At 67.8% G+C, this 57,199-nt stretch carries 51 protein-coding genes and 1 pseudogene (2 of these 52 only partly in view); 27 read left to right on the top strand and 25 right to left on the bottom strand.

All coding sequences use genetic code 11. The features are described from left to right. The 6 genes from ACLIVD_RS07820 to ACLIVD_RS07795 all read left to right on the top strand — a co-directional run. Positions 1 to 553, top strand: the 3' portion of a protein-coding gene (locus ACLIVD_RS07820; protein WP_280780860.1) for a class I SAM-dependent methyltransferase. 203 nt of this gene lie to the left of the window's left edge; 553 of the gene's 756 nt are visible here — the last part of the coding sequence; its start codon lies off the left edge, out of view; its stop codon occupies positions 551 to 553. Between the two features lie 2 nt (positions 554 to 555). Beyond that, positions 556 to 1,443 carry an ROK family protein gene (locus ACLIVD_RS07815; protein WP_491932215.1) on the top strand — a complete coding sequence of 296 codons (888 nt, stop codon included), beginning with the start codon at positions 556 to 558 and terminating at the stop codon, positions 1,441 to 1,443. 80 nt (positions 1,444 to 1,523) lie between these two features. After that, positions 1,524 to 2,693: a phosphotransferase family protein gene (locus ACLIVD_RS07810; RefSeq protein WP_283351622.1), complete on the top strand. Its 1,170-nt coding sequence runs from the start codon at positions 1,524 to 1,526 to the stop codon at positions 2,691 to 2,693. Next, positions 2,690 to 3,835: an Rv3169 family protein gene (locus ACLIVD_RS07805; protein WP_283351621.1), complete on the top strand. Its 1,146-nt coding sequence runs from the start codon at positions 2,690 to 2,692 to the stop codon at positions 3,833 to 3,835. The genes ACLIVD_RS07810 and ACLIVD_RS07805 overlap by 4 nt, the downstream gene beginning before the upstream one ends. 28 nt (positions 3,836 to 3,863) lie before the next feature. Continuing rightward, positions 3,864 to 5,312 carry an aldehyde dehydrogenase gene (locus tag ACLIVD_RS07800; protein WP_283351620.1) on the top strand — a complete coding sequence of 483 codons (1,449 nt, stop codon included), beginning with the start codon at positions 3,864 to 3,866 and terminating at the stop codon, positions 5,310 to 5,312. 73 nt (positions 5,313 to 5,385) lie between these two features. Then, positions 5,386 to 6,345, top strand: coding sequence for a cation diffusion facilitator family transporter (locus ACLIVD_RS07795; protein WP_280780631.1), 960 nt, complete (start codon positions 5,386 to 5,388; stop codon positions 6,343 to 6,345). Positions 6,346 to 6,374: 29 nt separating this feature from the next. On the opposite strand, the gene ACLIVD_RS07790 is transcribed toward ACLIVD_RS07795, so the two are convergent. The 5 genes from ACLIVD_RS07790 to ACLIVD_RS07770 all read right to left on the bottom strand — a co-directional run bounded on the left by ACLIVD_RS07790 (position 6,375) and on the right by ACLIVD_RS07770 (position 11,862). Next, positions 6,375 to 6,875 carry a hypothetical protein gene (locus tag ACLIVD_RS07790; RefSeq protein WP_491932214.1) on the bottom strand — a complete coding sequence of 167 codons (501 nt, stop codon included), beginning with the start codon at positions 6,873 to 6,875 and terminating at the stop codon, positions 6,375 to 6,377. Positions 6,876 to 7,026: 151 nt separating this feature from the next. Then, a complete protein-coding gene (locus ACLIVD_RS07785) occupies positions 7,027 to 8,856 on the bottom strand; it encodes a phosphoenolpyruvate carboxykinase (GTP) (protein WP_009478209.1) in 1,830 nt (609 codons plus the stop codon). Between the two features lie 274 nt (positions 8,857 to 9,130). Next, positions 9,131 to 9,442: a DUF6802 family protein gene (locus ACLIVD_RS07780; RefSeq protein ID WP_280780629.1), complete on the bottom strand. Its 312-nt coding sequence runs from the start codon at positions 9,440 to 9,442 to the stop codon at positions 9,131 to 9,133. A 105-nt stretch (positions 9,443 to 9,547) separates the two neighbouring features. Continuing rightward, complete coding sequence (locus ACLIVD_RS07775) at positions 9,548 to 10,996, bottom strand: hypothetical protein (protein WP_491932212.1); 1,449 nt, start codon at positions 10,994 to 10,996, stop codon at positions 9,548 to 9,550. Beyond that, positions 10,993 to 11,862, bottom strand: coding sequence for a hypothetical protein (locus tag ACLIVD_RS07770; protein WP_283351617.1), 870 nt, complete (start codon positions 11,860 to 11,862; stop codon positions 10,993 to 10,995). Before ACLIVD_RS07770 ends, ACLIVD_RS07775 begins: the two co-directional genes overlap by 4 nt. A 121-nt stretch (positions 11,863 to 11,983) precedes the next feature. On the opposite strand from ACLIVD_RS07770, the gene trmB reads away from it, so the two are divergent. The 3 genes from trmB to ACLIVD_RS07755 are packed head-to-tail and all read left to right on the top strand — an operon-like array spanning position 11,984 to position 16,501. Further along, on the top strand, positions 11,984 to 12,760 hold the full coding sequence (trmB, locus tag ACLIVD_RS07765) for a tRNA (guanosine(46)-N7)-methyltransferase TrmB (protein WP_011597391.1): 777 nt from the start codon (positions 11,984 to 11,986) through the stop codon (positions 12,758 to 12,760). Next, on the top strand, positions 12,757 to 13,488 hold the full coding sequence (locus tag ACLIVD_RS07760; RefSeq protein WP_317569973.1) for an NYN domain-containing protein: 732 nt from the start codon (positions 12,757 to 12,759) through the stop codon (positions 13,486 to 13,488). The genes trmB and ACLIVD_RS07760 overlap by 4 nt, the downstream gene beginning before the upstream one ends. A 10-nt stretch (positions 13,489 to 13,498) precedes the next feature. Further along, positions 13,499 to 16,501, top strand: coding sequence for an MMPL family transporter (locus ACLIVD_RS07755; protein WP_283330869.1), 3,003 nt, complete (start codon positions 13,499 to 13,501; stop codon positions 16,499 to 16,501). On the opposite strand, the gene ACLIVD_RS07750 is transcribed toward ACLIVD_RS07755, so the two are convergent. From ACLIVD_RS07750 to ACLIVD_RS07730, 5 genes are all read right to left on the bottom strand, one after another. Then, the gene (locus tag ACLIVD_RS07750; protein WP_283330868.1) at positions 16,476 to 18,356 is read right to left on the bottom strand and encodes a DUF2339 domain-containing protein; all 1,881 of its coding nucleotides are present in this window, start codon (positions 18,354 to 18,356) and stop codon (positions 16,476 to 16,478) included. The genes ACLIVD_RS07755 and ACLIVD_RS07750 overlap by 26 nt on opposite strands. 66 nt (positions 18,357 to 18,422) lie before the next feature. Then, complete coding sequence (locus tag ACLIVD_RS07745; protein ID WP_280780624.1) at positions 18,423 to 19,073, bottom strand: DUF1707 SHOCT-like domain-containing protein; 651 nt, start codon at positions 19,071 to 19,073, stop codon at positions 18,423 to 18,425. 61 nt (positions 19,074 to 19,134) lie between these two features. After that, entirely contained in the window at positions 19,135 to 19,803 is a 669-nt protein-coding gene (locus ACLIVD_RS07740; RefSeq protein WP_280785234.1) for a response regulator, read from the bottom strand. Continuing rightward, complete coding sequence (macS, locus tag ACLIVD_RS07735; protein WP_280785233.1) at positions 19,796 to 20,998, bottom strand: MacS family sensor histidine kinase; 1,203 nt, start codon at positions 20,996 to 20,998, stop codon at positions 19,796 to 19,798. Before macS ends, ACLIVD_RS07740 begins: the two co-directional genes overlap by 8 nt. Continuing rightward, a complete protein-coding gene (locus ACLIVD_RS07730; protein WP_283330865.1) occupies positions 20,982 to 22,232 on the bottom strand; it encodes an AI-2E family transporter in 1,251 nt (416 codons plus the stop codon). Before ACLIVD_RS07730 ends, macS begins: the two co-directional genes overlap by 17 nt. Positions 22,233 to 22,420: 188 nt before the next feature. Between ACLIVD_RS07730 and ACLIVD_RS07725 the strand changes: the two genes are divergently transcribed. Together ACLIVD_RS07725 and ACLIVD_RS07720 are read left to right on the top strand one after the other, a co-directional pair. Then, the gene (locus tag ACLIVD_RS07725; RefSeq protein ID WP_005258596.1) at positions 22,421 to 23,878 is read left to right on the top strand and encodes an adenylate/guanylate cyclase domain-containing protein; all 1,458 of its coding nucleotides are present in this window, start codon (positions 22,421 to 22,423) and stop codon (positions 23,876 to 23,878) included. Positions 23,879 to 23,906: 28 nt separating this feature from the next. After that, a complete protein-coding gene (locus tag ACLIVD_RS07720; protein WP_283330864.1) occupies positions 23,907 to 25,040 on the top strand; it encodes a lysylphosphatidylglycerol synthase transmembrane domain-containing protein in 1,134 nt (377 codons plus the stop codon). Between the two features lie 32 nt (positions 25,041 to 25,072). Here the strand turns inward: ACLIVD_RS07720 and ACLIVD_RS07715 are convergent, their stop codons facing one another. Next, complete coding sequence (locus ACLIVD_RS07715) at positions 25,073 to 25,744, bottom strand: FadR/GntR family transcriptional regulator (RefSeq protein WP_491932211.1); 672 nt, start codon at positions 25,742 to 25,744, stop codon at positions 25,073 to 25,075. A gap of 168 nt (positions 25,745 to 25,912) precedes the next feature. Between ACLIVD_RS07715 and ACLIVD_RS07710 the strand changes: the two genes are divergently transcribed. Next, positions 25,913 to 27,616 (top strand): 2-isopropylmalate synthase, encoded by a 1,704-nt coding sequence (locus ACLIVD_RS07710; protein WP_491932210.1) that lies wholly within the window; start codon positions 25,913 to 25,915, stop codon positions 27,614 to 27,616. A 21-nt stretch (positions 27,617 to 27,637) separates the two neighbouring features. Here ACLIVD_RS07710 and ACLIVD_RS07705 read toward each other — a convergent pair whose 3' ends face one another. Beyond that, positions 27,638 to 28,468: an alpha/beta fold hydrolase gene (locus ACLIVD_RS07705; RefSeq protein ID WP_280785228.1), complete on the bottom strand. Its 831-nt coding sequence runs from the start codon at positions 28,466 to 28,468 to the stop codon at positions 27,638 to 27,640. A gap of 87 nt (positions 28,469 to 28,555) precedes the next feature. Here ACLIVD_RS07705 and ACLIVD_RS07700 point away from each other — a divergent pair, with 87 nt between their 5' ends. Further along, positions 28,556 to 29,134, top strand: coding sequence for a TetR/AcrR family transcriptional regulator (locus tag ACLIVD_RS07700; protein WP_283330860.1), 579 nt, complete (start codon positions 28,556 to 28,558; stop codon positions 29,132 to 29,134). 148 nt (positions 29,135 to 29,282) lie between these two features. Beyond that, positions 29,283 to 29,837, top strand: a complete 555-nt coding sequence (locus ACLIVD_RS07695) for a YceI family protein (protein WP_009476977.1) — start codon at positions 29,283 to 29,285, stop codon at positions 29,835 to 29,837. A 73-nt stretch (positions 29,838 to 29,910) separates the two neighbouring features. Here the strand turns inward: ACLIVD_RS07695 and ACLIVD_RS07690 are convergent, their stop codons facing one another. Beyond that, positions 29,911 to 31,245, bottom strand: a complete 1,335-nt coding sequence (locus tag ACLIVD_RS07690) for a DUF1254 domain-containing protein (protein WP_477956909.1) — start codon at positions 31,243 to 31,245, stop codon at positions 29,911 to 29,913. 318 nt (positions 31,246 to 31,563) lie between these two features. Between ACLIVD_RS07690 and ACLIVD_RS07685 the strand changes: the two genes are divergently transcribed. Together ACLIVD_RS07685 and ACLIVD_RS07680 are read left to right on the top strand one after the other, a co-directional pair. Next, positions 31,564 to 31,944 carry a DUF3054 domain-containing protein gene (locus tag ACLIVD_RS07685; RefSeq protein ID WP_491932209.1) on the top strand — a complete coding sequence of 127 codons (381 nt, stop codon included), beginning with the start codon at positions 31,564 to 31,566 and terminating at the stop codon, positions 31,942 to 31,944. Positions 31,945 to 32,000: 56 nt separating this feature from the next. Then, the gene (locus ACLIVD_RS07680) at positions 32,001 to 33,473 is read left to right on the top strand and encodes a peptide MFS transporter (protein ID WP_491932208.1); all 1,473 of its coding nucleotides are present in this window, start codon (positions 32,001 to 32,003) and stop codon (positions 33,471 to 33,473) included. A 43-nt stretch (positions 33,474 to 33,516) separates the two neighbouring features. Here the strand turns inward: ACLIVD_RS07680 and ACLIVD_RS07675 are convergent, their stop codons facing one another. The 3 genes from ACLIVD_RS07675 to ACLIVD_RS07665 form a co-directional block, all read right to left on the bottom strand. Next, positions 33,517 to 34,254 carry a sulfite exporter TauE/SafE family protein gene (locus ACLIVD_RS07675; protein WP_491932207.1) on the bottom strand — a complete coding sequence of 246 codons (738 nt, stop codon included), beginning with the start codon at positions 34,252 to 34,254 and terminating at the stop codon, positions 33,517 to 33,519. A 90-nt stretch (positions 34,255 to 34,344) separates the two neighbouring features. Beyond that, entirely contained in the window at positions 34,345 to 36,024 is a 1,680-nt protein-coding gene (locus tag ACLIVD_RS07670) for an NTF2-like N-terminal transpeptidase domain-containing protein (protein WP_491932859.1), read from the bottom strand. Between the two features lie 96 nt (positions 36,025 to 36,120). Next, positions 36,121 to 37,929 (bottom strand): penicillin-binding transpeptidase domain-containing protein, encoded by a 1,809-nt coding sequence (locus ACLIVD_RS07665; protein WP_491932206.1) that lies wholly within the window; start codon positions 37,927 to 37,929, stop codon positions 36,121 to 36,123. A gap of 95 nt (positions 37,930 to 38,024) precedes the next feature. Between ACLIVD_RS07665 and abmR the strand changes: the two genes are divergently transcribed. Further along, complete coding sequence (gene abmR, locus ACLIVD_RS07660; RefSeq protein WP_280784560.1) at positions 38,025 to 38,591, top strand: ATP-binding transcription factor AbmR; 567 nt, start codon at positions 38,025 to 38,027, stop codon at positions 38,589 to 38,591. 141 nt (positions 38,592 to 38,732) lie between these two features. Then, positions 38,733 to 40,331: an ABC-F family ATP-binding cassette domain-containing protein gene (locus ACLIVD_RS07655; protein WP_491932205.1), complete on the top strand. Its 1,599-nt coding sequence runs from the start codon at positions 38,733 to 38,735 to the stop codon at positions 40,329 to 40,331. A 41-nt stretch (positions 40,332 to 40,372) separates the two neighbouring features. On the opposite strand, the gene ACLIVD_RS07650 is transcribed toward ACLIVD_RS07655, so the two are convergent. Continuing rightward, the gene (locus ACLIVD_RS07650; RefSeq protein ID WP_280784562.1) at positions 40,373 to 40,852 is read right to left on the bottom strand and encodes a nucleoside deaminase; all 480 of its coding nucleotides are present in this window, start codon (positions 40,850 to 40,852) and stop codon (positions 40,373 to 40,375) included. Positions 40,853 to 40,911: 59 nt separating this feature from the next. Next, positions 40,912 to 41,994 carry an Lrp/AsnC family transcriptional regulator gene (locus tag ACLIVD_RS07645; protein ID WP_491932204.1) on the bottom strand — a complete coding sequence of 361 codons (1,083 nt, stop codon included), beginning with the start codon at positions 41,992 to 41,994 and terminating at the stop codon, positions 40,912 to 40,914. A gap of 46 nt (positions 41,995 to 42,040) precedes the next feature. On the opposite strand from ACLIVD_RS07645, the gene ACLIVD_RS07640 reads away from it, so the two are divergent. Genes ACLIVD_RS07640 through ACLIVD_RS07630 form a run of 3 tightly spaced genes read left to right on the top strand, consistent with a single transcriptional unit; the run spans position 42,041 to position 46,020 of the window. Then, entirely contained in the window at positions 42,041 to 43,303 is a 1,263-nt protein-coding gene (locus ACLIVD_RS07640; protein ID WP_491932203.1) for an MFS transporter, read from the top strand. Continuing rightward, positions 43,281 to 44,537, top strand: a complete 1,257-nt coding sequence (locus ACLIVD_RS07635) for an amidohydrolase (protein WP_491932202.1) — start codon at positions 43,281 to 43,283, stop codon at positions 44,535 to 44,537. Before ACLIVD_RS07640 ends, ACLIVD_RS07635 begins: the two co-directional genes overlap by 23 nt. 55 nt (positions 44,538 to 44,592) lie before the next feature. Then, on the top strand, positions 44,593 to 46,020 hold the full coding sequence (locus ACLIVD_RS07630) for an amidase (RefSeq protein WP_491932201.1): 1,428 nt from the start codon (positions 44,593 to 44,595) through the stop codon (positions 46,018 to 46,020). 32 nt (positions 46,021 to 46,052) lie between these two features. Here ACLIVD_RS07630 and ACLIVD_RS07625 read toward each other — a convergent pair whose 3' ends face one another. From ACLIVD_RS07625 to ACLIVD_RS07615, 3 genes are read right to left on the bottom strand one after another with little or no spacing between them, the layout of a single operon-like run. Further along, positions 46,053 to 46,394: a DUF202 domain-containing protein gene (locus ACLIVD_RS07625; protein WP_317569957.1), complete on the bottom strand. Its 342-nt coding sequence runs from the start codon at positions 46,392 to 46,394 to the stop codon at positions 46,053 to 46,055. Then, the gene (locus tag ACLIVD_RS07620) at positions 46,391 to 46,726 is read right to left on the bottom strand and encodes a YidH family protein (protein WP_317569956.1); all 336 of its coding nucleotides are present in this window, start codon (positions 46,724 to 46,726) and stop codon (positions 46,391 to 46,393) included. The genes ACLIVD_RS07625 and ACLIVD_RS07620 overlap by 4 nt, the downstream gene beginning before the upstream one ends. A gap of 53 nt (positions 46,727 to 46,779) precedes the next feature. Then, positions 46,780 to 47,439, bottom strand: coding sequence for a TetR/AcrR family transcriptional regulator (locus tag ACLIVD_RS07615; RefSeq protein WP_317569955.1), 660 nt, complete (start codon positions 47,437 to 47,439; stop codon positions 46,780 to 46,782). A gap of 106 nt (positions 47,440 to 47,545) precedes the next feature. On the opposite strand from ACLIVD_RS07615, the gene ACLIVD_RS07610 reads away from it, so the two are divergent. From ACLIVD_RS07610 to ACLIVD_RS07585, 6 genes and pseudogenes are all read left to right on the top strand, one after another. Continuing rightward, positions 47,546 to 48,754 (top strand): CaiB/BaiF CoA transferase family protein, encoded by a 1,209-nt coding sequence (locus tag ACLIVD_RS07610; protein WP_283351601.1) that lies wholly within the window; start codon positions 47,546 to 47,548, stop codon positions 48,752 to 48,754. Between the two features lie 43 nt (positions 48,755 to 48,797). Beyond that, complete coding sequence (locus ACLIVD_RS07605; protein ID WP_283351600.1) at positions 48,798 to 50,144, top strand: MFS transporter; 1,347 nt, start codon at positions 48,798 to 48,800, stop codon at positions 50,142 to 50,144. Between the two features lie 31 nt (positions 50,145 to 50,175). Then, positions 50,176 to 51,579, top strand: a complete 1,404-nt coding sequence (locus ACLIVD_RS07600; protein WP_283351599.1) for an amidase — start codon at positions 50,176 to 50,178, stop codon at positions 51,577 to 51,579. 66 nt (positions 51,580 to 51,645) lie between these two features. Beyond that, complete coding sequence (locus tag ACLIVD_RS07595) at positions 51,646 to 52,077, top strand: MerR family transcriptional regulator (RefSeq protein WP_283351598.1); 432 nt, start codon at positions 51,646 to 51,648, stop codon at positions 52,075 to 52,077. Beyond that, positions 52,074 to 53,086: pseudogene (locus tag ACLIVD_RS07590) on the top strand (aldo/keto reductase). The gene ACLIVD_RS07595 and the pseudogene ACLIVD_RS07590 overlap by 4 nt, the downstream one beginning before the upstream one ends. Positions 53,087 to 53,089: 3 nt before the next feature. Continuing rightward, a complete protein-coding gene (locus ACLIVD_RS07585; RefSeq protein WP_491932858.1) occupies positions 53,090 to 53,893 on the top strand; it encodes an alpha/beta fold hydrolase in 804 nt (267 codons plus the stop codon). Between the two features lie 3 nt (positions 53,894 to 53,896). On the opposite strand, the gene ACLIVD_RS07580 is transcribed toward ACLIVD_RS07585, so the two are convergent. From ACLIVD_RS07580 to ACLIVD_RS07565, 4 genes are all read right to left on the bottom strand, one after another. Next, positions 53,897 to 54,274, bottom strand: coding sequence for a VOC family protein (locus tag ACLIVD_RS07580; protein WP_477952214.1), 378 nt, complete (start codon positions 54,272 to 54,274; stop codon positions 53,897 to 53,899). A 70-nt stretch (positions 54,275 to 54,344) separates the two neighbouring features. Continuing rightward, complete coding sequence (locus ACLIVD_RS07575; protein WP_477952216.1) at positions 54,345 to 55,580, bottom strand: acyl-CoA dehydrogenase family protein; 1,236 nt, start codon at positions 55,578 to 55,580, stop codon at positions 54,345 to 54,347. 83 nt (positions 55,581 to 55,663) lie between these two features. Continuing rightward, a complete protein-coding gene (locus ACLIVD_RS07570) occupies positions 55,664 to 56,383 on the bottom strand; it encodes an ABC transporter substrate-binding protein (protein WP_491932200.1) in 720 nt (239 codons plus the stop codon). A gap of 26 nt (positions 56,384 to 56,409) precedes the next feature. Continuing rightward, positions 56,410 to 57,199, bottom strand: the 3' portion of a protein-coding gene (locus tag ACLIVD_RS07565) for an alpha/beta hydrolase (protein WP_491932199.1). The gene runs 515 nt beyond the window's last position; only the last 790 of its 1,305 coding nucleotides appear in the window; the start codon falls outside the window, past its right edge — the gene reads right to left on this strand; the stop codon is at positions 56,410 to 56,412.

Here is a 57,199-nt window from a genome sequence, read left to right as displayed (position 1 = left end):
TTACTTCGCGGACGTGTTCCAGCGGGCCGGCGCCCGGTACGTCCCGGTGGAGCCGGATCCGTCCGAGATGCATGCGGCGGGCCTCGCCGTGGGCGGCGCGGTCCGCGGGTCGGGGTTGGCGCTGCCGTTCCGGACGTCGTCGGTGGACATCTGCTTCTCCTCCAACGTCGCCGAACACGTCAGCGAACCGTGGGCAATGGCGGACGAGATGGTCCGGGTGACGAAACCAGGCGGCCTGATCGTGCTGTCCTACACGTTGTGGTGGGGCCCGTTCGGCGGCCACGAGACCGGGCCGTGGCATGCACTGGGCGGTGAGTACGCCGCCCGCCGCTACCTGCGCAAGAACGGCCGAGAACCCAAGAACCGCTACGGTGTCTCGCTGTTCAAAGTGGGTGCGGCCGACGGGCTTCGGTGGGCCCGGCGCGCCCCGGACGCGGACTTCCTGGCGGCCTTCCCCCGCTACCACCCGCGCTGGGCGTGGTGGATGGTGCGCGTCCCCGGACTGCGGGAGTTCCTGGTGAGCAATCTCGTTCTCGTGATGCGGAAGCACTGACCGTGGTCGCGCTGGCTCTCGACATCGGTGGCACCAAGATGGCCGCCGGGATCGTCGACGCGGACGGCACGGTGCCGCATCCGGCGACCATCCCCACGCCGGAGACCGGCGTCGCGGACGCGTGCGCCGCGCTGCTGCGCGAGGTTGCGGGAGCGGCGACGATCACGTCGGTCGGCATCGCGTGCGCGGGACCGGTCGACACGGTCGCCGGCACCGCGTCACCCATCAACATCGACGAGTGGTCGGGCGGATTCGGCCTGGTCGGCTTGGTGCAGGAACTTTTTCCCGGCGTCCCCGCGAGGCTGGCGATGGACGGTGCCGCCGCCGCTCTCGGCGAGCATCACCACGGTGCCGGGCGCGGTGCCCCCGACCTGCTGAGCCTGGTCGTGTCCACCGGTATCGGCGGCGGAGTGGTCCTCGGCGGCCGCATCGCCACCGGCCGGACCGGAAACGCGGGTCACATCGGTCACCTGGTGGTCCCCGGCGGAACCGAGCCGTGCACGTGCGGCGGGGTGGGGTGTCTGGAGACGGTGGCGAGCGGACCCTCGTCCGTGCGCTGGGCCCGCTCCCGGGGATGGCGCGGCACGACGGGCGTCGAATTGGCGAGGGCCGCCGCGGACGGGAACGACGTCGCCGTGGCCGCCCTCGACCGCGCGGGGACCGCACTGGGGCAGGCCATCGCGTCCGCGGCAGCCCTCCTCGACGTCGATCTCGCGGTGATCGGTGGCGGATTCGCGCAGGCCGGACCCGCGTTGTGGGACCCGATGCGCAGGGCCGCCGCCCGCCACGCCCGGTTGTCGTTCGTCGCGGATCTGCGGGTGGTCCCGGCGGAACTCGGCGCCTCCGGAACCCTCGTCGGGGCGGGAGTCCTGGCCGTCGACGAGGGCTGACGCAGCGGGATCTCCTCACCTGTTCCGAAATTCTGTAACGTGTTCTAGTGTTCAGGGTCACACCACGTTCAGGAGAGGAGGTGACCGTGAGCGCGAGCACTGCCCGATCCGCCGACGACTCCGATCACTCGTCCGAAGTCGCCCGGCCCACTGACTCCCGCCGCGATCCGGAGGTGCTGCGAGACGCGCTGCAACGCTGGCTCGCCGCCCAATTGCCCGCCGACGCCGCACCAGAGGTCACGCACGTCCACCTCCCCGACGCCAACGGCATGTCGAGCGAGACCATCCTGTTCGACGCCACCTGGTCCGGAGAGGTTCACCCACTGGTCGCGCGGGTCGCGCCTGCCGACACGACGATGCCCGTCTTCCCGGAGTACGACCTCGACGGACAGTTCCAGGTGATGGCACAGGTCCGGGAACACTCCGCCGTCCCGGTCCCGGTCGTCTACTGGTCCGAATCCGATCCCGGTCCGCTGGGCGCCCCGTTCTTCGTCATGGCCCGCGTCTCCGGGCAGGTCCCGCCGGACGTGATGCCCTACAACTTCGGGTCGTGGGTGACGGAGGCGACCGAGGAGCAGCGCGCGCTGCTGCAGCACAGTGCGGTGAATGTGCTTGCGCAGCTGCACGACATCGACCGACCGTGGGAGCGGTTCGCGTTCCTGCGACTGCCCGGCTCCGGTCCCACCGTCACCGAGGCGCTCGCCGCGCACATCCGGCAGCAACGCGACTACTACGAATGGACGACGCTGTCCGGTCCCCGGTCCCCGCTGATCGAACGCGGCTTCGCGTGGATGGAGGAGAACCTCCCGGACGACCCCTCCCCCGCCGTGTTCTGCTGGGGCGACGCCCGTATCGGCAACATGATGTTCGAGGACTTCCGGCCCGTGGCCGTACTCGACTGGGAGATGGTCGCACTCGGGCCCCGCGAACTCGACCTGGGCTGGATGACGTACCTGCACCGGTTCTTCGAGGACATCGCCGCGGCCGCCGGACTCGACGGGATGCCCGACTTCCTGCGCCTCGACGACCTCGCCGCCCTGTACGAGGAGCTGACGGGCCACACGCCCCGCGATCTCGAGTACTACACCGCCTACGCGGCACTGCGGCAGGCCACCATCATGCTGCGGATCCAGGAGCGCGCCATCCACTTCGGACAGGCCGTCGCTCCGGAGGACCCGGACGACATGATCATGCACCGCGCGTCGCTGGAGGCGATGCTCGACGGCACGTACTGGGAGAAGATCCGATGACCGCCGACTACGCGGGAAATCCGCTCTCCCCGATGGACGACTACCCCATCCATCAGGTGGCCGAACCCATCCGGCGCGTCGCCACGTCCGACCGCAACTTCTACGACCGCTACTACTTCAACTGCTATCCCTCGGCCGAGTCCGACCTCTTCCTCATCATCGGTCTCGGTCAGTACCCCAATCTCGGGGTGACGGACGCGTTCGCGGTGCTCCGCCGCGGCGACGACCACATCGTCGTCCGCGGGTCGGCGGCGCTGGGTCACGACCGCGCCGTCAGCACCGTCGGTCCGTTCCGCGTCGAGGTCCTCGAGGGTCTGCAACGCTTGCGGGTGGTGCTCGAGCCCGGCGACTACGACCTCTCCTTCGATCTCACCTTCGACGGCGCGATCCCCGCGACGCTGGAGCCCCGCCACTTCCGCAGGCAACTCGAGCGCGTCACGTTCGATACGAGCCGATTCGTCCAGACCGGCACCTGGGCAGGCGAACTCACGATCGACGGGCAGAGGCGCCCCGTCACCCCCGACACCTGGCGCGGCAACCGCGACCGGTCGTGGGGGGTGCGCCCCGTCGGCGAGTCCGAGCCGCCCGGACGGCGCGCGGTCGACGGGATCCAGAACTTCTTCTGGATCTACTCGGTGATGCAGTTCGACGACTACTCCGTCTCCGTCGTCCTGCAGGAGGACGAACTCGGCAGGCGCATCGTCGAGGAAGCCGTCCGCGTCTGGCCGGACGCCGACCGCGAACCCGAATGGCTGGGCCGACCCGAACACGAGCTGAAGTTCGAACCGGGGACACGCGACGTCACGTCGGCGTCGCTGAGTTTCCACCGCCCGACCGGCGAGGTCGTCACCGTCACCTGCGACCTGCTGGTTCCCAACTACATCGGTATCGGCACGGGGTACGGCCTCGAAGCCGATTGGCGTCACGGCATGTGGCAGGGCGAACTCGTGGTGCAGGGACTGCGCAAACGCGCGTCCGAGATCGAACCGGGACTCCGGATGTTCTGCCCCGTCGACAATCTCACCCGCTTCCGGCTCGAGGACGGCGGCGAGACCGTCGTCGGGACAGGGCTGTTCGAGGTCGCGGCGATCGGCCCACACGCACGGTACGGATTCGACAGTTTCACCGACACCGCCTCCTGACCGGGGGAACGACACGAGGAATGGACTCATGACCGACTACGACAAGCTCTACATCGGCGGCAAGTGGGTGGCCCCGGCCACCGATCAGGTGCTCGAAGTGTTCTCCCCGGCAACCGAGGAACGCGTCGGCAGCTGTCCCGTCGCGTCGCCGGCCGACATCGACGACGCCGTCGCCACGGCCCGGCGGGCATTCGACGAAGGTCCGTGGCCGCAGACCACTCCCGCCGAGCGCGGCGAGATCCTCGCGAAGGCGGCGAAACTCATCGAGGAGCGCGGCGACGCCCTCAACGCGCTGATCTCGTCCGAGATGGGTCAGCCGCCCGCGATGGTCGGGATGATGCAGCAGACGCCGTCGCTCGCGACCCTCAACTTCTACGCCGGTCTCGCGAACGAGTTCGAGTGGGAGCAGACCCGCACCGGCGCGTTCGGGCAGACGAAGGTGCTGCGGGAGCCCGTCGGTGTGGTGGCCGCGGTCCTCGCCTGGAACGTGCCACTGTTCCTCGCCGTCAACAAGCTGTCCCCGGCGCTGCTCGCGGGCTGCACCGTCCTGCTGAAGCCGGCACCCGAATCCCCGCTCTCCACGCACCTTCTCGCCGAGATCTTCGCGGAGGCGGGGGTTCCCGAGGGTGTCATCTCCGTCCTGCCCGGCGGCGCCGAGACCGGCGAATACCTGGTGTCGCATCCCGGCATCGACAAGATCACGTTCACCGGCAGCAGTCCCGTGGGCCGCAAGATCGGGGCGATCGCCGCACAGAACCTCAAGCGCTGCTCCCTCGAACTGGGCGGCAAGTCGGCGGCCATCATCCTCGAGGACGCCGACCTCGCGTCCACGATGCCGATGCTGGTGATGTCCGGACTCATGAACACCGGGCAGGCATGCGTCGCGCAGACCAGGATCCTCGCCCCGCGTTCCCGCTACGACGAGGTGTTGGACGCCCTCGTGGCGGGTGCCGGATTCATGACCGTCGGCGATCCGTCCGACCCGGCCGCGCAACTCGGTCCGCTGATCTCCGAGAAGCAACGCGACCGCGTCGAGGGCTACATCGCCAAGGGCAAGGAACAGGGCGCCCGCGTGGTGCTCGGCGGCGGCCGTCCGGAAGGCCTCGACAAGGGCTGGTACGTGGAGCCGACCATCTTCGCGGACGTCGACAACTCGATGACGATCGCCCGCGAGGAGATCTTCGGACCCGTCCTGTCCGTGATCCCCTACGACTCCGAGGACGAGGCGATCAAGATCGCCAACGACTCCGACTACGGACTCGCCGGCTCGGTGTACACCACCGATATCGATCACGGTCTCGCCGTCGCGAAGCAGATCCGCACCGGCACCTACGCCATCAACTGGTACGCGTTCGACCCCGGCTCACCGTTCGGCGGCTACAAGGCCTCCGGCATCGGTCGCGAGAACGGACCGGAGGGGCTCGAAGCGTTCTGCGAGACCAAGTCCGTCCTCATGCCGCCCGGCTACACGGGGTAGGCGGCTTCGCCGCCCGTGCGCCTTTCTGGTTGCTGCAGCTACCAGAAAGGCGCACAGGCGTTAGCGTGATCGGGTGACCGCATCGACCCCGGACACCACCCGCGACGCCGACGGTGAGAGTGCACTCACCGTCGTTCTCGCGTTCGGCGCGAACATTCTGATCGCACTGGCCAAGACCGTCGCCGCCGTGGTTACCGGCTCGGCGTCGATGGTGGCGGAGGCCGCCCACTCGTGGGCCGACTCGGGCAACGAGATCCTGCTCCTGATCGCCAATTCGCGGGCCAAGCGCACGCCGGACCGCATCCATCCGCTCGGGTACGGGCGCGAGGCCTACGTGTGGTCGATGTTCGCGGCGCTCGGGCTGTTCGCGCTGGGCGCGGGGGTGTCCGTCACGCACGGCATCCAGGAGCTCGTGCACGCCGAGCCGGCTACGAACTTCGCCGTCGCATACGTCGTGCTCGGTGTCTCGTTCGTGCTCGAGTCCATCTCCTTCCAGCAGGCGTACCGACAGTTGCGCGCCGAGGCCATCGCCATCGACCGCGACGTCCTGGCCCACGCACTCCGCACGTCCGATCCGACCACCCGGGCCGTGTTCGCGGAGGACGCCGCGGCGCTCATCGGTTTGGTCATCGCGTTCCTGGGCGTTCTGCTGCACCAGATCACGGGATCGGCGATCCCCGACGCAATTGGCTCCATCCTGGTCGGGATCCTGCTCGGCGTCATCGCGCTGATTCTGATCGACCGCAACCGGCGATTCCTGATCGGCGAGGAGGCATCCCCCGCCCTGCGCCAGGCCGGCATCGAGGCGCTCGAGGCGCTGCCCGAGGTCGACCGGGTGACGTTTCTGCGCATGGAGTACCTGGGACCACGACAGGCGTACCTGGTGGCGAGCGTCGACCTGGTCGGTGACTACGCGGAGTCCCGTGTCGCCCATACCCTCCGCGACCTCGAGGCCCGGCTCGAACGGAGCTCGCACGTGGTCCGCGCGATACTCACCCTGTCGACAGAGGACGAGCCGACGATCACCGTGTGAGATCGCCGGCTCGTCGCCGTTTCTGCGGTCTAGCTGCCGAACTGGACCCCGCCCAGCGGACCGCCGACGAGGACGATCTGCGGCATCGTGGTCTGGGGGTTGGCGACAGTGGTCAGCGACAGGCATTCGCCGAGGACCGCGTACGCGCCGTCGGGAAGTTCCGGCGTGGTGAACGTCTTGACCGCGTTGCCTGCGGCGTTCGCGACGACGCGCTCGATCGGGTTGGTGGCCCACGCGACGAATCCCGGTTCGAGGACAACAGCGGGATCGGCGAGGACGGCGGGCAGCTTGGTGGCGTCGAATGCCACGGCACCGCAGGACTGGGCGTCCAGCAGATTCAAGACGTTGGGGTTGGTGACGGTGATGTCGAGGGTGTTTCCGTCGACCGCGGTCACCACGGTGGGAGGCTGGACTTCCGGCGCTGCGGAAGCGGTCGCCGGCATTGCGACGGCTACGGTGGCGGCGGCAGCGGCAGCGAGTGCGGCACCTCCGGCGAGTCGTTTCATGCCCCTGCTGGTCCCTGTCTGCATCTGCAATCCTTTCGTCGGGTGCGAGCTTCGAGAATCGAGGCTTTACAAACCGAATGGTATGCGTTTAATGCAGAATCCTCCCCTGAAACGACGAATGTCACAGTGGTTCAGTCGGACTGAACCACTGTGACATTCGGTCACCGGGGAGGGACTAGCTCAGGCGCTGCTTCAGGGCCTCGAACTCGTCACGGATGCCGGAGGGAACCTTCTCGCCGAGGAACTCGAACCATTCCTCGATGAGCGGCAGCTCCTGCTTCCACTCGTCGACGTCAACCTTCAGCGCCTCGTCGACGTCGTCGGCGTCGACGTCCAGGCCGCCGAGCTCCAGATCGGCTGCGGTCGGAACGAATCCGATCGGGGTGGACTCGGCGCCGGCCTTGTGCTCGATGCGGTCGACGATCCACTTCAGCACGCGGGAGTTCTCGCCGAAACCGGGCCACAGGAAGCGGCCGTCGTCGCCGCGACGGAACCAGTTGACGTAGAAGATCTTCGGCAGCTTCTCGGAATCCGCGTGCTTGCCGAGGTTGATCCAGTGGTTCAGGTAGTCGCCGGCGTTGTAGCCGATGAACGGGATCATGGCCATCGGGTCGCGGCGGACGGTGCCCACGGCACCCTCGGCGGCAGCGGTCTGCTCGGACGACAGCGTCGCACCGAGGAACGTGCCGTGCTGCCAGTCGAAGGACTCGCTGACCAGCGGAACCGTGGTCTTACGGCGTCCACCGAACAGGATCGCGGAGATCGGAACACCCTGCGGGTCGTCCCACTCGGGCGCGAGGATCGGGCACTGCGACATCGGGGTGCAGTAGCGCGAGTTGGGGTGCGCGGCCTTCTCCCCCGACTCGGGCGTCCACTCGTTGCCCTTCCAGTCGGTGAGGTGCTGCGGGTCGCCTTCGAGACCCTCCCACCAGACGTCGCCGTCGTCGGTCTGCGCGACGTTCGTGTACAGCGAGTTGCCGGCCTCGAGCGTCTTCATCGCGTTCGGATTCGACCCGTAGTTGGTGCCCGGCGCGACGCCGAAGAAGCCGTACTCCGGGTTGACGGCGTACAGGCGGCCGTCCTCACCGAAGCGCATCCACGCGATGTCGTCGCCGAGGGTCTCGGCGCGCCATCCGGGGATGGTCGGCTGGATCATCGCGAGGTTGGTCTTGCCGCAGGCGCTCGGGAACGCGGCCGCGATGTAGTACGGCTTGTCCTCCGGGGAGATCAGCTTGAGGATCAGCATGTGCTCGGCCAGCCAGCCCTCGTCGTGGGCCATCGCCGACGCGATGCGCAGCGAGTAGCACTTCTTACCGAGCAGCGCGTTTCCGCCGTAGCCGGACCCGTAGCTCCAGATCTCGCGATCCTCGGGGAAGTGGGTGATGTACTTGGTGTCGTTGCACGGCCACGGGACGTCGGCCTGGCCCTCTTCGAGAGGTGCGCCGACCGAGTGCAGTGCCTTCACGAACGGCTTGTCGGTGCCGAGCTTCTCCATCGCGGCGGTACCCATGCGCGTCATGATGCGCATCGACACGACGACGTACTCGGAGTCGGTGATCTCGACACCCAGCTTCGGGTCGTCGGCACCGAGGGGACCCATGCAGAACGGCACCACGTACATGGTGCGTCCGCGCATGCTGCCGCGGTAGAGGTCGGTCATGAGCGACCGCATCTCGGTCGGGTCCATCCAGTTGTTGGTGGGCCCGGCGTCGATCTCCTCTCGCGAGCAGATGTAGGTGCGGGACTCGACGCGTGCGACGTCCGACGGGTCGGAGTTGCCGACGAACGAATTCGGCTTCTTCTCGTCGTTGAGTCGCGTGAACGTGCCGGCCTCGACGAGCTGCTCGGTCAGTCGATCCCATTCGGCGTCCGAGCCGTCGGCGAAGACGACGCGGTCGGGCTGAGTGAGTTCGGCAACCTCTCGAACCCAGGCGAGCAGCTCACTGTGCTCCGTGGGGGGCGTGCCGTCAGTTCCGTTCAGACCGGGAATGGTCGCTGAGGTCATCAAACTCTCCTGGGGTGAGCCGGAACCGGACCATCTGCCGTCCGCTGAGAGAACCTCGCAGCGAGTGCCAGACGGTCCGATTTCCCCTCTCGGCGGGGTCCAGCCAGGCCGTCCATGCCACATGGAAGACGCGGGCGCCGGGTGTCCTATCCCTAGAGGTTAACGCCGCGAGTCCCGTCTCGGGGAATCGGGTGCGGTTGGAATGGTCACAGAAACGATTCAGTAGAGCTACCAGGGGCCTTTCCCGCGTCTGCAGTGCGGATTTCGGAGGTGTTCAGCCGTTACCGAGAGTCCCACCATCGGTCTGCTGCCAGTGCACGACGCCGTCGCCGTCGCGGCGAAACTCCCAAGACGCGTACGCGCCGTCCTCGTGGATCATCGTCAGATGGTCTGCGTCGCCGTCCGAGTCGAGGTCGGAGGCGATGACGACGGCGTCGCCCGCGTCGAAGGTCTGGGTGTCGAGGACGCCGTCTCCGTCGATGTCGTGGGTCGGACCGGTGAGCGCGACCGCCCCGGAATCGGGACCGAAAGTGTCCGTATCGAGGTCCGGCACGTCCGGGACCAGAAAACTCTCAGTCGTCGCCACCGCGGTCTCCCTTCGCATTTCGGACCAGTTTCCCGCACAAATCAAGACATATCAAGATAATTCAACACGATTCCACACAAAAGCGGGCGAACCTCGGTCAGGCATCTATGTATTCAGACGTTCGCTGCGGCGATTCGGTTCCCCCGGCTGCCGGCGGACCTCCCGCAGACCCCGATCGACGGCCCCGAGGTCGCGTTCGCAGGACGACAGCTGCCCGTTGCGTCTCGCGGCCAGGCGGCGGAGTTCGCCGTCGATCCGCGCGACCCGCTCGTCCACGTCCCGGGCGCACACCCGGCTCTCGGCGATGATCGCCTCACTCACCTGAGCCTCGGCCGCCAGCAGCCGGCCGAGGACGAACTGCTCCCACTGGGACCGCACGTGCACCAGCGCCTCGGCGGCCCACTGCCGCACGTGGGCACGTTCGGCGACGTGCCCGCGCGCCCGCGTCAGCCACCACGCCGCCACGGCTCCCAGCGCGAGGGTGAGCGGGATGGTCGCGATGTCGAGCGCCGGCACCATCGACAGCGGCGAGACCACCAGCCTGCCCAGACCGAGCCCGGCGGACGCACCGATCAGGATCGTCATCCGGTCTTCGAGTCCGCGGTGTCGCGGTTCGAGACCGTCCGGCGCAACCGGCTCCGGCAGCGGAACGTCGCTTTCGGGCGCGGCCACGGTGACGCCGACCCGCGACCGTAGGTCGTCGAGGCGCGCGGTGACCGCGGCATCGACCGCACCACTTCTCTCGCGCACCATCTCGGCGAGCCGGTCGGGGTAACCCTCGAGCGTCCCGCGGCCGGCGCGGTCGATCTCGGCGCGTGCGGTCGTGCCGGCCGCGCGACACTGGGCGGCCACCTCGTGCATCAACTCGACCTTCGCGAGCTGGACCTGACCGCGGAGCTGCGCGACCCGTTCGGTGCGCCTGCCGTCCCGCAGCGTCAGCGCGCGAACCCGCTCGGCGCGCAGTTCGGCGCCGGGTTCGGTCTCCCGCACGGACCGGGCGGTGGCCACGATCATCCGCCGGGTCTGCTCGAGCACGGTCTCGGTGGCGGAGCGCGGGTCGGGGGTGTGGGCGCGGGCGGCGCGCAGGAGTGCCGCGAGCAGCGCCTCGGCCCCGGAGTCACCCGCCGCCACCGGGTGGATCTCCACGTCGGCGAATCGCGCCGAGTGCCGGGCGAGCAGGGCCCGGTCGCGTTCGCTCACACCTGCCCAGTTCCGGTGGACATCGGTCTTGGTGAGCGCGAAGACCACGGGACGGGCCGGTCGCGCGACGACGTCGAGAACGGACAGCTCCTCCCGTCCGAGTGGTGCCGCGGCATCGAGCACCATCAGGATCACTCGGGCGTCGATCGGGTCCTCCACGAACGCGAGCGCGGATGCGTCCAGTGCGCGGAGCCCGCCGACGAGCGTGGACTTCCCGGCGCGCCGCGGCCCCGCCACGAAGACACCGGGCTGCGGGGCTTCACCGGACTTCAGGCGGGCGACGCCGTCCGGGTTCCATCGCGTCACCACGTCGACGGTTTCGGCGGGCAGATCCGACAGCTGTTGCGTCGTCACGTTCCGGGGCTGCCGCTCAGCTGCTGCCAGATGCGAACGTAGTGACGCCGGACGTCGACGACCGCCCGGCGGCGGCGGGCCGTCGGTTGCCGGGCGAGTTGCGCCCTCCACCAGTCCGCGCACCGGGCGGCGTCCGCGGCGCTGCGCGGTGGCTCCGGCGCCTCCGCGGCGCAGTCGTCGAGATGAAGCCGGGCCGCGGCGGCGGCGAGCGCGACGGCATGGTCGCCGGCGAGGTACCGCTCCAGCGCGTCGCGGGACGCGGGGCTGCGCGCCGCCTGCGACCGCAGCGCGTTCAGCAGGGTCTCGCCGCGGCGCGCCCGGGTGCGTGCGACCCGGTCGGTGACGACAGCCGACACCGCGTCGATTCCGGACTCCGGTGACGTTCCTGCGAGCGTTCCGATGAGGGGCAGAGTCGGGAGGCCGCCTTCGTCCGAGCACTCGGCGGCACGCGCGGTCGCCGTCGCCCAGGCGTCGGCCGCCGCGCGCGACGCGCCCAACGTGTCGGATTTGTTGAGGACGAACAGTGCCTGCGCCGGGTCCAGCGTCCGCACGGCGTCCCGGTCGGCGTCGCGCACCGACTCGACGAGGACGTAGACCACGACGTCGCCGTCCAGCGTGGGGTCGGGTGCGCCGGGCACGTCGACGGCGTCCGCTTCCTCCACGACGGCGCCGGCGATCCCGTTCGCGGTCAGTGCCGCGGCGACGGTCGACCTGCCCACACCCGCTCGACCCGCGGTCTGGACCCGGATCGGCGCCCGAAACGCGGCCACGGCGTCGCGCACACGGTCGCCGGAAACCCCGTCCAGTGCCGCCACAAGTTCGGCGAGATCCGCCAGTTCCCCGCCCCCGGCATCTGCAGTGCCCATGACGCAGTCACCCCCTTCGTCCCGCGCCGATTCTGTCAGACCGACCCCGAATCGGCGTGGGCAACCGTGCAGGCTGGGCACCGGATTACCGAAAAAGTCTCAAGGTGAACTTCAGACCCGTATGCCAGAAACGCCCCTCATGCGTGACAATGGTCCGGTGAACCACGCTGATCAGGATGCACCCGCCGTCCCCGAGGAGGGGCAGACGAAGGACTCGAAGGGGTCCCGTCTCCACCCGAGGGTGACAAGTTTCCGCTCGCGCAGGGGCGCTCTGACCGTTGCGCAGCAGGAGTCGTGGGACCGGCAATGGCCCCGGATCGGCGCGGACGTCTCGGACCATCGCCTGGATGCGCCGTCGTGGTTCGGCCGTGACGCCCCTCTGATCCTCGAGATCGGCTCGGGAACGGGCACCGCCACCGCGGCGATGGCGAAGGCCGAACCGCACGTGAACCTCATGGCCGTCGAGGTCTACCGGCCTGGGCTCGCACAGTTGCTTCAACAGATCGAACGGGACGAAATCCCGAACATCCGGGTCCTGCGCGGCGACGCCATGGATGTCCTGGAGAACATGATCGAACCGGAATCGCTCACCGGAGTCCGTGTCTTCTTCCCGGACCCGTGGCCGAAGGCCCGCCATCACAAGCGGCGCCTACTGCAGTCCCCCACTTTCGCCCTGATCGCGAGCCGCCTGAAGGCCGGTGGTGTGTTGCATGTCGCAACAGATCACGCGGAGTACGCCGAGGCCATCGCCGAGGCAGGCAACGCGGAACCCCTCCTGACCTCCCTCGACTGGGAATCGCCGATGACGCACGAGCGACCGGTGACGAAGTTCGAGGACAAGGCCCACCAGGTCGGCAGTGCGATCACCGAGTTGATTTGGGGGAAGATCAGGTCATGAGCGTCAGCGAGCAGTACTCCGACATAGCCGGTGCGGTCCCGGCAGGCACCGCGGTGTCGTCAGGATCTCCCGTGGTGGGTGCACGTGACGGACGCCACCAGAAGCGGGTCCTTCTCGTCTGGGACGCGCCCAACCTCGACATGGGTCTCGGCGCCATCCTCGGCGGCCGGCCCACGGCTGCCTACCGGCCACGATTCGACGCACTCGGCCGCTGGCTGCTCTCCCGGACCGCGGAACTGTCCGCGTCCGGCACCGACACACTCGAACCCGAGGCGACGGTCTTCACCAACATCGCGGCTGGCAGCGCCGATGTCGTGAGACCGTGGGTCGAAGCCTTGCGTAATGTGGGCTTCGCGGTGTTCGCCAAGCCGAAGATCGATGAGGACAGCGACGTCGATTCCGACATGCTGGACCACATCACCCTTCGTCACGGCGAGGGGCTGGCCGGTGTCATGGTCGCCTCCGCCGACGGTCAAGCGTTTCGCGAACCGTTGGAAGACATCGCCGCGACCGGCATTCCGGTCCAGATACTCGGGTTCCGCGAGCACGCCAGCTGGGCGGTCGCGTCCGACCTTCTGGACTTCGTCGATCTCGAGGACATCCCCGGCGTGTTCCGGGAGCCACTCCCTCGGGTCAGCCTCGACACACTGCCCGACGAGGGTGCCTGGTTGCAGCCGTTCCGACCGCTTTCCGCCCTGCTCGTCGGGCGGAAGAGTGCTGCCGAGTAGGAGTTGATCAGTGTTCGCGAGCTGGGGAAGCGTCGTCTACCGGGCCCGATTCACCGTCATCGGCATCATGGTTGCCTTGTTGCTCGGTTCGGCCGCGTACGGCCTGGGCCTCGAGAAGCATCTCAGCCAGAGCGGCTGGGACGATCCGGGCTCGGAGTCGGTCGCCGCGGCCAAGCTGGCTGACGGCACCTTCGGTCGCGACACCAACAGCGACGTCGTGGCGCTCTACACGGCGCCCGAGGGCAAGACGATCGAGGACCCCGAGTTCCAGGCGAAGGTCGTCGAGAACCTCGAGCGGCTGGCCGCGGAACACCCGGACAAGATCCTCAAGATCAACGGCGGTTACTTCAAGGTCGGCAACGCACCACAGTTGGCGTCCGCCGCGGACGCCGACAAGCAGCACGCGATCGAGAGCATCGCGATCGTCGGCGACAACGACACCGAGGTCACTGCCAATTTCCGCGACGTCAAGGACGAGTTCTACATCGACGGCGTCGACGTGCAGCTCGCCGGCCTCCAGCCCGTGTCGGGTGCGCTCAACGACACGATGGCCAAAGACATCAGGCGAATGGAGATCCTCGCGATCCCGGCCGTCGGCATCCTGCTGTTCTTCGTGTTCGGTGGTGTCGTCGCGGCGGCGCTGCCGCTGATCATCGGCGGCCTGACCGTGGTCGGGGCCAACGGCGTCGTCCGGCTGATCACCAACTTCACCGAGGTCAACTCGTTCGTCGCGCCCGTGGTCTCCCTCGTGGGGCTCGGTCTGGCCATCGACTACGGGTTGTTCATCGTCAGCCGGTTCCGAGAAGAGATGGCGGAGGGGTACGACACCCGCTCCGCCGTCCGCCGAACGGTGATGACCTCGGGCCGCACCGTGGTCTTCTCGGCGACGATGATCGTCGCCAGCCTCGGCGGTCTGCTGCTGTTCCCACAGGGCTTCCTGAAGTCCGTCGCCTACGGCGCCATCGCCACGGTCGGCCTGGCGGCGCTGACGTCGATCACGATCCTGCCCGCGATCCTCGGCATCCTCGGCAAGCGCATCGACGCCCTCAGCCTCGACCGTTTCCGTCAGACCAAGAACACCGAAGAGATCGAGGCGAGCATCTGGGGCCGGCTCACCCGCTGGGTGATGCGTAACCCGCTCAAAGTCACCATCCCCATCGTCGTGGGGTTACTCCTGCTGATCGTGCCCCTCACAGGCATCAAGTTCGGTGGCATCAACGAGACCTACCTTCCCCCGGACAGCTCGACGCGAGCCGCGCAGGAACAGTTCGACGAGATCTTCCCGAACCTGCGCACCGAACCGGTCAAGCTGGTTGTGTCCGACGCCGACAACAAAGCGCTCGGCCAGATCATCAAAGAAGCCAGCGGCGCGCCGGGGCTGATCGAGCGATTCACCCCGGAGGGTGCGGCCAAGGACGGTGTGGTCGTCCTCAAGGCGGGTCTCGTCGACCGCAACGAGTCCAAGCCGACCATCGACTATCTGCGCGCCATGGACAGTCCGGACGGCGTGCAGGTGCTGGTGGGCGGTACCCCGGCGATCGAGCAGGACAGTATCGCCGCGCTGCTCGACCACCTGCCCACGATGGTGATCTCCGTCCTCGTCCTGACGACGCTGCTGATGTTCCTGACGTTCGGCTCGCTGGTGTTGCCGATCAAGGCGGCGTTGATGAGCGCGCTGGGCCTCGGGTCCACGCTCGGCATCCTGACGTGGATCTTCATCGACGGTCACGGTTCGGAGTGGTTGAACTTCACCCCCGGCCCGATCATGTCGCCGGTGCTGGTGCTGATCATCGCGATCGTGTACGGCCTGTCCACCGACTACGAAGTGTTCCTGCTCTCGCGCATGGTCGAGGCGCGGGCGCAGGGGGCCAGTACGACGGAGTCGATCCGCATCGGCACGGCGCACACGGGCCGCATCATCACCGCGGCCGCACTCATCCTCATCGTCGTCACCGGTGCGTTCGGGTTCTCGGAACTGGTGATGATGAAGTACATCTCCTACGGCATGATCGCCGCGCTGATCATCGACGCGACCCTCATCCGTATGTTCCTCGTGCCGGCCACGATGAAACTCCTCGGCGACGACTGCTGGTGGGCGCCGGCGTGGATGAAGCGAATCCAGGAGAAGACGGGTCTCGGTGAGCCCATCCTCGACAACGAGCTGATGCCCACCGACGTCCCGGAGCTCACCCCGATCGGTGCCGTCCCGCCGCAGCGCAAGCTCGCGGCGCCGCCCGCACCCCGCAAACCGGAACCGCTCACCGAGCCGATCCCGTTGGTCACCGCGCGGGCGCTGGCCGCGAAGATGTCCGAGGACGACGCGAAGGCACGCCGGGCGCAGAACGAGGCCCGCCGCTCGGCGACCGGCCGCCCCGCTCGGGCACCGGAGGAGATCGAGGACACGCCGACCGCGGAACCGCAGACCACGGTGCTGCCGCAGGCTGCTCCGCCGCGTCCGGCCCCGACGCAGTCGCGCCCCGCACCCCCGTCGCGGCCCGCGCCGCAGTCGCGTCCTGCTCCGCGGCCCCGTCCGGCGGCCCCCGCCCCGGCCCCGGGTCCGGCCACCGAGTCACGTCCGATCGAGAGTTGGCTCGCGGACCTCCGGTCCACGTCGGCCGCCGAACCGCGGCCGATCTCCTCGCCCGCCGAACCGCGACCCAGTGCGTCGGCGCCGTCACTGCCGACCCGCTCGCCGCGCTCGGTGCCTGCACCGTACGAGCAGGAGACCCCCCAGTCGTCTCCTGCCCGCCCGGTGCCGCCGATTCCGTCGAGGCGTCGTGCCGCCGAGCCTTCGGAACCCGTGAACGGCGGCAGGCGCAGCAACGGCTCGCCTGCGCACGGAACCCCGTCCAACGGCGCCCCTGCCAATGGAACGCCGGCCAACGGCTCGCGCCGCCGCAGCGTCGAGGAGCCGCCCGTCGATCCGGACGACGCCGCGAGCGGCAGGCACCGCGCGGACGACGGCAACGCCGTCAGCGTCAGCGAACTCATCGCTCGGCAGAACCGGCGCTGACGGAGCCGTTCGGCGTTCCCCGTCCGGCCTCCCGCTCCGCGAATTCACGCGCGTAGCGGGTGCCGGCGAGGAGCAACAGCAGGCCGACCACGAGGAACGCGAGGACGCGGAACAGGCCGTCGAGGGTGGCCAGGTCGAACAGGAACAGTTTGGCCAGCGCCGCAGCGGTCAGTCCGAGCCCGACGCCGAGTGCCGTGTGCGCGTAGTCGCGGCGGGCCAGTCCGAACACCAGTGCCGCCGTCGCCGCCGCCATCCACGCGATGGTCGCGGCGCAATGTCCGGCGATGAATCCTGCGGACGTCCCGGTGAGCGCCGTGCCCGCGGACACCGTCGCAGTGGTGACGGCGTACAGGATCACCAGTCCGGCGAGCACCCACCACGGCTGGGCGGTGCTGTCGCTCAACAGTTTCAGCGTGTGCGCGTACCAGACGAACAGGAACACGGTTCCCGCCAGCACCAGCGAGGACAGCACCGTGGTCACCCCGAGCGAGTCGAGCGCACTGTACTCGTCGACGAGGACGAACGGCGGCGCGGTGATCACGAAGGCGAATCCGCCGACGACGGTGAAGACTGCGCCGACGGCGTACGCGATCCGCGACTCCGCCTGCCCGCCGATGGTGAGGAACAGTGCCGCCACCCCGAGCAGGACGAGCGGCGCGAGGTCTTCGCTCGATCCGATGAGGCAGGCCTCGAGCAGAGCTAGGGTACCCACGCCCGCGAGCGCGATCCGTGCGTGTCGCGGCAACGACCGCGCCGCCGCGAACGCGGCGAACATCGCTGCGGCCAGTACCAGCGCGATCACCGTGGACCCGAGCCGGTCGAAGAGGTGGCCGATCACCAGCGTCGGGACGGCCGTCGTGACGATCATCGCGGTCGCGGTGACGTCACGAGAATTGCTGCGCAACAGGATGATCGACGATACGAGCCCGAACAGGGCGACCAGTGCGGCGGACGCGAGCAGCCAGAATCTCTCCGGCCGGTCGGACAGTCCGGAACTCGCGATCGCGATCAGCAACGCGATCACCACCGGGCACGTCCGCGCGACCGCCAGGTACAGCCAGTCGCGACCGAGTTGCGCGGGGAAGCTGGCGACCTGGATGACGAACAGGAACCCGATGAGGGTGAGCGTGATGCCGTCGGTGAGGACGGGTGCGAGCACGGCAGCGCCGGTCACCACGAGCAGCGCGAGGGGCTGCGAACCCCACCGCACCGCGAGTGCGACACCGGCTCCCGCGATCCCGAGTGCCACGACCATCGCGAGCACCGGCAGCAACCAGTGATAGACGACCGCGACGGCCACGACGTCGAGGTAGGCGCCGGCGATACCCGTTGCTGCGAGCGCAATCGCGCCGACCCGGCCGCCGGGCCGTCCGAAGACACGGGCACCGGTGTAGACGAGACCGGCCGAGAACAACCCGCCCGCCGCGACGCGCAGTTCCGGACCGAAGAAGCCGGCCTGCGCCGCCAGCACGAGCAGCATCACGACACCGATCAGAGTGACGGCGACACCCGCGACGGCCAGCACGCGGCTGATCACCCCGTCGCGCTGCCACCAGGGTTCGCGAGCCGCCCGGGGCGGTGGCGGCGGAGCGGGACGGTACGGGACGGCCGGTACGGGTGGCGGCGGCTGGGCGACCTGGGGTGCCTGCGGCACCGGTGGTCGGTACATCGGCTGCGGCGCCGGCTGCGGTTGGGGCTGGGGCTGCGGTTGGGGCCTCTGGATGGTTGCGAGCTGAGCCTGCAGGACCGCGAGGTTCTCACCCACGTGGCGCATCTGCTGCCCGAGCGCCGAGAAGTCGCCGGAAAGCTGCGCGACCAGCCGCGGGTCTATCGAAGGAGTACCAGGTGTGGACATGGATCAATCGTCCTGCGGCGACGGCCCCCACACATGAGTAGGCCTACTCGAGAGGCCTGCGTCGTGCTACCCGAACATTCGGCGAATCGAGGTGCCGAACGGGTGTTTGGCGGTCACGTTCCCGAACCTGACCTTGCCCCGGACGACGACGTGCAGCGGGCCGATGGGAGGGCCGGTCCGCACCTTGTTGGTCGCGGAACCACCGACCGTTTCGACGCCGTTGAGGTCGACCGTCGCCTCTTCCGGCACGACCAGCGAGATCGTGCTCGCGTAGTCGTCGATCGTCACGTGCACCACCTGCGTGGACATGACGGCCCGCGTGAAGTCGAGCGTCACCGTCGACACCCGGGTGTTCACCTCGAGGGCAGGGGGAACGTTCCAGGAGCCGGTGCGGCTCACCGACGACATCCGGCCCCGGATGACGTCGCCCGGCGGCGGCGCGGGCAACCGGTGCGCGACCGGCGGAACCGGCGGCGCCGGGCGAGACACGTACGGCTGGTCGGGGTACGGCGGCGGCGTGAACTCGGAGATCAGCTGGATTCCCGGCAGATCCACCAGGACGACGTTCAGTTCCGCGCGTGTTTTCGCGGCAAGTGCCGTGTCCATCCGCTCGGTGAACTCACCGAGCGAGAGCATCCCCTGGCCCACCGCCCGCTGCAACAATTCGCCGACGTGTTCGCGCTCCGCATCCGATACGCGTAGGTCCCGTGCCTCCATACCTACAAGGCTAGCGCCCGTGAGTACTTGTTAACCGCGGGCGGTTAACAAGTACTCACGGCTACTCGAGGCCCTGCTCAATGGCGTACCTGGTCAGCTCGACGCGGTTGGCCAGCTGCAGCTTGCGGAGCGTGGCCTGGACGTGATTCTCGACGGTGCGGTGACTCAGCGACAGTTTGGTGGCGATCTGCTTGGCGCTGAGCCCTTTCGCGACGAACCGCAGAACCTCGGTCTCCCGTTCCGTGAGTTGGGGGACGGCGGGACCCTGCTCGTCGGCGGGCGCACTCGACATCCGGCGGTACTCCCCCAGCACGAGTCCGGCGAGCCCCGGAGTGAACACCGCCTGCCCGGCCGCGGTGGCCCGCACCGCGTCCAGCAGCTCCTCCACGGACGCGCTTTTCACGAGGTACCCGGACGCACCGGCCTTGACGGCGTCGAGGACGTCGTCACGCTCGGACGACGCCGACAGCACCAGCACCCGGCTGTCCGGCGACACCTGGAGGACGGCGGCGGTGGCCGCGGCACCGTTTCCGTCGGGCAGTTGCATGTCCATGAGCACGACGGCGGGTCGGGTCGCCGCCGCCCGACGTCCCGCGGCGGCGACGCCGTCGGCCGTGGCGACCACGGTGAACCCGGCGCCTTCGAGATCGCGGGCCACGGCGTCCCGCCACATCGGGTGGTCGTCGACGACCATCACGGTGATCTGCTCGTCAGTCTCCGTGTCACCCATGCGTTTCGTCTCCCTTCGGCACGCGGATCTCCCATTCGGTGCCCTGACCGGGTTCGGTGTCGAGTTCGGCGGTGCCGCCGAGCGCACCGACGCGGCCCAGAATGGATTTCGATACTCCCATGCGACCCTCGGCCTCCGCTTCGGCCAGCCGTCCCGGAGCGATTCCGCTGCCGTCGTCGCGGACGCTGACGATCACCTCGTCGCCCAGATCCTCGAGCAGCACGTACGCCCGGGCACCGGTCCCCGCGTGCAGTGCGACGTTGGACAGTGCGGTGTCGACGATTGCGACGAGTTCCGTCGCCCGGCCGCGCTCGATCGTCACCGGATCCGCCGGGGTCGACACGGACACGGTGGTGCTCGCCCGTGTGCCCAGCAGCAGTCGCAGATCGATCGCGCTTCCACCCAGATCCGACACCACACCGGCGCCCTGCTCGGAGATGAGCATGCGCAGCGCCACCTCCTGCTCGCCGGCGAGATCCGCGAGTTCGGCTGCGGGTCCCCCGATCTCGTTGCCGCGGCGACGGACGAGCGCGAGCACCTGCAGGACGCCGTCGTGTACCTCGCGGGCGAGTCGTTCCCGTTCCTCGGTGGCGGCGGCCAACCGCACGGCCTGCTCCAGCTGGGCCTGCGCACGCCTCGCGGTGGTGGTGGCGAGCCCGAGTGCCAGACCCACCGACACCAGAACGGGCGCCGTCGCGTCCCGCCAGAGGTCGAGGTTGACTTGGTCGCGCACCACCGCGCTCACCGTCGCCATCAGCACACCGGACGCCATCCCGAGCCACGGACCGCCGAACACGGCGGCGGAGATCACCGCGTTGGTGACCCACAGCGTCGTCGGCAGCGTCTGATGGTGGTTGTACCAATCGTGATCGGAGACAAGGCGAGTCGACGCCATGAGGGCGATGACGATCAGCTGGTCGGCGATCACCACCTGGTAGCGCGGGACCTTCCCGTGGGACAGCAGGACGGCCGAGAGTCCCGACCACACCGCCATCAGGGCGACGAGGAACCAGCTCAGCCGCTGATGGGTGTAGTACTGCACCGACACGATCTGGTAGCTGATCGCGTACACCAGCGTGACGAGGCGGAAGGCCTGCGCCGCCCGCCACAGCGGTGCGTCCGGCTGGGTGTCGAGCTCGGTCGCGGCCCGCGGCCGGTAGTGCAGGCGGGTGCGGTGCTCATTCCGGTCGGTCATGGGTCTGCGCTGTGCCGTCGAGATGCGGGTCGTCGAGATGCGGGTCGGCGGGATGCGGCGGGTGCGGGCCGTCGGCCTCGGCGGGATAGAGCGGGACTGCCGGGTCGTCGACCTCGAGTGCGTCGTAGGTGGCGTCGGGATCCTCGGACATGAGCGAGCGCACCGCCGTGTTCAGCAGCGCGACGATCGGCACCGCCAGGAGGCCGCCGACGATCCCGGCCAGGACGATGCCGGTGGTGATCGCCAGCACCACTGCGAGCGGGTGCAATCGGACCGCGCGGCCGAGCAGCAGGGGTTGCAGCACGTGGGCCTCGAGTTGCATCACCCCGATGATGATGCCGAGCACGATCAGCGCGGTGAGGAATCCCTTGGTGACGAGGGCGACGAGCACCGCGAGGAACCCGGTGAGGAACGCACCGACGATCGGGATGAACGCACCGATGAACACGAGCGACGCCAGCGGCAGGGCGAGTGGAACCCCCAGAATCGCGAGTCCCGCGCCGATTCCGATGGCGTCTGCGGCGGCCACCGCCACCGTCGCCCGGACGTACCCGATCAGCGAGCCGAACCCCTGACTCCCCGCCAGCCGGACCCGTCGCCGTGACGCGGTGGGGACGAGGCGGGTGACGAACTCCCAGATCTGAGATCCGCCGTAGAGGAAGAAGATGAGCGTGAACAGCGTCAGCAGGGCACCGGTGAAGATTTCGCCGACGACGGTGGCGGTGGTCAGTGCCCCGCTCGTCAGCTGCTGGCGGTTGTCCTGGATGGATTTCACCACCGAGTCGCCGGCCTGCCGGATCTGATCCTCGCTGAAGTGCAACGGGCCGTCGGTGAGCCATCCCTGGATCTGTGTGACGCTCGCCTCGAATTGTTCGGTGAGGCCGGGGAGACCTTCGATGAACTGCTCGACGACGAACGTCATGATCCCGGCGACGATGCCGATCGAACCGATGAGGACGACCAGGACGGCAGCCGACCGCGGCACGCCCTTGGCCTGCAGCCAGTCGACGAGCGGCAGCAGCAGCGCCGACGAGAGCAGCGCCAGACCCACCGGGATGAGAACGGTGTCGAGCCTGGTCACGATGTAGCCGAGGGTCAGCAGGCCCGCGAAGATGACCAGGAGCCGCCACGTCCATTCGGCCGCCACCCGCACCACCGGGTGCACGGACGCCGAGGGATGGCCCCCGCCCTGTGTTACCGCGGCAGTGTCCGAGCGTTGCTCGTTCGCGTTCACGTGCGGAGCGTATCGAGGTTCGGACAGTGCCGGGCGATTCGCGTGGGAAACACGCACGCGGGGCACGCATATGCGCCCTTTAGGGGACGTGTCTTACGCCACCCGGTACACCCCCCGCTAAATTGAACGGCGTGCGGAAATCCTATAGAGCGATCGCGGCGACGGTCCGCAGCAGATGGCCGCTCTATATGGTTTCGATGCTCCTCGCCAATTTCATCGGCGCCATCCTCGTCTTCGCGTTCGTGCGGTACGGCGTGCCGATCCCCGAATCGCAGGAAATCATCGCCGACCGGGTGCGCAACGTCGCGATCTTCGGTGGCTACCTCGCATTCGCCGCCGTGGTGAGTCTCACGGCCGCCGCGATGATGCTGAGGTCGGTCGTCCGCTGGCAGTTGCGTGGGGGTCCGCCGACGCGCAGCGAGCAGATGTCGGCGCTGCACGCACCGCTGCGGCAGGCGATCGTGCACCTGGTGCTGTGGATCCTCGGCGGCATCATCTTCGTGCTGCTCACCATCACCGAGATGCCGGAACTCGCGGTGGCGGTGATTGTCACCGTCTGCATGGCCGCGACCACGACGTTCGGCTTCACGTACATGCTCGGCGAACGCATCCTGCGTCCCGTGGCCGCCCGCGCGCTCAGCGAGGGCGAGTTCGACCGGACCATGGCGCCCGGCGTCGGCACCCGGATGGCCATGACGTGGGGGCTCGGCACGCTGATGCCCGTCATCGGCATCATCCTGCTGTGCGTGACGCAGATAACCACCGACCTGGTGTTCTCCCCGAACGCGCTCGCGTGGGCGATCATGCTGCTGTCGATCATCGCGATCGCGCAGGCCTTCGCGCTGTCGATGCTGACGGCCAGCCAGATCTCCGACCCGATCAAACAGCTGCGGCGGGCCATCGAACGCGTCCAGCGCGGTGCCACCGACGTCCGCGTCGAGGTGTTCGACGGCAGTGAGATCGGGCGACTGCAGGTCGGGTTCAACCGCATGATGCGCGAATCGGACGAACGGCGGCTGCTGCGCGAACTGTTCGGCCAGCATGTCGGTGAGGACGTCGCGCGGCGGGCACTGCAGTTCGGTACCGAACTCGGCGGAGAGACGAGGTTCGTCGCGGTGCTGTTCGTCGACATGGTCGGCTCCACCGGTGCCGCCGCGGAGCGTCCCCCCGGCGAAGTCGTCAACCTGCTCAACGAGTTCTTCCGCGTCGTCGTCGACGTGATCGACCGGCACCACGGCTTCGTCAACAAGTTCATGGGTGACGCGGCTCTCGCGATCTTCGGCGCCCCGCTCGACCGCCCCGACGCACCGACGGCGGCGCTGGCGGCGGCCCGGGAGCTGCGGTTCGCGTTGAACGAGATCACCGGCCTCGACGTCGGCATCGGCGTCTCCGCAGGCCTCGCCGTCGCCGGCAACATCGGCGCCGCCGAACGCTTCGAGTACACGGTGATCGGCGATCCCGTCAACGAGGCGTCGCGGCTCACCGAACTCGCCAAACTCCACCCCAGCCGCGTGCTTGCCTCGACGAGTGCCCTGTATTTCGCGGACGACGACGAACAGGCGCACTGGGAACTCGGCGAACAGGTCCAGTTGCGGGGGCGCCGCCGCAACACCCATCTGGCTTGGCCGGAGGACTATCCGGAGTAATCCGCTACCCGTTGGTTACGCTGGCCAGGTGGCCCAGCCTCGATCCGACCCGCCCACTGCCGAGCCTCCTCGGCAGCGAAGCCGATACTGGTGGATCAAATGGCTACTCGGCGCCGGCCTCCTGGCCCTGCTGACCGTCGAGGGCATCTACCTGTGGCCCACGCTCAGCGACTCGTGGAAAGCACTCACCGAGATCCACTGGGGGTGGGTCGCGGCATGTATCGCAGCCCAGGCCGTCTCCCTGAGCGGGTACGGCGCGGTCCAGCAGCGCCTGCTGCAGGCGGGCGGTGTCGTCGTCAGTCAGCTGAAGTCGGTGTCGGTGATCTACGCGAGCACCGCGATGGCCGTGAGCCTGCCGGCCGGTCAGGTGTTCTCCACCGCCTTCACCTACAAGCAGACCCGCAAATGGGGTGCCACCCCCATCGTCGCGTCCTGGCAGCTGGCGATCTCCGGGGTGATCGCCGCGGGCAGCCTCGCACTGCTCGGCGCCGCAGGCGCGTTCGCGGTGGGCACCAAGGTGAGTCCGGTCACGCTGGCACTGTCGCTGGTGGCCGCGTTCGCCCTGTTCTACGGGCTGCGCTACATCTCACGTAATCCCGACTCGATCGAGTCGATCGGACACTGGGTGCTGACCCGGTACAACAAGTTCCGCAAGAATCCCCCCGAGACCGGCGTCGAGCGGTGGAAGGAAATCCTGAGCCAGCTCGATTCGGTCGAGCTGAGCCGCAAGGATTCCGTCATCACGTTCGGGTGGTCGGCAGTGCACCGGCTCGCCGACGTCGCGTGCCTCGGCTTCGCCTGCTGGGCGGTGGGCGCGGAACCGTCGTTCGCGGGTCTGCTGATCGCGTTCGCCGCGGCCAAGGCCGTGGGCAGCATTCCACTCGCGCCGGGCGGGCTGGGGTTCGTCGACGGCACCCTGATCGCGACGCTGACGGCGGCGGGAGCCACCGCGTCGCAGGCCCTCGCGGCCGTGTTCGTCTACCGCGTCGTGAGCTACATCCTCGTCGCGATCGTCGGCTGGGTGGTTTTCTTCATCCTGTTCCGGCACAACCAACACGAGGACCTGGAGATGGACCTCGAGTTCGAGCGCCGGGAGCAATCGTCACCGACCACCAAGCGCACGAAGCACACCGGGGACCCCGAGCCCGACTCCCAGCCGTGAGTACTTGTTAACCGCCGGCGGTTAATAAGTACTCACGGGCGGCGAAGCCGCTCGAGGTGCGCGGTACTGACCCGGACGGCCTCCTCGGCGTCGCCGTCGGCGACCGCCTCCACCAGCCGTCGGTGGGCGTCCGCGTCGGGCTCGTTGCCCGCGCTCAGGTCCAGCGCCGCCGTCAGGTCGAGCATCGCTTCCCGCAGCCGGGGGACGAACGTCTCGAACAACTCGGTCAGCACCGGGTTGTGCGCGGCGACCACGACCGCGCGATGCAGCGCGATGTCTGCGTCGACGAACGCGGCAGCACCGGCCCCGGACGCCGCGGACCGTGCGTCCAGCGCCCGACGGAGCGCCGCGACATCGGCCTCGTCGCGCCGGGACGCCGCCAGTCGGGCCGCCTCGATCTCGACGGTGTGGCGCACTTCGACGACGTGCCGGATCTCCTCGGTCCGGAGCACCCGGTCCCAGTCCTGCCGTGGGGACGACCTGCGAAGGAACACGCCGGCCCCTTGCCGTGACTCGACCATGCCGAGGCCCGCGAGCATCCGGACGGCCTCACGCACCGTCGACCGTCCGACGCCCAGTTCGGCCGCCAGCGTGGTCTCGCCGGGGAGCTTGGCACCGACCTCCCATTCTCCGCTCGCGATCCGCGCGCGCAGCAGATCCGCCGCCTGGTCCGTCAGCAGGTGGCGTCGTATAGACGAAGTCACGCAGAACTCCTCAGGTTGTCTGATGAGTGAATCTCTCCTAGTCTAGCGCCGTGGCGTTCCGTGGACTTCTCCTCCACTGCCGCGGCGGGGCCTGAAGGCCGGCACCCTGCCGCGGGGTTTCGCCGCGTCGGTCGTCTCGTGCATCCCATTTCCGAGGAGAAGACCGTCATGACCGGCACCGTCCCCACGTGGAACACCCAGCAACCCTCACCGATGCCCTCCGATCGCTACCGCGCGATCTGGGACAGCGTTCCCGTCCCCGACCTCGACCGCACCTGGCCGACACGACGCACCACCACCGCCCCGCTGTGGGTGCCCGTCGATCTGCGCGACGGCAACCAGGCCCTCGCCGAGCCGATGGATCCGGAGCGCAAACGCAGATTCTTCGAACTGCTGATCTCGATCGGCTACAAGGAGATCGAGGTCGGATACCCGTCAGCGAGCCAGACCGATTTCGACTTCGTCCGCGACCTCGTGCGCCTGGACCTGGTGCCCGAGGACGTGACGATCGTCGTCTTCACCGCGGCCCGCGACGATCTGATCGCCAGGACGTACGAGTCGGTCGTGGGACTGCGGAACGTCGTGGTGCACATGTACACCGCGACGGCGCCGACGTGGCGCTCCGTCGTTCTCGGCAAGGATCGGAAAGCGCTGCACCGGTTGATCTTCGATGCAGCACAGGAGGTGGCACGCGGCGCCGGTGACCATTCGGGCCGGCGCTTCGAGTTCTCACCCGAGGTGTTCAACCTGACCGAGCCGGACTTCGTGCTCGACGTGTGCAACAGCCTGACCCGGCTGTGGGACGCGAGCCCCGACCGTCCGGTGATCCACAATCTGCCTGCCACGGTGGAGGTCTCGACGCCCAATGTGTATGCCGACCAGATCGAGTACATGCACCGGCATCTGGAGCGGAGGGATTCGGTCATCCTGTCGGTGCACCCGCACAACGACCGCGGCACCGGCGTCGCCTGCGCCGAACTGGCGGTACTGGCGGGTGCGCAGCGGGTCGAGGGCTGCATGTTCGGCAACGGTGAGCGGACCGGCAACGTCGATCTGGTGACGCTGGCACTGAATCTGCACGCGCAGGGCGTCGACCCGATGATCGACCTCTCGGACATCGACACGGTGCGGCGAACCGTGGAGTACTGCAACAGGATTCCCGTTCACGAGCGGCACCCCTACGGCGGCGACCTCGTGTACACGGCGTTCTCCGGCACCCATCAGGATGCGATCAAGAAGGGATTCGCGGAGCATCGGGCGTCCGCGGCGGCACTCGGGCTGGATGCGGGGAGCGCACCGTGGGCGGTGCCGTACCTGCCGATCGACCCGGCGGACGTCGGACGCGACTACCAGGCCGTCATCCGCATCAACAGTCAATCCGGCAAGGGCGGCATCGCGCACCTGCTGCAGAGCGAATACGGTGTCACGCTGCCACGGCGGCTCCAGATCGACTTCGCTGCGAAGGTGCAGGAGGCGGCGGACTCGTCGGGGCTCGAGATCACCGCCGAGGAACTGTGGACGCTGTTCTGCGCCGAGTACGGCTACCGGGGCGGCATCGGCCGCTGGTCCGTCGAGCACGGCCCCGACGGCGACCGGCTGTTCGTCGTGTTCGACGTCGACGGCGTGGAAGTGTCGGGCGAGGCGGTCGCCACCGGCCCCGTCGAGGCGATGACCCACGTCCTCACGTCGAAGGGCATGGACGTCGACGTCCTCTCCCTCACCCAGCACTCGCAGAGGTCGGGCAGCGACAGCGCGGCGATTACGTTGGCGGAGTGCCGCGTCGGGGATCGGACGGTGTGGGGCATGGGCTCACACCAGTCGGTGACGGCCTCCGCGATCCGGGCGGTGTATCGAGCCGTGAGTACTTGTTAACCTCCCGCGGTTAATAAGTACTCACGGGCGGCGAAGCCGCAAAGCCTCCGCGACCACGTCCGGGCGATCCTCGGGCATCAACGTGTAGCTGTCCTCGACCTCCTGCAGTTCGGCGTGCGGGTACAGCTCGGCCAGGCGCCGGCCGTGGTCGCGGGGCATCACCTTGTCCTCGACAGCCCACAGCACGAGGACCGGACGGTCGAAGCTGCGGTTCGCTTCCGCCCACTCCCGCAGCGTCGATTTCGGCGGCACCGAGGTCGTGTACTTGCGCAGATCTCGTCGCACCAGGCGGTCGGTGGTCGCGGGCCGGAACCAGCCGTCCATCACCGACTTCGGTACGGGTCGCTTGCTCATCCAGCCCCAGCCTGCGGGCGCCCGTCGCATCGCCCGGAATCGCAGCGCGTGCATGGCCAACGTGAGACCACCGGGGATCGCCACCGCGAGACCGATTGCGCGACCAGGAATTCCGGGTGGATAGTTTTCGAACGCCTCACACGGGGTGAGGACGAGAGCCCCGATACGGCTCGAGTCGCCGAGGGCGATCAGCACCTGCGCGCCACCCCAGTCGTTCTGCACGAGGGTGACGTCGGCGAGATCGAGCCGTTCGAGGAATTCGCCGATGAGCAGTCCGAGCCCGCGTAACGAGAGGTCGGCGTCCTCGCGCATCGGAATGCGGTGCGCGCCGAGCGGGAGGTTCGGGACGATGCAGCGGAAGTCCGGGGCGAGTTGCTCCACCACGTGTCGCCACACGGTGCCGTCGATGGTCAGGCCGGAGATGAACACGAGGACGGGGCCGTCGCCCCCGGTGTCCCGATACTCGACGGTGCCTGCGGAGAGCTCGATCTGCTTCATGGCACTCACTCCATTTGATAGATCGTTCTACTGAGAATCAGGTTACGATGAGGTACGCACCGAGCGCAACGGTCGGAGGGCAGAAAAGTGAACGACACAAAGGCCCGGATCCTCGGCACCAGCAGCGACCTCTTCCGCCGCAACGGCTACACCGGGACCGGACTCAAGCAGGTCGCCGCGGAGGCCCGCGCCCCGTTCGGGTCGATCTACCACTTCTTCCCCGGCGGCAAGCAGCAACTCGGCGAAGAGGTCATCCGCTCGTCGGGCGAGGAGTACGCCCGGCTGGTCTTCTCCATCCTCGACGCACATTCCGACATCCTCGAGGGGATCGAGGTCGGGTTCCGGCTGGCGGGCGAGACCCTGGTGGCCACCGACTACGCGGACGCCTGCCCCATAGCCACGGTCGCACTCGAGGTCGCGAGCACCAACGAGGTGCTTCGCGTGGCCACGGCCGACGTGTTCACGAGCTGGATCGACTCAGGCAGCGCCCTGCTGCGCGAGCGCGGATTCGACGAGGCCGATGCGAGGCGCCTGATCCTCGGCTTCGTCACCAGCCTGGAGGGGGCGTTCGTCCTCGCCCGTGCACTGCGCAGCACCGAACCGCTCGACGCCGCCGGCGCCACGGTCCTCGCCGCGGCACGCGCCTGCCTTCCCCCACGTGAGTGAGAAAGCGCCCCCGGGCACACCGTGCCACTCACGTGCGTCATGTGACAGGCAACACATTCGGGTTGCGGAAGAAATTCACCGGGTTCATAGTTGAAGATACAAGAACTTGAACATTCAACTACTTGAGTCGACGATCCGAGGAGTTCACATGACCACCGCCACCGCCACCCTGCCCAACCTCACCGCCGGAACCTGGGCCATCGACACCGTCCACTCCACCGTCGGCTTCTCCGTCCGCCACCTCATGGTCAGCAAGGTCCGCGGCACCTTCAACGACTTCACCGGCGCGATCACCGTCGCCGAGGACGGCACCGCCGCCGTCACCGCCGAAATCCAGGTCGCGTCCATCGACACCAAGAACACCGACCGCGACGCCCACATCAAGTCCGCCGACTTCTTCGACGCCGAGCAGTACCCCACCGCCACCTTCACCTCCACCGCCGTCCGCGCCAAGGGCGACGACTACGTGGTCGAAGGCGAATTCACCCTCCACGGCGTCACCCGCCCCGTCGAGCTCGCCCTCGAGTTCAACGGCGTCAACCCCGGCATGGGCAACGGCCCGGTCGCCGGCTTCGAAGCCACCACCGTCCTCAACCGCAAGGACTTCGGCATCACCATCGACATGCCCCTCGAAGGCGGCGGAGCCGTCGTCGGCGACAAGATCACCATCACCCTCGAGATCGAGGCCGGCCTGCAGGCCTGACCCATGGGCGTCGATATCAGTGGTACTGAAACGAGTGCCCGTTCCAACCTGGGACTGTCGTTCGCTCGCAGTCTCAGATCCTGGTGATCGGTGGGACGACGTACGTCTGATCCAGCACTGATGGTGCGGGCTCGTACATTCTGAGCACGGGCCGGAAGTCTCCTGCGGGAGAGGGCAACCAGTTCGCGGTTGCGGCATCACTCGCGGGTTTGGTGTGGCTGATGGTGATGGTCAACGACCCGTCCTCGTCGCGCACGATCCCGGGAGTGCGATCACCGATCGAATAGCGGTTGATCGGGTTGCTCACCAGGAAGAAGTCCGGCACCGAGTACATGGTCAGCGACCAGAATGCGTCAACGGGCGGAGTCGGGTCGAGCCGGAGTGTGTACGTATTCGAACCGGTGAGCTGCCGGCCCCGATCATCGAGGTAGGTCATGATGTATGCCGCCTCGTAGGGGTGATTCCCCCAGAGCCCTCCCTTGGCTGCGGCAGCCCGCTCGATGATCCGCAAGGTGGGGTCCTCGATCTTGAATCGTGCGTCGTCGAGCGCCCCGACTTCGAAGAAGTCGAGGTTGTAGTCGAAGGCGTGGAACGTCAGCTTCCAGCCGTTGACTTCGGGACTCGACCCCTTTGTCAGTGCCGTGTCCAGGTTTTGACGACCGGCAGCCAAGCCTGCGCGCAGAGCTGCCGCCGTCTCGTCGTCGGGTGACGAGTAGGGAGTGGGGCCGGATCGGTCGATTCCGAGCGGTGCGAACGAGTCCTGCAATGCGCGATCGCGTGTAGCCGGCGGGAAGGCCTGTGACCACAGCCGTAGCTTCTCGAAGAACAGAAGGTCGGTGCCGACCGTCGGATCCGGCGACGGGAGACCCGCGGGTCGGGTGCCGGGGTGGAGCACGGTCAGAGTGGTCGAATCCTGCAATGCATGAACAGCCGGAAGGTCGTCGTCGCCGGAGCATCCCCACCTGCCGACGATCGAGGCAATCGTCGTAGGGAACGTGATGACGGTGACGTCGCCCGGATCGCCGGCGTTCCAGCCCGGCGGCACCAACAGGAAATCGGCGGCGGCAGTGCCGGTGGCGCGGTGGCCCACGTACGCGAAGTTGTTGGTCCAGGCGTCGACGAACTGCAGCACGTAGTACCGGCCGGCAGTGTCCGGAACGTGCAGGGCGACAGGTCCCACGGACAGATCTATCTGGGCCATCGAGTACACGGTGTCGTTGTTGATGGTCACGAACGTGTCTGCCGGGCCGGCCAATGCTCGCGCGTGGCTGAAAGTGTTGAACCCTGCTGCGGGATTCGCTCCGACTCCCTCGTGGACATACCGGTGGACCTGGTCCACGTTGAAGACGAGGGGAAATCCGTAGATGTAGGCATGAGATGCCAGATCGGACAACGTCTGGTTCGTCACGGCAATCCTTTTCTTCGTCCCTGTTCTTCGTCTCGGATACGCGTCGGGTCTCCATACCGGCCCCGACTGTGGGCGAGCCCTACGATTGACAACACTGCGGTGATCAGCCCCGGTCCGCATCACCCGATGCGGATGAGGAACCTGCGAACGTTCCCACGTACCGACCCGCACCGCGTCATCGTATGAACGCCGTGCCCTTCCACGATCGGTGACCGCACGACCGTCGGCTCGCGACGCGTTCCGGCCGGCGCGGTCTCGCGATCAGCGCGAAGTCGATCGGCCGGAACTGTGAGAAGGCACCACCTCTAGGCTGGCCGTGTGAAGAAGTACCTCCCCGCGCTCGTCCTGGACGTCGTCCTCGTGATCGTGTTCTGCGCTATCGGCCGCCGCAGTCACGACGAAGCCAACGCACTGACGGGTCTGGCCACCACGGCGTGGCCGTTCCTGACCGGCCTGGCGGTTGGCTGGCTGGCCACCGTCGCGCTCTACCACGACAAGTTCGACGCGTTCCTCATCGTCCCGACAGGCATCGTGGTGTGGCTGTCGACGCTCGCGGTGGGCATGCTGTTGCGCGTCGTCAGCGGCCAGGGAACGGCGTTCAGTTTCGTCCTCGTGGCGGGCACGGTGCTCGCCGTGTTCCTCCTCGGCTGGCGTGCCGTCGCGAAGATCGTGACGAAGTCGCGCGCCACCACCCGATAGCGGCGAATCCGCCCCGACGACACACGCACACCCGCTCGAGGTGAGACAGTTTTCCCATGAGTGACACCATCGATCCGGCCCGGGACGAGAAGCGGGCCGACCGCGGCTTCTTCGGCCAGCCGTTCGCCCTCGCGAACCTGTTCGGCGTCGAGATGTGGGAGCGATTCTCCTTCTACGGGATGCAAGGCATCCTGATCTACTACCTCTACTATTCGGCCGCCGACGGTGGCCTCGGAATCGCCGAATCGTCCGCGACCAGCATCGTCGGCGCCTACGGCGGAACGGTGTATCTGTCCACCATTCTCGGAGCCTGGATCGCCGACCGGCTCCTGGGCTCCGAACGGACCCTGTTCTACAGCGCCATCCTCGTCATGCTCGGCCACATCGCCCTCGCCGTGTTCCCGGGACTGTGGGGTGTGGGAATCGGCCTGGTCTGCGTCGCATTCGGTAGTGGCGGGCTCAAGGCCAACGCCACATCCCTCGTCGGTGATCTCTACGACGAAAACGACGAGCGCCGGGACGCCGGATTCTCCATCTTCTACATGGGCATCAACCTCGGCGCCCTCGTCGGCCCGCTGCTGACGGGCTGGGCGCAGGACTCCATCGGCTTCCACGCCGGCTTCGCGCTCGCCGCAATCGGCATGGCGCTCGGACTGATCCAGTACACGCTCGGCCGCAAGCACCTCCGCGGCATCGGCGCGGAACCGCCCAATCCCCTCCCCCGCGCCCAGCGACCCAAGTGGATCGCGATCGGCGCCGCCGCGGTCGTGGTCATTGCGGCCCTGTCCCTGACCGGGGTGATCACCGCGGCCAACATGTCGGACATCGTGGTCGGCCTCACCATCGTCGCGGCGATCGGCTACTTCGCGATCATGTTGTCGAGCCGCCGCATCACGGCCGTCGAGCGCAGCCGCGTCTACGCGTTCATCCCGATGTTCATCGCCAGCGCGGTGTTCTGGTCGCTGTTCCAGCAGCAGTTCACCACCGTCGCGGTGTACTCCGACAAGCGACTCGACCGCAATCTGTTCGGCTGGGACTTCCCGCCGTCCTGGGTGCAGTCCATCAACCCGGTCTTCATCATCATCTTCGCGGGCGTCTTCGCAGCCGCGTGGACGAAGCTCGGACCCCGCCAGCCGTCGTCGCCGATCAAGTTCGCGGCGGGCACCGTCATCATGGGTATCGCGTTCCTGGCGTTCATCCCGATGTCGGGTGGCGGCGCGAACAGTGCACCGCTGCTGGGTCTGGCCGGAATCCTGTTGCTGTTCACATTCGCCGAACTGCTGCTGTCCCCGGTCGGGCTGTCGCTGTCGACCAAACTGGCGCCCGAGGCCTTCCACACCCAGATGGTGGCGTTGTTCTTCCTGTCCGTCGCCCTGGGCACCGCCATGGCGGGCACACTGGCCGGCTACTACGACGAGAACAACGAAGTCCCGTACTTCACCGCGGTCGGGCTGGGCTCGATCGCCGTCGGTGTGCTCCTCGCCATCGGCTCCCCGTGGATCCGGCGTCTGATGAAGGGCGTGCACTGACGCATGGCGGCATTACGACACTGACGATGCACTGAGCGTCGACTCAGCGCACCCACAACCACGCGGCCAACCCGAATCCCGCGATCGCGATGACGACGCGGAGGACGGACGGTGGTATCCGCCTGACGACAGGCGGCCCGCACCAGCCACCGGCCAGGGCGCCGACCGCCATCGCGGCGGCGGCGCCCCAGTGGACGGGACCGAAGACCGCGAACCCGATCGCCGCCACCAGGTTCGCGACGCCGAGGAAAAAGCTCTTCAAGATGGTCGCGCGCCAGATCTTCTCCGAGGTGAGGATCAGCGCGATCGCCAGGAAGATCACGCCGGCGCCGGCACCGAAGTATCCGCCGTAGATGGCGACGACGAACAGCGACACCGAATACGCGCGTGGCATGTCCCGCTCGCCTGCGAGCGCGCGGAGTCGGGGCTGCAACAGCAGCGCCAGCGCGGCGAACGCCACCATGAACGGAACGATCGCCTCGAACGACCCCGCCGGGGCCACCAGCAGGATTCCCGCGCCGACCAGGCCGCCCGCAGCCGAGTACAGCGCCCAGCGCCACAGCTTGGGACCGGTGTCGGCGACCTCCCGCGTCGAGTTGGACAAGGCGCCGACGCCGACCGCCACCATCGCGACCGTGTTGGTGACGTTCGCGGTCACCGGCGGCAGACCGACCGCGAGGAGTGCGGGATACGACACGATGGACGCCAGGCCGGTGACGAAGCCGACCAGTCCCGCGAAGAACCCCGCTACGACGAGAAGACCGATATCAAGCAGGGACACAAGGTAGAAACTTACCCTTGCTCACTTACTCCCTCAGCGCGGACGGCCCCGCCGTGTCCTCAGTTCGCCGGCTTCGCCATCACCGTGTCCTCAGTTCGCCGGCTTCGCCATCTCACGGAACAGCATGTCGGTCATCTTCACCGCCCGGTCGCCACCATCGGCGTCGGCGACGAAGACCGCGAAGGCCAGGTCGCCGCGTGAGCCGTAGAACCAGCGGTCGTCGCCGCTCGCCCCGTTCATGCCCATGAGGTCCGGGTAGCCGTTGAGGAACGACGCTCCGCCCCGCACCACGTTGTCGCGCATCATGCCGCGGAGCTGGTCGTTGACGTTCGCCGGAAGCGGCTGAGCGGCCACATCCGTGGTGCCCGGCTGTCCCTGGACGATCATCGGGGCCGGCGCACTGCCCCGCGCGATCGATGCGGCCAGCATGGCCATCCCGAACGGCGTCACGGCGGGCAGGTCGCTGTCCTTACGGTTCATCACCTGGTTCATGCCCGACTGGTCGGCGGTGAAGACGGCGGTCTGATGGTCGAGGCCCGGGATCTTGTAGTTCATGCCGAGCCCGAGCTGATTGCCCGCCTTCTCGATGTCCTCGATCGACAGCGACGACGGGTCGACGCCCTTCTGCAGTCCGGCGGCCTTCTTCACCAGGTCGAGGTTCGACCCGGCGGGATACAGGCCCTGGAACGCGATCGGCCCCTGCTCCATCGCCTGATTGTTCTGCGCGGCGGCCAGCACGGCGCCGGAGGACGGCTGGATCGCGACGATCGTCGCGGGGGTTCCGACACTGACCACGGCTTCCTCGGCTGCCAGCTGCAGGCGGGAGTCCATGGTTGCGACGATGTCCGGTCCAGGCGGGCCCTGGAAGCCTGCCTGCGGGATGAGCGTGCCGTCGGGGTCCACGAGATGGACGGCCCAGCCGGCCGTGGCGTCCCGGTTGGCCTGCCACACCTTGCGCAACGGATCCAGCAGCGGCGTCGTGATGCGCCGATCCGCCGTGATGAGCTTCGGCGTCTTGATGGTGACGACACCGGGGATCGCGAGATCCTGCTCGAGGAACTCCCAGTCCTGGTCGCGCAGCAGCACGGCGGTGACCTGCTGGCCGGGCTTCTCGGCCATCTCCGCCATCATCGTGTCGGACGTCACGAGGGGCGCCACCGGCTCGAGGACCTCCGCGAGACGCCGGGTGGTCGCGACGGGATCGGGCATCGTGGCGGGATCGAGGGTGACCGAGTTGATGGTCTGCTCGTTCATGAGCAACGCACCGAACGCGTCGAAGACCCGCGGCGGAGCGGCGTCCGTCCGGTCGTAGCGGACGACCCGTCCGTTGCCCAGGTCGGGCGCGAGGATCGACGGATCCCAGGAGATGCGCCAGCCGACGGACAGGTTCCGCACGCCACCCTGAACCTGGTAGGTCCAATCCTTGCCCTCACCGAAATGCCAAGCGGCACCGACGGTGAAGAAGCCGGAGTCCGAGCCGAGATCCATGAACTGGGTCAGGTCGAACTTGGCGTCCTCGGGTTTGAGACCGTCGAACATCTGCTGAATCGCCGTCTCCGCGGCGTTGGGATAAGAGGTCTGCGCTGCAGCAGCGGCGGCGTCGCCCTCGTTCAGTGCGTTGACGAAGTCGTCGACGACCGACTGAGCGGTCGCCTCCTCTTTCGACAGCACACACGACGCCAGAATCACCGCCAGAACGACAGCCGACGTCAGGGCGATCACGTATCTGTTGCGGCGGCCAAGCGATCGTCCATTCCCCATGTCCACCATCTTGCTTTCAGTCACATGCGTAACAAGCACCATTTGCCTACGAAGGAGTTACGGTTGAGCCACAACTTATCCCCGAACAGCCAAGCGCGAACGGGTTTATCGAAGAAAACGCCCCGCAGCCTGCACAGCAGGGGCCGAACTGTCACCTGTTGCTATAAATACGGCAAATGCTAGGTCGTCCTTGATTCCGACGAACCAGCCGTGCGCGGGACCATTTCCCGACTCGGCCGTCCCCGTTTTGCCGAGCAATCCCGGAATGTCCTGCAGCGCAGTAGCGGTACCGCCCGTCACAGTTTCGCGCATCATCGTCCGGAGGTCGGAGGTGACGTTCGCAGGCACGGTGGGCGCCGTCTTGTCGGCGGTTCCCGGTTGGCCTTGCACGATCATAGGCGACGGCGTCGAACCGTTCGCGATGGAGGCGGCCACCATGGCCATCCCGAACGGCGTCGCGGTCACCTGCCCCTGCCCGATCCCGGACTCGACGCGGGCCGCCGGACTGTCGGCGACGGGCACGTTGCCGGTCACGGTCGTCAGCCCGGGCGTCACGTAGTCGACGCCGAGCCCGAACTGCAGCGCGGCCTGCTGCAGGGCGTCGGGCGGCAGGCCGACCGCCAGCCGTCCCATGGTGGTGTTGCACGACCGCGCGAAGGCGGTGTGCAGCGGGACCGCGCCGAGGTCGAATTCGTCGTCGTTGGGGATCTGCCTGCCCTCGATGTTCTCGGTGCCGGGGCAGGGCAGAACGGTGTCCGGTGTGGCGGCGCCGGCCTGCAGGGCCGCGGACGTCGTCACCGTCTTGAACGTGGATCCCGGCGGGTAGAGGCCGGTCAGCGCGATCGGCCCGAGTGCGTCGGCCGGGGCGTTCTGCGCTACCGCCAGCACCTCGCCGGTGGAGGGTCGCAGGGCGACGATCGCGGCCTGCTGCGGGACGTCGGCGAGCGCCCGCTCGGCAGCCATCTGCATCGGGAGGTCGAGGGTCGTCGCGATGTCGGGGGCGTCGGGGCCCTGCTCGCCGGCGATGCTCTTGGCCGCGCCGTCCTGGCCGACCAGCTGCACCGCCCAGCCGGCGGAGGCGTCCTGTCCCTCCTGCCACAGGTCGCCGAGGCCCGCCAGGGTGGGTGAGGCCAGCGCCTTGTCCGTGCTGAGCAGTCTGGTCTGCGGGGCGAGTGTCACGCCGGCGAGTTGCCGCAACTGCGGTTCGATCGGCGCGAGGTCCTCGGCGCGCAGCGAGATGGCCGTGACCGGCTTGCCCTGGGCGCCGGCCAGATCCTGCTGGAGCGAGGCGGCGGTGATCGTCGGGGCGATGGGCGACAGCAACGCGGCCGCCGCCGCGGTGTCCGCACCCGGTTCGAGGTTGACGAGCGTCACGACCTGTTGCTCGAGGATCGGTGCCCCGCCCGCCGCGAGGACCTTCGGCGGCGCCCCGGTCGTGGTGGTGTACCGGACGGTGGTGTCGTCGGTGAGGCCGGGTGCGAGGACGGCCGGGTCCCAGACGATCTTCCAGTCGTCGCCTTCCTTGGTGGCGTTGCCGGTGGTGCTGTACTTCCACTCCTGCCCCGGCGCGAACGGCCACGACACGTCCATCGTGAACGTGCCGCCGTTGTCACCCGCCTCCTGCACGTCGGTGCGGGTGAACGTCCCGTCCTTGTTTCCGAGCCCGTCGTACATCGCCGTGATCGCGGCGGTTGCGGCGGCCGGATCGGTGGTGAGTTCGGCGGCGGCCTGCACGTCGTCGCTGTTGAGGGCGTCGGCGAACTGCTGCGAGACGGTGTCGGGCTGGTCCGGCCCGAAGAGTCCGCAGGCGGAGAGCACGGACGCGAGGACGGCGATTCCGGCCGCTGCCTTCCGGGTGGGGGTGGGACGGATGGGGCTGTGACGAACGGTTGAGGTGCGCACGGACTCGATCATGCCTGACGTGGTGGCGCGCTTCGAATAATCGGTGTAATTATGTAATCAGTGCTGCATCACAGTGATCGCGGCACCAGGGTCCCCAGGAGGACGCCATGAGGAACACACAAGGTCCGGGCCCGCGCCGCTTCGGCCGGCCCGGTGGATGGCAGCAGGCGGATGTCCCCGATGCGAGCGACGCGGCCGAATGGTTCACCGGCCGTCTTCCCGACGACTGGTTCACCGGCCCCGCGACCGTCGAGGTCGACCGCGAGGAGATCGTGGTGGTCGGCGAATTGCCGCCCGTCGAATCCGCCGACTCCGGTTCGGAGGCCGCGATCGACGGACGCATCTCCCGGTTCCGCGAAACGACCCGGGGCGATCGGATGCGCATCGCCGACGAAGCCGAGAGGCGATACGGGCGCAAGGTCGCGTGGGGCGTCAGCCTCGACGGCCACAAGACGCTGTTCACTCACCTCGCCGTTCCGGTGATGACCCGGCTGCGCCAGCCCGAACGCAAGGTTCTGGACACACTCGTCGACGCCGGTGTGGCGCGGTCGCGGTCGGACGCCCTGATGTGGACGGTGCGCCTGGCCGGCCAGCACAGCGAACAGTGGCTCGCCGAGCTCCGCGACGCCATGGCGAAGGTGGACGAACTCCGGGCCGACGGCCCCCAGATCTAATTCGATTGCGCGGGCATCGGCGGCGTCCTATCGTGGACGTCACCGATGCGCACCGGGCGTGTCAGACAGAGGGGAACGGTCCATTGCTCCTGACGAGGTAGTCACGCGAGTCTTCATCCGCACACACCTCGGGAGTACCCCATGGCCCAGTCATATCTGTCCCTGTCCGACCTCACGTTCACCTGGCCCGACGGCGAGCCGGTCTTCGACGGCCTCGATGCCGTCTTCGGCCCCGGACGCACCGGGGTGGTCGGTCTCAACGGTTCCGGTAAATCCACCCTGCTCCGGCTGATCGCCGGGCGCCTGCACCCCGACCGCGGGTCGGTGACGGCGCAGGGCGAGGTGGCGTACCTGCCGCAGGACATCACGCTCGATCCCACGCTGAAGGTCGACCGGATCCTGGGCATCGCCGACCTCCGGGCGGCGTTGCACCGCATCGAGTCCGGCGACGGCACACCCGACGACTTCGATGCCGCGACCGGCCGCTGGGACATCGAGGAGCGGGCGGTCTCGACCCTGCACCGGCTCGGTCTCGAACGCGTGCTCGGCAGCACGTCCGACCTCGATCGCACCGTCGGCACCCTGTCCGGCGGTGAGACCGTGTTGCTCGGCCTCACCGCGCAACTGTTGAAGGAACCGGAGGTGCTGCTCCTCGACGAGCCCACCAACAACCTCGACAGCGCGTCCCGCAGCAAGCTCTGCGAGGTGGTGCAACAGTTTCCGGGCACCCTGCTGGTGGTCAGCCACGACCGCGACCTGCTCGATCTCATGAATTCCGTCGCGGAGTTGCGTGGTGGTGAGATCCGCATGTTCGGCGGGAACTTCAGTGCCTACCAGGAGATCGTCGAGGCGGAGCAGGAGGCCGCGCGGGCCGCGGTGCGCGATGCCCGCAGCGATGTGCAGAAGCAGAAGCGGGAACTCGTCGAGGCCCGCATCAAGATCGACCGTCGTAAGCGGTACGGGCAGCAGATGTTCGAGAACAAGCGCGAACCGAAGATCGTGATGGGGCTGCGGAAGCGTCAGGCGCAGGAATCCGCGGGGAAGCTGCGGAACAACCACATCGCGAAGGTCGACGAAGCGCGGGAGTCGTTGACGGAAGCGGAAAGTGCCCTGCGGGACGACCGCGAGGTGCGCATCGACCTCCCGGCCACGGAAGTGCATTCGGGCCAGGAGGTGGTCTCCGTCCGGGACGTGAGCCTGCTCAGCGGTCAGCAGGTGTCGCTGGACGTCGTGGGCCCCGAGCGGATCGCCCTCGTCGGACGCAACGGCGTCGGCAAGACGACCCTGCTCGACGCCGTCGTGGCCGCGGGACCGCGAGTTCCGTTCAAGGCGCTGCCGCAGCGACTCGACGTGTTTGACGAATCGCTCACGGTCGCCGAGAACGTGGCCGCGGCGGCGCCTCACGCGTCGCAGGAACAGATCCGTGCCCAACTGGCCCGGTTCCTGTTCCGCGGCAACGATTCCGATGTGCTCGCGGCGGCATTGTCGGGTGGGGAACGGTTGCGGGCCGCGCTCGCGACCATCCTGCTGGCCGAACCCGCCCCGCGGCTGCTGCTGATGGACGAGCCGACGAACAACCTCGACCTGCCGAGCCTCACTCACCTCACGCAGGCGCTCCGCAGCTACCGCGGCGCGTTGATCGTGGTAAGCCACGACCGACAGTTCCTCCACGACATCGGCGTCACCCGGTGGCTGGAACTGACCGACGAGGCCCTTCGGACCCGTGCGCCTTTCGGGTAGCCCCCGCTACCGGAAAGGCGCACGGGTGCCGGAGGCGCCGGTCATTCGGCCACGCCGATGTCCTCGTTCCAGAGTTCGGGCTGGGTCTCGATGAATTCGGCCATCAGGTCGATGCAGTGCTGATCGCGCAGGACGGTCACGTCCACGCCGTTCTCGCGGAGCCATTCGTGACCGCCGGTGAACGTCACGCTCTCCCCCACCACGATCGCGCCGATGTTGAACTGCCGGACCAGACCGCTGCAGTACCAGCACGGTGACAGGGTCGTCACCATGATCGTCGAGCGGTAGTCACGTTGGCGCCCGGCCGCGCGGAAGGCGTCCGTCTCACCGTGGACGGACGGGTCGCCGTGCTGGACTCGTCGGTTGCGACCGCTGCCCAGCAGGGTTCCGTCGCCGGCGAATAATGCAGCCCCGATCGGTATTCCGCCCTCACGTTTGCCGAGTTCGGCTTCGGCGATCGCCACGGCCAGCAGTTCCTCGGGGTCGAGCGCCGCCCGCGCGGAGTTCAGGGGAATCGACATGCCTCTACCTTCCCTGCGGGACGCGGCCACCACAACAGCGAAATCGTGTGGGTTGTTCGCTACGCCGATCTCGGCGAACTGTCGCGCCACACATCCAAGGGAACGTGGCCGACTGCGGCGCCGTGCGGGCCGAGCAACCGCCCCATCCGTTTGAGCGGTCGAAGCGTCACCCGGCGGCTGTCGACGCGAACGTTGTCGGACAGGGCAACGAGCCGTTCCTCGATGCGGCGGCAGTCCTGCGCCGAGCGCAGCCACAGGTACACGAGCAGGTTGTATCGCCCGCTGGTCGAGGCGCACAGCCGGATTTCGGGCCACGTGGACACGGCACGGCCCACACGGTCGAGATCTGCACCCGCGTCGACCTCGAATATTGCATTGAGCGGCCAGCCTGCTGCCTGCTGGGTCATGTCACATCGGAAGGCCAATTGGCCTGATCGCGTGAGCTTGCCGAGCCTGCGCCTGACGGTCGTCTCGCTGACTCCGCACCGGTCGGCCAATTCGGCGTAGCTGCAGCGCCCGTCGGCGCTCAATGCGTCCAGCAACGGACGGTCGGATGCCTTCAGCGGAACCGGGAACGGATCACTCGGTGGCGTGGTGAGCTGGGCGCGCTGGGCACTGTCCAGCGTCCGCGGCTGCCATCCGCCGCCTTCGTGGTAGACGTGCAGACACAGCTCGGCCCGAATCGAGACCACTCCGGGTATCCGGCTCAGATGGTCGTGGACCAGATCGTCCAGGGCCTGGGGGCCGGCGGTGGCGACGGCGGCAAAGTATTGCGCCTTGCCGTCGGTGCGTTCGACCTGATAAGCGCAGTTCAGCCCGCACAGTGCTGAGCCGACGCGGTGAACGGCCTCGGGAGTGCACTCGAGCGTCACGTAGGCGTTCGTGTGGTGTTGCCCGACCGGGTACGCGGTGATCCACGCCTGTCCGTCGTCGGATAGCTGGCGCCAGCGCCGTGAGGCGGTGGTGGCGTCCACACCGAGGGCAGTGCCGATCTGGGCCCAGGACCCGCGTGGGCTGATCTGGAGCGCGTTGAGCAGGGTCAGGTCGAACTCGCTGAACGAGGTGCCGCCGGAATCCGGCACGAAGGGGTGTTCTGCGCCGGAATGCTGCGCGTCAGGGGTTTCGAGTGCCACGCGGTCCATTGTGAGTCATCCCACCCATCGAGTTCGTCTTGTGAGGAGATTTATCGTGCTGCGTTCCACTCGCATCACCGTGCTACTGCTCTTCGCGGCGTGGGCGGTCGACTACATCGACCGACTCGTCATCAATCTCGCCCTGCCCGCGATCGGTACGGAATTCGCACTCGACTACGGGCAGCGCGGCCTGATCGTGTCGGCGTTCTTCGTCGCCTACGCGCTGTCGCAGATCCCGGGCGGGCTGCTCGCCGATCGGTTCGGTGCTGTGCGTATCGCCCTCGCGGGTCTCATCGCGTGGTCCCTGTTCACCGGGCTCACGGCGATCGCCTGGTCGTTCACCGCACTGTTGGCGATCCGGCTGCTGTTCGGCTTCGCGCAGGGCGTGTTCCCCGCAGCCGCGATCAAGCTGTTGTCGGAACGCAGCGTGCCCGAGCAGCGGATGACAGCCAACGGGTGGATGCTGAGTTCGAACGCCTTCGGCTCGTTCGCCGCCGCGATCATCGCGTCGATTCTGTTGCCACTGTGGGGATGGCGGCCGATGTTCGCCGTCATCGCCGTCCTCGGGGTTGTGGTCGTGGTTGCGATCAAGCGTTGGATGCCCGAGGCACTGCCCTCGGACGTGACCGCACTCGACCCCGCCACGGCACACCGAAGCAGCAGTTCGAGTGGCGTGGGGATCGTGCTCCGAGCGCCCGCGATGTGGTGTTTCGCGCTGGTGTTCTTCGGATACGACGTGATCGTGTGGGGCATCGGCTCCTGGACCGTCTCGTATCTCCACGAGGAGCGGGGCGTGTCGATCGGCACCGCGGGTCTGCTCTCGATCGCCCCGACCCTCGTGGCCGCCATCGCCGTGATCGTCGGCGGCCGTTTGTCGGACCGGTGGGAGGGAAGACCCAGCCGCATCATCGTCCCCGCGATGATCGTCAGTGCCGCACTCGTGATCGTCCTGCCCCACACGGAATCGGTGACCATGTTCGTCGTCGTCGGAACCGTCCTCAGCGGCATCAGTGCACTGTGCTACATGCCCGCGTTCGCGGTGCCGCTGCGCAGCCTCCCGGCTTCGGTTTCCGGGGCCGCGTCCTCGATGATCCTGTTCGGCGGCATGATCGCCGGCATCGCGGCGCCCTTGGCTTTCGGAGCGATCGTCGACGCCGCGTCCTGGACCACTGCTTTCGGTGCGCTGGCCGTCGGCCCGCTCATCGCGATCGCCGCCGTTCTCGCCGCACCCCAGACCACCGACCACATGCTCGCCGCCGTCCGGCGCGACCGCACCCCCGACCGAGAGGAAACCCATGAGCACTCCACTGTCGAATGATGCCGCACAGCAGTCCCATTGGCGAGACGTCTACAACGATCTCCACGCGCATCCCGAGCTTTCAGCGTGCGAGTACCGCACCGCGGGTCTCGTGGCGCACGAGTTGCGCGCCCTCGGCGGCTGGGAGGTGACCGAGCGCGTCGGTGGCACCGGCGTCGTCGGTGTTCTGCGGGGCGGCCCCGGGCCGGTGGTGCTTCTGCGCGCGGATATGGACGCCTTGCCTGTGCAGGAAGACACAGGCTTGGACTACGCGTCGAGGGTGCCCGGGGTCATGCATGCGTGCGGACACGACGTGCACGTCGCTGCGCTCCTCGCGGTGTGCGCGCGACTCGCCGGCGCGCCGACGATCGACGGCACGGTTCTGGCGGTGTTCCAGCCCGCGGAGGAAACGGGGCAGGGTGCGCGCGCCATGCTGGACGACGGCCTGTTCGAACGGTTTCCGACGCCCGCGATCTGCCTGGGCCAGCACGTAGCGCCGTTGCCCGCGGGCGTCGTCGTCTCCCGGGAGGGTACCGTGATGGCCGCGTCCGACAGCATCCGAGTGACACTGTTCGGGCGCGGTGGCCACGCGTCGACGCCACACAGCGCGGTCGATCCGTTGCTGATGGCGGCCTCACTGACACTGCGATTCCAGACTCTCGCCGCCCGTGAGGCCTCCGCCCGGCCGGCGCCGGTGCTCACCACCGGTGCATTGCATGCGGGCACCGCCGCGAACATCATCGCCGACGATGCCGAGTTGCTCCTCAGCCTCAGGACGTTCACACCGGCGTCGCGTGAGCGGATGCTGACGGCGATCAGGCGACTGGCCGAAGCGGAGGCGGCCGCTGCCGATGCGCCGAAGTCTCCGGATATCGAGGAGTTCAACAGCTTTCCGTTGACCGTCAACACTCCGGACGTGACCGGGTCCGTGCTGCGGACAATCGCCGAGGCCGGAATGCCCGTACATCGTCTGCCCCATCCACTGACCGGCAGCGAGGACTTCAGCGAACTCGGGACCGCGGCGCGGTGTCCTTCGGTGTTCTGGCACATCGGCGGGATGGAACACGAGCGCTTCAGTGAAGCAGATCTCGCGGCCCTGGCAGCGGGGCAACCACCGGCCGGAATCCCACCGAACCACTCACCACGATTCGCGCCCGACCCGGCATCCGTGCTGCCCGCCGCGACCGCAGCAATGCACGCGGCGGCGACGCACGCGCTCGCCACGGAGCGCTCACCGCACGCTGCGTCCCGTTAGCACTGCGCCACAACAGCTTCGACAACCCATCGGGTTCACGAAAGACGAGGAACATATGACCACCGATCTCCCGTACCTCAGCGCCACCGCAGCGCGAGCACTGTTCGACTCACGCGAACTGTCCCCGGTAGAGCTGATGCACGCCCTCATCGACCGTGCCGAGCAGGTCGAACCCCACGTGAACGCGTTCTGCGAGCAACTCTTCGACGAGGCACTCGTACAGGCCGAGGAAGCCGAGCAGCGCTATCTCGGACGCGGCCCGGCGCCGCGTCCGCTGGAGGGCATTCCGGTGGCCGCCAAGGAAAAGCACGCTATCGCCGGGCGATCCCTCACCGAGGGCTCGCTGGTGAACAAGGACGTTGTCGCGGCCGAGAGCGCTCCGGTGATCGAGCGAATCCACGCCGCAGGCGGCATCATCCACGCCCGCACCACCACCCCCGAATTCAGCGTCGCCGGGTTCACCCACACCCCGATGTGGGGCGTGACCCGCAACCCCTGGAACCTCGCCTACAGCCCGGGCGGATCCTCCGGCGGCTCCGCGGCGGCGCTGGCCGCCGGAACCACCCCGCTGGCGACCGCGTCGGACATCGGGGGCTCGACCCGGGGCCCGGCGGCGTTCACCGGGACCGTCGGATACAAGGCCCCGTACGGGCGAATCCCCGGGATGCCCCCGATGAGCATGGACTTCTATCGCGGCGACGGTCCCATGGCACGCACCGTCGACGACACGATCCTGTTGGCGAACATGCTCATCGGGCCGGACGTCCGCGACCACACCTCACTACGTCCTGCGATCACGCTGCCCACCCAATACCCCTCGGTGGAGGGCATGCGCGTGGCGTTGAGTATCCGGCTGGGCTGCTTCGTGGTGGAACCGGAGATCGAGGCCAACACCCGCGCGGTGGCACGTGCGCTCGAGACCGCCGGGGCGATCGTCGAGGAGATCGAGCTGCCGTGGACCGCCGAGGAGATCCGACTGGCAGTGACAACACATTTCGGCACGATCATGGGTGCGATCGTGGCGCAGGTCGCGGCCGGGAACGAGGATCTTCTCGCCCCCTACACCCGCGCGTTCGCGACCCAAACCGCGAGCGCCCGCACGGGGGCCACCTTCGTCGATGGTTTGCGAATCGAGACCCGGATGCACCGACAGCTCGCCGAGGCGATGTCCGGGTTCGATGCCCTGCTGTGCCCGACGTCCGGCGTATCGGCCTACCCCGCGGGGGACGACATGCTCGACGGGATCGTCGTCGACGATCAGCGGCTCGATCACGCCGCGGAGGCGTTGCTCACCCTCCCGTTCAACATCAACAACCGGTGTCCGGTCCTGGCCGTCCCCAGCGGTCACGCGTCATCCGGCGTCCCCACCGGGGTGCAGATCGTCGGGCACACCTACGACGACGCCACCGTCTTCCGGGTCGGCAAGGCCGTCGAACAGCTGCGACCGTGGGACTACACGCGAGAGCATCGTCCCGGAGTGTGAGGTACGCGGGTGACTTGCCCGATCACTCAACCTCATTCGCCGGATCGGTTGGTGTCATGGGGGGGGAGGTCGAGCGTCACTAGTTCTGCGAGTGCGGTAGTGAGCACCGCCAGGCTTGTCAGGGCGGGGACCTTGTCGGGGAGACGCGCAGTGTGCCGACGTAGAGCACGGCCGCGCAGCCCCGCGACGACGACGATGGTGCTCATGGTCATCAATGCTGCGGCAGCGGGAACGATCGCGGCGGTGTGCTGCGTCCGTATTGCAGCGTGGGTGAGGATGCCGGCCACCGTGGCCGACGACAGGGCAGTCCGGCGCCACGACAATGCGGTTCTCTCGGGTTGCAGACCCTGATCGCGTTCGGTCGGATCGGTCATCCGAGGAGCGGGGTGGTCATCGTGAGGACCGCGAGGCCGGTGGTGCCGCAGACCAGGATCCGCATCAGCGGGGACGTGGGCAATGGCAGCCCTCGACGCATGGCGAGTTGGACTGAGCGCCAGTGGAAGTAACTGCCGATGATAATGGTGACGGCGAGCAGGGTGGAGCCGATCGCGAGGGCAGTGCCGGTAGACGAGTTGCCGAATGTCGGTGCGAGATGGGTGACGGCCACCGCCCCCGCAATCAGTGCCAGTGAGGTGCGGATCCAGGCGAGAAAGGTGCGCTCGTTCGCGAGGGTGAAGCGGTAGTCGGGTTCGGGGTGGTCAGGCATGGACGCCCTCCAATTCTTCCGGTTGGACATGGCGCCGCGGCGACGGGCGTCGCCTACTTGCCCGCGCGAGGTGTGGTTGCACGGTCGGAGGTGCGTGCTGGGGTGTCAGCGTTCTGCAGTCCGTCGAGGATCTGGTCGAATACGGCTCCGGCGCGTTCGTCGAGTTCGTCGAGCGAGATGCCCAGGTCCCTGGCGATGGTGTCGCGGAATATGCCGTATCCGAGATAGGTGGCGGCGGTCAAGGCGTGCATGACTTCTCCGTCGGCGCCCTGTGGCAGCGCCCCGGTGTCCTCGTCTCGGTCGAGCGCGGCACGGGTCCGGTCGAGTAGCGGGAAGAGGGTGAAGTCGGGGTCGCCGTCGAGGGCGAGCAATGCCTCGAGTTTGACGAAATCGGGATGCTGTCGGGCTCGCTGCCACATCACCCGCCGGCGGTCACTGAACGGAAGGCTCCAATGCTCGTCGGGGTCGAGGCGGTTCTGGTCGACCAGGCGGCTGATCGCAGCCCGCAGCAGCATCTGTCTGCTGCCGAAATACTGGTAGATCTGCCCGTGATTGACACCGGCCTCCTGCGCGACCTCCCGCAGCGTGATGCCGGCGAGTACACCGTCGCGTTCGAGTAATCGCAGTGTGGCGTCGAGTAATTCGTTCTCGGTGTCTTCGCGGCTTCCACGCCGCCTACGCGGCTTCTTCTGCGTTGCACCCGCCTCGGTCATCGACCGTCCTCCGATTTCTCCTCGACACCTTGTGGTGACCTCACTCACAATATACAGTCCGTTACTACCAAACGTTAATAACACTTCGTTAGAAGGTGGGGCGGGTATGACGGACACTCAGTTGCCGTTGGAAGGCATTCGGGTTCTGGATTTGTCCACGGTGCTGGCCGCGCCGGTCACCGCGACCTTCCTGGGCGACTTCGGTGCCGAGGTGGTCAAGGTCGAGGAGCCGGGCACCGGGGATTTCACGCGGGCCGGGCTCGGCAGCGAGGACGGTCGTCACCGTTCACTCCAATGGGTCCAGGAGGGGCGCAACAAGAAATCGGTGACGATCGACCTGCGCACCGAATGCGGCCGGGACCTGGTCCGGCAGCTGATCCCGCAGTTCGACGTGGTGGTGTCGAACTATCGGCCACCGACTCTGGAGAAGTGGGGACTCGGACCGGAGACACTGCAGCAACTCAACCCTCGAGCCGTTCTGGTGTTCATCACCGGGTACGGCCTGACCGGGCCCTACCGCGACCGCGGTGCGTTCGATCGGATCTCGAGTGCCTTCGCGGGCCTGACCTATGTGAGCGGTGAGCCGGATCGGGATCCGGTGCGTTCGGGATACTCGGTGGTCGACTACATGTCGGCGTATCTCGCAGCGTTCGCCACCGTCACCGCGCTCTACCACCGCGACCATCGCGGAGGTACCGGGCAGATCATCGATCTCGGGCTCTACGAGGCCGGCTTCCGGGCCAGCGAGAACGCACTGCTCGCCTACGGGGCCGCCGGTCAGATCCGCGAGAGGTTGGGCAACAAGAATCTGGGCATCGTGCCGGCGAGCGACTTCGACACCGCCGACGAACGGCGGATCTCGTTGCACGCCGGCACCGACCCGCTGTTCCGCAAGCTCGCCGCGGTCCTCGAGCGACCGGACCTCGCCACCGATCCTCGCTTCGCCACCCGCACCGACCGCGTCGTCCACCAGGATGCGCTGTATTCGATCATCACCGACTGGGTGGCCGACCAGACCGCCGACCACGCTGTCAAACTCCTCAACGACGCAGATATTCCGGCCGCTCCGATCATGAACATCGCCGACATCGCCGCCGACCCGCACTACAGCGAACGCGGCACCGTCGTCACCGTCGACGACGAGCAGCACGGCGTGTTGCCGATGGCCGCACCGCTGCCGCGCATGACGGGCACTCCCGGCCGGATCCGCACCCTCGGCCCCGATCTGGGGGAGCATACCGACGCGGTCCTCACCGAGATGCTGGGCCTGTCCGGCGACGACCTCGCCCGCTTACGCACCGACGGCGTCATCTGAACGTGACCGGCGCACCGCATCCCACGACTTCGAGGACACTGCCATGACCGACACCGGGATCCAACGGACTTCCGCGGCCACAACGAAGACACCGCACCCGCCCACTCCCAGACAGCCGGATGAACCTGTATTCGACCGACGGCGCTCCTGGACCGTTCTCGGCCTGATCGTCGTGTTCATGCTGATCAACTTCGCCGACAAGGCAGTGCTCGGATTCGCGGCGATACCCCTCATGGACGAGTTGAACATGAGCGAGAGCACCTATGGCCTGGTTGCCAGCGCTTTCTACCTGTTGTTCAACCTCACCGGACTCCTGGTGGGGTTGATCTCCACTCGGATGTCGAGCCGCATGATCCTGTTCTCCCTCGCGGTGGGCTGGGCACTCGCACCGATTCCGGTACTCCTCGTGGCGGCAGTGCCGACGCTGGTCGTCAGCCGCATGCTGCTCGGCGCCGCCGAGGGACCCGCGTCACCGATGTCCATGCACGCCCTGTACAAGTGGTTCCCCGAGGGGAAACGCGCACTGCCTACGGCATTGCAAATCGCCGGCGGCTCGATCGGACTCCTACTCGCGGCACCAGTCCTGGCCTTCATCATCACCAACTACGGTTGGCGCGCCGCATTCATCGCGCTGAGCGTCGTCGCCATGGTGTGGTCGGTTCTGTGGTTGCGGTTCGGCCAGGACGGACCGTTCACCGCCGACCCGGCAGCGTCTGCGGACGGTGACCCGACCCGCCCGCGACTGCCGTACCGCACGCTACTGGGAAACGGGACGGTGCTCGGCGGACTGGCGTGCAGTTTCGGGGCGTACTGGTCCATGGCCATTGCCGTGGCGTGGGTGCCGGCCTACCTGGAGTCTCAGGTCGACATGACACCCGGCGGTGCGGCGTCGGTCATCAGCGGCAAGGCGGCGCTGTCGCTCGTCCTGGTGCTCACCGTCGTCCCGCTGACCGGGGTGATGATCCGCCGCGGTGTGTCGAGTAGATGGATGCGAGGAGTCGTGCAGGGCACCGCGGTGACCGTCGCCGGCATCTGCATGCTGGCGTTCCCGTTCGTCGATTCCACGCCCCTGTGTATTGCTTTGGCGGTCATCGCCTTCGGTGCACCCACGCTGGCCTACCCCCTCGGTTATCTGACCATGGCAGAAATCATGCCCGCCCATCAGCGCGGCGCAATTTTCGGAATCACTCTTGCCGTGAGCACCTTGCCCGGGGTCATCGCGCCGTTTCTGACGGGCAAGATCATCGGCTGGTCGGACTCCGTGCACGCCGGGTACCAGAACGCCTTCCTCACCGCCGCCGTGGTGATGGTGATCGGCGGCCTCGTCGCGATCGTCACGGTCGATCCCCCGCGGGACGCCCACCGACTCGCCGCATCCAGTCCGAAGTGACCGACATTCGACAGCAGGAGCCACAATCAGCATGTCCGACTTCGCCTTCACCGCGGTCAGCGATCTCGCCGCCATGATCCATGCCAAGGCCCTCTCCCCGACCGAACTGGTCGAGCACTTTCTCGACCGGATCGACAAGCACAACCCGGACATCAATGCGGTCGTCTCCCTCGACGCCGATCGATCACGGGCAGAAGCCGCCACCGCAACCGGAAACATCGCCCGCGGAATCACGGTCGGACCACTCACCGGAATACCGGTCGTGGTCAAAGACCTCGAGAACGCGCGCGGATTCCCGACCAGCAGAGGGACAAAGGCGTTCTGCCTCGGGCCGGACGCCGTCGCGGACAGTATCCACGTCGCCCGCCTTCGTAGTGCGGGAGCCATCGTGATCGGGAAGACGAACGCGCCCCCGATGGGCGCCGCCATCCACACCGACAACGACGCCTTCGGAACCACCCGAAACCCGTGGAACCCGATGGCCTCGGCCGGCGGTTCGAGCGGTGGATCGGCCGCCGCAGTCGCCGCCGGCCTCGCACCGCTCGCCACCGCGGGCGACGGCGGCGGATCCACCCGAATCCCCGCAGCTCTGTGCGGAATCGTCGGCCTCAAACCCACCCGTGGCCGCATTCCCGCAGCATCACCTGCCTGGACCCATCACAGTTGCCCGACCCCGATGGGTCGCAGCGTTCGTGACACCGCACTGCACCTCGACATCGTCGCCGGATACCATCCCGCAGACACGTTCTCGGTGCCGGATCCTGGATACTCTTACCGCGGTGCACTGGATCGGCCGTCGCCGCGGCTGCGGGTCGGCGTCAACCGGACCTTCGGCGTCGCGAATCCGCACCCGGACATCCTGCACGCGGTCGAGCGTGCCACCCAGTCGCTGCGCTCACTCGGTCACCAAGTCATGGACGACAACACTGCACTCCCCGGCGCGGAAACGTTCCCCGCATCGCTCCAACTGCGCCAGCAGATCCTCGCGTACATCAGGTTCACTGCGGTACGGGACGAGTTCGACTCACGTCCAGAAGATTTCGAACCATGGTTCGCGGCGATTCTCGACCGCGGTCGCGCCACCACCCTCGACGACCTCGCCCGCTACTGGGAATACCGCAGCCGGCTCGATGTGTGGGCGGCCGACCTGTTCGAGCCGTACGACCTGCTGCTCACGCCCACCACACCCACCACCGCCTGGCCCGCCGAAGGACCGGACATGAGCGCGGCGCTGCGCGACCGGACGATACCCATCACCTACACCTCGGTATTCAACGACACCGGCAATCCGGCCATCAGCATCCCCATGGGCCTGAGCGCCGACGGGCTGCCCTGCGCGGTCCAACTCATCGCCCCACACCACCGCGACGACCTCCTCCTCCAGGTCGGCGCAGCACTCGAAAGGGAAGCAGGTCAGCTGCGACCCCCTCTGTGACGTAGCAAGGGTACGGAGTCGCCCGGCTGTTGCGTTGGAGTGCACTCCAAGTCGTACGGTTCAGTCATGGCCACCCAGTTGGAGCAGTCGACCGGAACGTTCGCGAGTATCTCGGAGGTCGCGGCGATCACGGGCCTCACGCAGGACACCCTGCGCTGGTACGAGCGCGAGGGGATGATCCCGACGATCGCGCGGGGTTCGGACCGTCGCCGCCGTTACAGCGAGCGGGACGTGCGGCTGATCGAACTGCTGGTGAAGCTGCGGACGACGGGCATGCCGACCAGTGACATGCAGCGTTTCGCGGTGCTGCTGGCCGGGGGCGCCGAGACCCACGAGCGGCGGTTGGCGCTGCTGCTCGCGCATCGCGAACGCATCCTCGCCCAGCAGGCGAGGCTCGACGACGCCCTGGCGGCCCTCGACACCAAGGTCGATCACTACCGGGCCCTCATCGCAGGGACCGACGAAGACCCCGCCCGACAACGACGAGGAGAAGTATGACCGACATCGGTACGACAAACCTGGGTGACTCGCTCACCGTCTCCGACATGGGTTTCGGAGGAATGGCTCTCACACCCGTCTACGGCGGGGTGGAACCGGGGAAGGCGCTCGCGACGCTGCATCACGCGGTGGATCTCGGAGTGAGTTTCCTCGACACCGCCGACGTGTACGGGGCCGGCGACAACGAGCGGTTGATCGCGCAGTTACTGAGGGACCGGCGCGAGGAAGTCACGCTGGCAACCAAGTTCGGGATTGTGGGGATCCGAGGAAGCGGAGCGAGGGCGGCGCCTCGACCCGCGGCGACCGCGCCTACGTCCACGAGGCGGTGGACGCCAGCCTGCGCCGACTCGGCACCGTCACGATCGACCTCTACTACCTGCACCGCCCCGACCCGTCGGTTCCGATCGAGGACACCGTCGGTGCGATGGCCGAACTGGTGGCGGCGGGCAAGGTGCGACACCTCGGACTGTCGGAGGTGACGGCCGGGGAGCTGGCGTCCGCGCACGCGGTGCATCCCATCACGGCAGTCCAGTCGGAATGGAGCATCTGGAGCCGCGACGTCGAGGCGCGGATCGTGCCGGCGGCGGCCGCACTGGGTGTCGGGTTCGTCCCCTACTCGCCGCTCGGCCGGGGGTTCCTCACCGGGACCGTCACCGGCGTCGATACCTTGGCGCCCAACGACTTCCGCCGGACTCTCCCCCGGTTCGCGGCGGGCACGCTGCAGCGGAACCTCGGCGTGGTGGACGCGGTGAATTCGGTCGCAGGCGACCTGGGTGCCACGCCCGCACAGGTTGCGCTGGCGTGGCTCTACGCGCAAGGCCGCGCGTTCGGACTTCCGGTCGTACCCATCCCCGGAACCCGCAGTGCGGAACGGGTGACGGAGAACGCCGGTGCTCTCGGTATCGAACTCGATGCGGCGCAGCTGGCGGTGCTGAACTCGGCCGGGGAGCACGTGGAGGGTGCGCGTTCGGAGGATCTGCAGTGGGTGTCGGAGGGCCGCGACTTCTGAGTGATGCAGACTGGGCGGGTGCAGCACGCTACCAATCCCGTCGACGGTGTCCGGATCGCGTACAAGACCGTCGGCGACGGTGAGCCGCTCGTTCTCCTTCACGGCACGGCGCTCTCCCACGCGATCTGGCGTGGATTCGGTTACGTCGCCGCGCTGCGTGACCGGTACCGGCTGATCCTGGTCGATCTGCGGGGCCACGGGCGCAGCGACAAGCCGCACGACGAGAGCGCGTACGCCATGGAGCTGGTCAGCGGCGACGTTCTGGCGGTCCTCGACCACCTGGATCTTCCGAGCGCGCACGTGCTGGGGTATTCGCTCGGCGGCCGGGTCGCGCTGGCCTTGGCGGTCGGGGCGCCCGAACGGCTGGAGAGCCTGATCGTCGGCGGTGGCAGCAGCCGACCGCAGGCCGGCGCGTTCGACCGCCTGTTTTTCCCGGGCTGCATCGACGTCCTCGAGCGGGACGGCATGGATGCGTTCCTGGGGCAGTGGAATGCCCTGCGCGCGTGGCCGATCGACGCCGGCACCCGGGCGGCGTTCACGGCGAACGACGCGAAGGCGCTCGCCGCGTACATGCGGCGTTCCGGTGTGGAGCCGGGCGTGGACGACGACGTCCTGCGCGGGATCGCCGTCCCCACCCTGTTGTTCGTCGGTTCGAACGACGCCGAGAGGATCGGCGACACCCAGCGGGTGGCGGCACTGATTCCCGGTGCGTCGCTGACGATCCTGCCCGGTTTCGACCACTCGACGGCGGTGGCCGCGAGCACCGAGGTGCTCGCGGCCGTCGAGCCGTTCCTCGCTTCGGTGTGACCGCTACATCCATTCGACCAGTTGGATGATCACCCCGTTGGGGTCGCTCATCTGGAAGTAGCGTTCGCCCCAGGGCTCGGTTTCGATGGGCGTCACGATCGGGACACCCTCCGCCTGCAGTCGCTCGTATTCGGCGTCGATACCGTCGACGACGAGCGCGATCAGCAACCCCTGGCCGGCGTCACCGGCGATCCGCGCGGGCTTGAAGGTTTCCAGTCCGGTCTCCAGGAAGACCAGATTGAAGCCCACGTCCGCACGCTTCAGTGACACGAAGCCCTCGGCTGCCATCTCCTCGACGAAGCCCAGGTGGGACTTGGCGAACTCGGCCGACGCACTGGGGTCTGCGACGTTCAGCGACAGTGCGCTCGCGGTGACCTTCACGGTGGTGTCCTTTCGTTGACGACACCCCACTAACGTACGCCGTACGACATTTGTTCCCGAGGGCCACACCTCACATCGCCAGCAGACCCTTCGCGATGTGCGTCACCTGGATCTCGTTGCTGCCTGCGTAGATCATCAGCGACTTCGCATCGCGCGCGAGTTGCTCCACCCGGTACTCGGCCATGTACCCGTTGCCGCCGAACAACTGCACCGCCTCCATCGCCACCTCTGTGGCCGCCCGCGAGGAGTAGAGCTTCATCGCCGACGCCTCCGCGAGGCTCACCTGATCCCCCGCCGCGGTGCGCTCGATGGCGTTGAAGACCATGTTCTGCACGTTGATGCGGGCAATTTCCATCTCCGCGAGCTTGAGCTGGATGAGCTGGAACTGGGCGATCTCCTTACCCCACAGCTTGCGGGACTTGGCGTAGTCGACGCACAGCCGGTGACACTCGTTGATGATGCCCAGTGACAGCGACGCGATGCCGATCCGTTCGGCCGCGAAGCTCTCCTTCGCGCTGGACTTGCCGTCGGACTTGCCGCCGCCCTCCGTCTCGCCGAGCAGACGGTCGCGGGTGAGGCGCACGTTGTCGAAGAACAGTTCTCCGGTGGGTGAGGAGTTCATGCCCATCTTCTTGAACGGCGCACCCTGGGTGAGCCCCTCCATGCCCGCGTCGAGGACGAAGGCGAGAACCTTCCGGTCGCGGCGGTCGACGGACGAGTCTCCCTCGTCGAGCTTCGCGTAGACGATGATGACGTCGGCGTACGGGCCGTTGGTGATGAACGTCTTCTGCCCGTTGAGGATGTAGTCGTCGCCGTCGCGGCGCACGTACGACTTCATGCCGCCGAACGCGTCCGAGCCGGAGTCGGGCTCGGTAATGGCCCAGGCTCCGACCTTCTCGAACGTGACCAGTCCGGGTAGCCAGCGCTCCTTCTGCGCCAGCGTCCCGCGACTGCGGATGGTGCCCGCCGCCAGCCCGAGGCTCACCCCGAGCGAGGCGACGAGCCCGAGGCTGACGCCGGCCAACTCGGCGTTCATGATGACGCCCATGCTGCCCGCACCGCCGAGGCCGCCGGACTTCTCTTCCTTCGCGCCGGACACGGCCCCACTGCGTTCGCGGTCCAACGACTTCGTCAGCGCGTCACGGGCCATCTCGTCCAGACCGAAGGTGGCGAAGAGTTTGCGGATGATGTCGAACGGAGGCAGCTCACCGGTCTCCAACTTGTCGACGTGCGGTCGAATCTCCTTGTCGATGAAACCGCGGATCGCGTCGCGGAACATCAGGTCGGTATCTGACCACTCATACATGCCGGGCACTCCAGTCACTGAGAGAAAGGGTTGCCGCAAATATAGAACACGTTCCTATTCTTGGACAGGTGTGCCGGTCAGCACTAGCGGCCGTCCGTTTCACCGACCCCGAGCCACGTCGACCTCAGCCGGTCGAGGGTGCCGTCCGCGGCCAGGGTGCGCTGCGCCGACTCGATGCGTTCGCGCAGCGCGTGATCGCCCGTGCGGACGGCGACGGCGATCTCCTCGCGGGAGATTCCCCGTTCGACCACCTCCACGTGCGGGCGATCCCGGACGAGCCAGGTGAGGACAGGCGCGAGTTTCATGACGGCGTCGCACCCGCCCGAGGACAGGTCGTCGAGGGCCTGCCCGATCCGGTCGTAGGCGTACACCCTGATCGCGCCCGCGCGACCCTCCGCAACCAGTCTCTCCACGATCGGCTGACTCGTGTTGCCGTGCTGGACACCGACGGTCAGACCGCCCAGGTCGTCCACCCCGCGCACTCCCGGATGCCGCGACGTGTCGACGGCGAGGGACTGACCCGACACGAGGTACGGAGCGCAGAAATCCGCGCGCGCCCTCCGCTGCGGTGTCACGGTGGTTCCCGAGGCGATGCAGTCGAATTCACCGTCCGCCAGCGCATCGAAGATGCCGTTGAAGTCGATGCCCCGGTACGGGACGAGCGACCATTCGAGGCCGAGCACCTGCGCGACGGCCCGCGTGAACTCGACATCGAAACCCGCAGAAGCCCCGCCGTCCCGGAACTCGAACGGCGGGTCGGGCAACGCCGAACCCACCCGCAGTATGTGCGCCGCCGCCGTCATGCCATCCTCTCCGCCGTGACGAGTTCCTACGAGCCGATCAGCCCCAACCGCTGTGCCAGCCACGGCAGTTCCTTCTCCAGTCCGGCAGACCACACCGCGAAGCTGTGTCCGCCCGGCACTTCCACGTACTGCACGTCCATGCCCGCGTTCTTCGCGGCCTGATAGACCTTCTGGGCCCCCGGTTTGTAGGCGTCGTCGTCGGAGCCGACCACGAAGACCCCTGCCGTATCCGGGTACTTGTTCGACCCCATCAGATCGAGCGGGTTGACCTTCTTGAACGCCGCCTCGTCACCGCCGAACGCCTCGTCGAGGGTGCGCTGGTGGTCGCCGAGGGTGGGTTCTTCCTGACCCGAGATGTCGAGGAACGTCGGGTACACGTCGGGATAGTTGGTGGCCATCTGCAGCGAACAGGTGCCGCCGTAGGAGAGGCCGCCGATGGCCCACGCCTTGGGGTCCGGGTTCACCTGCAGGTTCGACTTCACCCAGGACGGAACGTCCTTCGCCAGATACGTGGCCACGTTGCCCAGCTTCGAATCGACACACAGGGGGTTCGCGATCTGCGAGCCGGTGCCGTCCGCCACCACCACGATCGGGGCCAGTCCCCCGTGTTTCGCGGCGAACTCGTTCATCGTGGTGGCGAGCTTGCCGCCGGCGAACCAGTCCTCCGGCGCACCGGGCTGACCGGCCAGCATCACGAGCACCGGCAGCAGGGGGCGCGGGTTGGCGAAGTAGGCGGGCGGGAGGTAGATCTCGGCGTCGCGGGCGGCGAACCCCGACGCGGTTCCGGGGACGGCCGCCGTCAGGACCCTTCCCTCG

It is taken from the genome of Rhodococcus sp. G6(2025), from assembly GCF_058628105.1.
Note: the sequence above shows the minus strand (reverse complement) of the source record. Positions and strands in the feature narration are given on the sequence as shown.

Excerpts from the sequence above, each read along its gene's own strand:
- ACLIVD_RS07805 (WP_283351621.1), top strand. The coding sequence starts at position 2,690 with ATGACCGCCGACTACGCGGGAAATCCGCTCTCCCCGATGGACGACTAC.
- ACLIVD_RS07800 (WP_283351620.1), top strand. The coding sequence starts at position 3,864 with ATGACCGACTACGACAAGCTCTACATCGGCGGCAAGTGGGTGGCCCCG.
- ACLIVD_RS07790 (WP_491932214.1), bottom strand. The coding sequence starts at position 6,875 with ATGCAGACAGGGACCAGCAGGGGCATGAAACGACTCGCCGGAGGTGCC.
- ACLIVD_RS07785 (WP_009478209.1), bottom strand. The coding sequence starts at position 8,856 with ATGACCTCAGCGACCATTCCCGGTCTGAACGGAACTGACGGCACGCCC.
- ACLIVD_RS07770 (WP_283351617.1), bottom strand. The coding sequence starts at position 11,862 with ATGGGCACTGCAGATGCCGGGGGCGGGGAACTGGCGGATCTCGCCGAA.
- trmB (WP_011597391.1), top strand. The coding sequence starts at position 11,984 with ATGCCAGAAACGCCCCTCATGCGTGACAATGGTCCGGTGAACCACGCT.
- ACLIVD_RS07760 (WP_317569973.1), top strand. The coding sequence starts at position 12,757 with ATGAGCGTCAGCGAGCAGTACTCCGACATAGCCGGTGCGGTCCCGGCA.
- ACLIVD_RS07750 (WP_283330868.1), bottom strand. The coding sequence starts at position 18,356 with ATGTCCACACCTGGTACTCCTTCGATAGACCCGCGGCTGGTCGCGCAG.
- ACLIVD_RS07745 (WP_280780624.1), bottom strand. The coding sequence starts at position 19,073 with ATGGAGGCACGGGACCTACGCGTATCGGATGCGGAGCGCGAACACGTC.
- ACLIVD_RS07740 (WP_280785234.1), bottom strand. The coding sequence starts at position 19,803 with ATGGGTGACACGGAGACTGACGAGCAGATCACCGTGATGGTCGTCGAC.
- macS (WP_280785233.1), bottom strand. The coding sequence starts at position 20,998 with ATGACCGACCGGAATGAGCACCGCACCCGCCTGCACTACCGGCCGCGG.
- ACLIVD_RS07725 (WP_005258596.1), top strand. The coding sequence starts at position 22,421 with ATGGTTTCGATGCTCCTCGCCAATTTCATCGGCGCCATCCTCGTCTTC.
- ACLIVD_RS07710 (WP_491932210.1), top strand. The coding sequence starts at position 25,913 with ATGACCGGCACCGTCCCCACGTGGAACACCCAGCAACCCTCACCGATG.
- ACLIVD_RS07705 (WP_280785228.1), bottom strand. The coding sequence starts at position 28,468 with ATGAAGCAGATCGAGCTCTCCGCAGGCACCGTCGAGTATCGGGACACC.
- ACLIVD_RS07695 (WP_009476977.1), top strand. The coding sequence starts at position 29,283 with ATGACCACCGCCACCGCCACCCTGCCCAACCTCACCGCCGGAACCTGG.
- ACLIVD_RS07680 (WP_491932208.1), top strand. The coding sequence starts at position 32,001 with ATGAGTGACACCATCGATCCGGCCCGGGACGAGAAGCGGGCCGACCGC.
- ACLIVD_RS07670 (WP_491932859.1), bottom strand. The coding sequence starts at position 36,024 with ATGGTGGACATGGGGAATGGACGATCGCTTGGCCGCCGCAACAGATAC.
- ACLIVD_RS07665 (WP_491932206.1), bottom strand. The coding sequence starts at position 37,929 with ATGATCGAGTCCGTGCGCACCTCAACCGTTCGTCACAGCCCCATCCGT.
- abmR (WP_280784560.1), top strand. The coding sequence starts at position 38,025 with ATGAGGAACACACAAGGTCCGGGCCCGCGCCGCTTCGGCCGGCCCGGT.
- ACLIVD_RS07655 (WP_491932205.1), top strand. The coding sequence starts at position 38,733 with ATGGCCCAGTCATATCTGTCCCTGTCCGACCTCACGTTCACCTGGCCC.
- ACLIVD_RS07650 (WP_280784562.1), bottom strand. The coding sequence starts at position 40,852 with ATGTCGATTCCCCTGAACTCCGCGCGGGCGGCGCTCGACCCCGAGGAA.
- ACLIVD_RS07645 (WP_491932204.1), bottom strand. The coding sequence starts at position 41,994 with ATGGACCGCGTGGCACTCGAAACCCCTGACGCGCAGCATTCCGGCGCA.
- ACLIVD_RS07635 (WP_491932202.1), top strand. The coding sequence starts at position 43,281 with ATGAGCACTCCACTGTCGAATGATGCCGCACAGCAGTCCCATTGGCGA.
- ACLIVD_RS07630 (WP_491932201.1), top strand. The coding sequence starts at position 44,593 with ATGACCACCGATCTCCCGTACCTCAGCGCCACCGCAGCGCGAGCACTG.
- ACLIVD_RS07625 (WP_317569957.1), bottom strand. The coding sequence starts at position 46,394 with ATGACCGATCCGACCGAACGCGATCAGGGTCTGCAACCCGAGAGAACC.
- ACLIVD_RS07620 (WP_317569956.1), bottom strand. The coding sequence starts at position 46,726 with ATGCCTGACCACCCCGAACCCGACTACCGCTTCACCCTCGCGAACGAG.
- ACLIVD_RS07615 (WP_317569955.1), bottom strand. The coding sequence starts at position 47,439 with ATGACCGAGGCGGGTGCAACGCAGAAGAAGCCGCGTAGGCGGCGTGGA.
- ACLIVD_RS07610 (WP_283351601.1), top strand. The coding sequence starts at position 47,546 with ATGACGGACACTCAGTTGCCGTTGGAAGGCATTCGGGTTCTGGATTTG.
- ACLIVD_RS07605 (WP_283351600.1), top strand. The coding sequence starts at position 48,798 with ATGACCGACACCGGGATCCAACGGACTTCCGCGGCCACAACGAAGACA.
- ACLIVD_RS07600 (WP_283351599.1), top strand. The coding sequence starts at position 50,176 with ATGTCCGACTTCGCCTTCACCGCGGTCAGCGATCTCGCCGCCATGATC.
- ACLIVD_RS07595 (WP_283351598.1), top strand. The coding sequence starts at position 51,646 with ATGGCCACCCAGTTGGAGCAGTCGACCGGAACGTTCGCGAGTATCTCG.
- ACLIVD_RS07585 (WP_491932858.1), top strand. The coding sequence starts at position 53,090 with ATGCAGACTGGGCGGGTGCAGCACGCTACCAATCCCGTCGACGGTGTC.
- ACLIVD_RS07575 (WP_477952216.1), bottom strand. The coding sequence starts at position 55,580 with ATGTATGAGTGGTCAGATACCGACCTGATGTTCCGCGACGCGATCCGC.
- ACLIVD_RS07570 (WP_491932200.1), bottom strand. The coding sequence starts at position 56,383 with ATGACGGCGGCGGCGCACATACTGCGGGTGGGTTCGGCGTTGCCCGAC.